Annotated in this window: 38 protein-coding genes and 2 pseudogenes; 18 read left to right on the forward strand and 22 right to left on the reverse strand. The window is 66.8% G+C overall.

The window, feature by feature from the left end:
- The 3 genes and pseudogenes from RJ1_RS49035 to RJ1_RS34310 form a co-directional block, all read right to left on the reverse strand.
- A pseudogene (locus RJ1_RS49035) lies at positions 1 to 1,053 on the reverse strand (AMP-binding protein); the annotation flags it as partial.
- Positions 1,054 to 1,082: 29 nt separating this feature from the next.
- Positions 1,083 to 1,553, reverse strand: a complete 471-nt coding sequence (locus RJ1_RS34305) for a MaoC family dehydratase (RefSeq protein WP_073366908.1) — start codon at positions 1,551 to 1,553, stop codon at positions 1,083 to 1,085.
- A gap of 638 nt (positions 1,554 to 2,191) precedes the next feature.
- On the reverse strand, positions 2,192 to 2,899 hold the full coding sequence (locus RJ1_RS34310) for a GntR family transcriptional regulator (RefSeq protein WP_061045678.1): 708 nt from the start codon (positions 2,897 to 2,899) through the stop codon (positions 2,192 to 2,194).
- Positions 2,900 to 3,178: 279 nt separating this feature from the next.
- Between RJ1_RS34310 and RJ1_RS34315 the strand changes: the two genes are divergently transcribed.
- Positions 3,179 to 4,351: a CaiB/BaiF CoA transferase family protein gene (locus RJ1_RS34315; RefSeq protein ID WP_061045677.1), complete on the forward strand. Its 1,173-nt coding sequence runs from the start codon at positions 3,179 to 3,181 to the stop codon at positions 4,349 to 4,351.
- Between the two features lie 48 nt (positions 4,352 to 4,399).
- Entirely contained in the window at positions 4,400 to 5,122 is a 723-nt protein-coding gene (locus tag RJ1_RS34320) for a GntR family transcriptional regulator (protein ID WP_073366909.1), read from the forward strand.
- Position 5,123: 1 nt separating this feature from the next.
- On the opposite strand, the gene RJ1_RS34325 is transcribed toward RJ1_RS34320, so the two are convergent.
- Both RJ1_RS34325 and RJ1_RS34330 read right to left on the reverse strand, forming a co-directional pair.
- On the reverse strand, positions 5,124 to 6,017 hold the full coding sequence (locus RJ1_RS34325) for a LysR family transcriptional regulator (RefSeq protein ID WP_073366910.1): 894 nt from the start codon (positions 6,015 to 6,017) through the stop codon (positions 5,124 to 5,126).
- Positions 6,018 to 6,078: 61 nt separating this feature from the next.
- Complete coding sequence (locus RJ1_RS34330; protein WP_073366911.1) at positions 6,079 to 6,873, reverse strand: N-acyl homoserine lactonase family protein; 795 nt, start codon at positions 6,871 to 6,873, stop codon at positions 6,079 to 6,081.
- A gap of 161 nt (positions 6,874 to 7,034) precedes the next feature.
- Between RJ1_RS34330 and RJ1_RS34335 the strand changes: the two genes are divergently transcribed.
- Positions 7,035 to 8,519, forward strand: a complete 1,485-nt coding sequence (locus tag RJ1_RS34335) for an aldehyde dehydrogenase family protein (RefSeq protein WP_073366912.1) — start codon at positions 7,035 to 7,037, stop codon at positions 8,517 to 8,519.
- Positions 8,520 to 8,577: 58 nt separating this feature from the next.
- Entirely contained in the window at positions 8,578 to 9,696 is a 1,119-nt protein-coding gene (locus tag RJ1_RS34340) for an NDMA-dependent alcohol dehydrogenase (protein ID WP_073366913.1), read from the forward strand.
- 57 nt (positions 9,697 to 9,753) lie between these two features.
- On the opposite strand, the gene RJ1_RS34345 is transcribed toward RJ1_RS34340, so the two are convergent.
- Complete coding sequence (locus RJ1_RS34345; RefSeq protein WP_240319878.1) at positions 9,754 to 11,127, reverse strand: MFS transporter; 1,374 nt, start codon at positions 11,125 to 11,127, stop codon at positions 9,754 to 9,756.
- Between the two features lie 205 nt (positions 11,128 to 11,332).
- Here RJ1_RS34345 and RJ1_RS34350 point away from each other — a divergent pair, with 205 nt between their 5' ends.
- Positions 11,333 to 12,025 (forward strand): GntR family transcriptional regulator, encoded by a 693-nt coding sequence (locus RJ1_RS34350; RefSeq protein ID WP_073366914.1) that lies wholly within the window; start codon positions 11,333 to 11,335, stop codon positions 12,023 to 12,025.
- 29 nt (positions 12,026 to 12,054) lie between these two features.
- On the opposite strand, the gene RJ1_RS34355 is transcribed toward RJ1_RS34350, so the two are convergent.
- A complete protein-coding gene (locus RJ1_RS34355; protein ID WP_073366937.1) occupies positions 12,055 to 13,038 on the reverse strand; it encodes an AraC family transcriptional regulator in 984 nt (327 codons plus the stop codon).
- Positions 13,039 to 13,275: 237 nt separating this feature from the next.
- On the opposite strand from RJ1_RS34355, the gene RJ1_RS48160 reads away from it, so the two are divergent.
- The 5 genes from RJ1_RS48160 to RJ1_RS34380 all read left to right on the forward strand — a co-directional run bounded on the left by RJ1_RS48160 (position 13,276) and on the right by RJ1_RS34380 (position 20,170).
- Positions 13,276 to 13,494, forward strand: coding sequence for a hypothetical protein (locus RJ1_RS48160; RefSeq protein WP_073366915.1), 219 nt, complete (start codon positions 13,276 to 13,278; stop codon positions 13,492 to 13,494).
- Between the two features lie 14 nt (positions 13,495 to 13,508).
- Positions 13,509 to 15,548 (forward strand): hydantoinase/oxoprolinase family protein, encoded by a 2,040-nt coding sequence (locus RJ1_RS34365; protein ID WP_073366916.1) that lies wholly within the window; start codon positions 13,509 to 13,511, stop codon positions 15,546 to 15,548.
- A 4-nt stretch (positions 15,549 to 15,552) separates the two neighbouring features.
- Complete coding sequence (locus tag RJ1_RS34370; RefSeq protein WP_073366917.1) at positions 15,553 to 17,517, forward strand: hydantoinase B/oxoprolinase family protein; 1,965 nt, start codon at positions 15,553 to 15,555, stop codon at positions 17,515 to 17,517.
- A 51-nt stretch (positions 17,518 to 17,568) separates the two neighbouring features.
- Positions 17,569 to 18,588, forward strand: a complete 1,020-nt coding sequence (locus RJ1_RS34375; protein ID WP_061045670.1) for a zinc-dependent alcohol dehydrogenase family protein — start codon at positions 17,569 to 17,571, stop codon at positions 18,586 to 18,588.
- Between the two features lie 91 nt (positions 18,589 to 18,679).
- Entirely contained in the window at positions 18,680 to 20,170 is a 1,491-nt protein-coding gene (locus RJ1_RS34380) for an aldehyde dehydrogenase family protein (RefSeq protein ID WP_073366918.1), read from the forward strand.
- Between the two features lie 117 nt (positions 20,171 to 20,287).
- On the opposite strand, the gene RJ1_RS34385 is transcribed toward RJ1_RS34380, so the two are convergent.
- Both RJ1_RS34385 and RJ1_RS34390 read right to left on the reverse strand, forming a co-directional pair.
- A complete protein-coding gene (locus tag RJ1_RS34385; RefSeq protein WP_073366919.1) occupies positions 20,288 to 21,007 on the reverse strand; it encodes a nitroreductase in 720 nt (239 codons plus the stop codon).
- Between the two features lie 398 nt (positions 21,008 to 21,405).
- Positions 21,406 to 22,272, reverse strand: coding sequence for a helix-turn-helix domain-containing protein (locus RJ1_RS34390; protein ID WP_073366920.1), 867 nt, complete (start codon positions 22,270 to 22,272; stop codon positions 21,406 to 21,408).
- 170 nt (positions 22,273 to 22,442) lie between these two features.
- Here RJ1_RS34390 and RJ1_RS34395 point away from each other — a divergent pair, with 170 nt between their 5' ends.
- Positions 22,443 to 23,369 (forward strand): alpha/beta hydrolase, encoded by a 927-nt coding sequence (locus RJ1_RS34395; protein ID WP_205415374.1) that lies wholly within the window; start codon positions 22,443 to 22,445, stop codon positions 23,367 to 23,369.
- A gap of 46 nt (positions 23,370 to 23,415) precedes the next feature.
- Positions 23,416 to 24,321 (forward strand): annotated as a pseudogene (locus RJ1_RS34400) (alpha/beta hydrolase); the annotation flags it as partial.
- 95 nt (positions 24,322 to 24,416) lie between these two features.
- Here RJ1_RS34400 and RJ1_RS34405 read toward each other — a convergent pair.
- The 3 genes from RJ1_RS34405 to RJ1_RS34415 all read right to left on the reverse strand — a co-directional run bounded on the left by RJ1_RS34405 (position 24,417) and on the right by RJ1_RS34415 (position 28,062).
- Complete coding sequence (locus tag RJ1_RS34405) at positions 24,417 to 25,658, reverse strand: MFS transporter (protein ID WP_240319876.1); 1,242 nt, start codon at positions 25,656 to 25,658, stop codon at positions 24,417 to 24,419.
- Between the two features lie 300 nt (positions 25,659 to 25,958).
- Entirely contained in the window at positions 25,959 to 26,852 is an 894-nt protein-coding gene (locus RJ1_RS34410; RefSeq protein WP_073366939.1) for an HpcH/HpaI aldolase/citrate lyase family protein, read from the reverse strand.
- A 34-nt stretch (positions 26,853 to 26,886) separates the two neighbouring features.
- Positions 26,887 to 28,062, reverse strand: coding sequence for a CaiB/BaiF CoA transferase family protein (locus RJ1_RS34415; protein WP_073366923.1), 1,176 nt, complete (start codon positions 28,060 to 28,062; stop codon positions 26,887 to 26,889).
- 218 nt (positions 28,063 to 28,280) lie between these two features.
- Between RJ1_RS34415 and RJ1_RS34420 the strand changes: the two genes are divergently transcribed.
- Genes RJ1_RS34420 through RJ1_RS34430 form a run of 3 tightly spaced genes read left to right on the forward strand, consistent with a single transcriptional unit; the run spans position 28,281 to position 32,125 of the window.
- Positions 28,281 to 29,774 (forward strand): aldehyde dehydrogenase, encoded by a 1,494-nt coding sequence (locus tag RJ1_RS34420; RefSeq protein ID WP_073366924.1) that lies wholly within the window; start codon positions 28,281 to 28,283, stop codon positions 29,772 to 29,774.
- A 26-nt stretch (positions 29,775 to 29,800) separates the two neighbouring features.
- Positions 29,801 to 31,192 (forward strand): MmgE/PrpD family protein, encoded by a 1,392-nt coding sequence (locus RJ1_RS34425; protein WP_073366925.1) that lies wholly within the window; start codon positions 29,801 to 29,803, stop codon positions 31,190 to 31,192.
- Between the two features lie 57 nt (positions 31,193 to 31,249).
- Complete coding sequence (locus tag RJ1_RS34430; RefSeq protein WP_073366926.1) at positions 31,250 to 32,125, forward strand: alpha/beta fold hydrolase; 876 nt, start codon at positions 31,250 to 31,252, stop codon at positions 32,123 to 32,125.
- 15 nt (positions 32,126 to 32,140) lie between these two features.
- Here RJ1_RS34430 and RJ1_RS48165 read toward each other — a convergent pair whose 3' ends face one another.
- Genes RJ1_RS48165 through RJ1_RS34465 form a run of 8 tightly spaced genes read right to left on the reverse strand, consistent with a single transcriptional unit; the run spans position 32,141 to position 40,282 of the window.
- The gene (locus RJ1_RS48165) at positions 32,141 to 32,683 is read right to left on the reverse strand and encodes a phenylacetate--CoA ligase family protein (protein ID WP_240319875.1); all 543 of its coding nucleotides are present in this window, start codon (positions 32,681 to 32,683) and stop codon (positions 32,141 to 32,143) included.
- The gene (locus RJ1_RS48170; RefSeq protein ID WP_240319874.1) at positions 32,659 to 33,480 is read right to left on the reverse strand and encodes a phenylacetate--CoA ligase family protein; all 822 of its coding nucleotides are present in this window, start codon (positions 33,478 to 33,480) and stop codon (positions 32,659 to 32,661) included. The genes RJ1_RS48165 and RJ1_RS48170 overlap by 25 nt, the downstream gene beginning before the upstream one ends.
- Before the next feature lie 16 nt (positions 33,481 to 33,496).
- Positions 33,497 to 34,651: a CaiB/BaiF CoA transferase family protein gene (locus RJ1_RS34440; RefSeq protein WP_073366927.1), complete on the reverse strand. Its 1,155-nt coding sequence runs from the start codon at positions 34,649 to 34,651 to the stop codon at positions 33,497 to 33,499.
- Positions 34,648 to 35,439 carry an enoyl-CoA hydratase/isomerase family protein gene (locus tag RJ1_RS34445; RefSeq protein ID WP_073366928.1) on the reverse strand — a complete coding sequence of 264 codons (792 nt, stop codon included), beginning with the start codon at positions 35,437 to 35,439 and terminating at the stop codon, positions 34,648 to 34,650. The genes RJ1_RS34440 and RJ1_RS34445 overlap by 4 nt, the downstream gene beginning before the upstream one ends.
- 53 nt (positions 35,440 to 35,492) lie before the next feature.
- Positions 35,493 to 36,614 carry a CaiB/BaiF CoA transferase family protein gene (locus RJ1_RS34450; RefSeq protein ID WP_073366929.1) on the reverse strand — a complete coding sequence of 374 codons (1,122 nt, stop codon included), beginning with the start codon at positions 36,612 to 36,614 and terminating at the stop codon, positions 35,493 to 35,495.
- Positions 36,615 to 36,639: 25 nt separating this feature from the next.
- Positions 36,640 to 37,806: an acyl-CoA dehydrogenase family protein gene (locus tag RJ1_RS34455; protein WP_005250148.1), complete on the reverse strand. Its 1,167-nt coding sequence runs from the start codon at positions 37,804 to 37,806 to the stop codon at positions 36,640 to 36,642.
- A 10-nt stretch (positions 37,807 to 37,816) separates the two neighbouring features.
- Positions 37,817 to 39,766: an AMP-binding protein gene (locus RJ1_RS34460; RefSeq protein WP_073366930.1), complete on the reverse strand. Its 1,950-nt coding sequence runs from the start codon at positions 39,764 to 39,766 to the stop codon at positions 37,817 to 37,819.
- A gap of 51 nt (positions 39,767 to 39,817) precedes the next feature.
- Entirely contained in the window at positions 39,818 to 40,282 is a 465-nt protein-coding gene (locus RJ1_RS34465; RefSeq protein WP_073366931.1) for a MaoC family dehydratase, read from the reverse strand.
- A gap of 211 nt (positions 40,283 to 40,493) precedes the next feature.
- On the opposite strand from RJ1_RS34465, the gene RJ1_RS34470 reads away from it, so the two are divergent.
- Positions 40,494 to 41,825: an MFS transporter gene (locus RJ1_RS34470; protein ID WP_083400610.1), complete on the forward strand. Its 1,332-nt coding sequence runs from the start codon at positions 40,494 to 40,496 to the stop codon at positions 41,823 to 41,825.
- 184 nt (positions 41,826 to 42,009) lie between these two features.
- Complete coding sequence (locus RJ1_RS34475) at positions 42,010 to 42,294, forward strand: WhiB family transcriptional regulator (RefSeq protein WP_073366932.1); 285 nt, start codon at positions 42,010 to 42,012, stop codon at positions 42,292 to 42,294.
- A gap of 65 nt (positions 42,295 to 42,359) precedes the next feature.
- Here the strand turns inward: RJ1_RS34475 and RJ1_RS34480 are convergent, their stop codons facing one another.
- Positions 42,360 to 42,605 (reverse strand): sigma factor-like helix-turn-helix DNA-binding protein, encoded by a 246-nt coding sequence (locus RJ1_RS34480; protein ID WP_073366933.1) that lies wholly within the window; start codon positions 42,603 to 42,605, stop codon positions 42,360 to 42,362.
- Positions 42,606 to 42,737: 132 nt separating this feature from the next.
- Here RJ1_RS34480 and RJ1_RS34485 point away from each other — a divergent pair, with 132 nt between their 5' ends.
- Positions 42,738 to 43,505 carry a hypothetical protein gene (locus tag RJ1_RS34485; protein WP_073366934.1) on the forward strand — a complete coding sequence of 256 codons (768 nt, stop codon included), beginning with the start codon at positions 42,738 to 42,740 and terminating at the stop codon, positions 43,503 to 43,505.
- Here the strand turns inward: RJ1_RS34485 and RJ1_RS34490 are convergent.
- Positions 43,478 to 44,383 (reverse strand): DMT family transporter, encoded by a 906-nt coding sequence (locus RJ1_RS34490; RefSeq protein ID WP_083400608.1) that lies wholly within the window; start codon positions 44,381 to 44,383, stop codon positions 43,478 to 43,480. The genes RJ1_RS34485 and RJ1_RS34490 overlap by 28 nt on opposite strands.
- Positions 44,384 to 44,442 lie beyond the last annotated feature (59 nt).

Genomic DNA, 44,442 nt, shown 5'->3' on the forward strand with positions numbered 1-44,442 from the left:
GATCCGCGGACGGGTACGTGGGCAGACCCTCGACCATCACGATCGTGGCGCCGAGCTGCAACGGCCCGGTCATCAACAGCGGTCCCACCAGCCACCCGAGATCGGTGATCCAGGAAACCACATCGTCGGCATGGACATCGAAACCGTACGCGAAGTCCACCGCCGCCTTCACCCCGAAACCGCCGTGCGAGTGCACAATGCCCTTCGGTCGGCCCGTCGTCCCGGACGTGTACACGATGGTCAGCGGGTCATTCGCCTCGGTCGGCGCGGTCTGCACCGGTGCCGGGTTCGGGTCCAGGGCGTCGAAGTAGACATCGCGGCCCGCGCGCATCGCCACATCGGTACCGAGGTGACGGAGAACGACGACGGTGCGGACCGACGGCGCCGATTCGAGCGCCTGATCCGCGGTCTCCTTCATCGGCACCGGCTTGCCGCGCCGCGTCGTGCCGTCCGCCGTGATCAGCATGACCGCCTCGGAATCCTGCAGCCGGGTGGCCAGCGCATCCGGCGCGTATCCGGTAAAGTGGGCACCGAGATCGCTCCGATCATCGCGATCGCCAGAAACGCCACCACCGCCTCCGGGACCGCGGGGACGAACAGCACCACCCGATCCCCGCGCGCCACGCCGAGCTGGGTCAGGTTCGCCGCGAACCGCCGCACCTGACGATCCAGTTCGGCGTAGGTCAACGCGCGCCGTTGACCGCTGTCCCCCTCGTAGACCACCGCCGTCTTGTCCACGAGTTGGCCGACAGCGTGCCGGTGCGCGCACAGGTTCGCGACATTGACGTGCCCGCCGGGAAACCACCGCGGGAACGGCCTGCCGCCGGACTCGTCACGGACCCGATCGAACGGTGCGTCGAACGTGATCTGCAGATCCTCGACGACATTTCGCCAGAACCGTTCCGGGTCTGCAGCCGCCGACCGGTTCAGCTCGTCGATGGTCCTGTGTCCCCAGCGCCGCATTGCCGACAGCAACCGGCTGCGCTCGACAACCGTCTCACTCGGCATCCACGCGAACCGCTGCGCGGTCTCGTCCTGCTGACTCTTCGTCATACCCGTTCCTCCTCGACGCGTGCGACCGGTTACGCGCTGACCGATTCCGCCGCCGTGCGCTTGAGCATCAGACCGGACCGGCGGCACTCGCACACCACCTCGTCACGCTGGTTGATGCCGTAATGACGGAACTGAACGATGCCGGAGTCGTTACGGCTCTTCGACTCCCGCTTCTCGAGGATCTCGGTGCGCACCCGGATGGTGTCACCATGGAACACCGGCTTGGGGAACTTGACGTCCTCGTAGCCGAGGTTGCCCAAGGTGGTGCCCTGCGTGGTCTCGGGCACCGAAATACCCGAAACCAGACCCAGGATGAACAAGCTGTTGACCAGACGCTGCCCGTAGATCGAACCCTTGCTGTACTCCGCATCCAAATGCAACGGCGCCAGGTTCAACGTCATCGTGCTGAACAGAACGTTGTCCGTCTCCGTCACGGTACGACGGGTCGGGTGGTCGATCACGGCACCCGGCTCGAATTCTTCAAAGTACAGACCGGACATGGGAAGTCCTTTCGATTCGGCGGCATCCCGCCTCGAGGTGTTCACTTTCTACGCATGTTACACAATATATTGTGCGTAGCAATACCCCAGTGCTTACTTCCAGAGGTCGCCACCCAACCGTCAGAGCGCCCGCCGACCCCGACAACTTGGAGAGACACACCTACTCACAGAGGGTGTTTGCCGCGACGTGCTCCGCACACGGGTCGGGGCAAGCCGCAGTGAACCTACCCAATGGATCCGTGTAGCCGACGCTTCGTGAATGCGCGAGGCTCGGAAAGCCTACGAGCGCTCCACCTCGATCGGACCACCCATCGGAGAGCAACCCATTTCGTCGCGGCTCGGTCCGGCCGATCTGACGTGTGACCACGACTCGCCTGCGCAAGGCAATCGTGCTCAGTCCGCCGACCGCCACCGCTGGGCCGTGAATGACGGACGGCGATGTCGCCGCCGGTCCCGGTGGCTGTTTACCGACACACCGCCAGCGACTCGAGCCACGGCAATGTGCCCCTTGGCACGGGGACGCAACCGCGTCCCGGAACTACGTCATCGGACCCGACGGGCGCGGCGCAACCCCTATGAGGTTGACTGCAGGAGAGACCGCGCCGCCCGTGTTCCTCGCGTGCGAGTCTCCGCTCTTGCTACTTCGCGGGTGTCCCGTCGCTCCACATTCCCTGCTCTTCGAGCTTCGCGATCAGGTAGTCCGCGCTCGTAGCGATGTGTTTCTTCATTGTCGACCGGGCGGCGCGGGTATTTCCGCTCCGCAGCGCCTCCACAAGGTGGGGATGGTCGTTCACGGTCGCGTCCACCTGCTGCTCGATCGTGGCGTAGAAGCGGTTCGGCAGGTGCTTGACCACCGACCCCAGCAAGAGGGCCAGCCGCTGCGAATCGGCGGCCAGGTTGATCTGACGATGGAACTCATGTCCGAGATCGGTGATGCGTCGGTTGTCGCCGGCCGCGACGGCTTCCTTGTTTTCGACCATGATCTCGTCGAGCCGTGCCAGCTGCTCAGGGCTGATGTTCGCGGCCGCCCGTGCGGCGAGCTCGCCGGCCAAGTGCGCCTGCACCCAGAACAGGTCGCGGATGTCTCGCCGTGTGAACGATGCGACCACGAATCCGCGTCGCGGAACCATCTGTACGAAGCCCTCGCTTCGCAGCAACTGCATTCCCTCTCGCACCGGGGTGTTGCTGACTCCGACGGCCTCACAGATCGGTTCCATACGGAGGAATTCGCCGGGCTTGACCTCTCCGGAGAAGATGCGCTCACGTACGTAGCTGGCCACCTGCTCGGGCAACCCCTGCTGCCGATTGGCGTTGCGCCCGCCGAACGCGCGTGCGTCCACCGTCATCGTGAGCCCCCTGTCCGGGTCTTCATAGTCCGTTCGAGAATACGCTACTTCCCGCATCATATTCGATGTCTGACTGGCACCCCGCACCTCGCGTCTCCCCCACCTCGCACCTACCTGCGCACGCACCGCGGCCGCTGCCGGCAACGCTGGCAACGCTGGCAACGCTGGCAAATCGACACCATGATGCGTAATATATGATTCTAGCGAACGGTGGCACCCCTCCGCGCCAGTGCAGTCGCCGTCGAACTTGCGCAGCCTTCTGAGAGCCAGAGGATATCGATGATCCAGAAACCTTTGCAGCACATACGAATACTAGAGATCGGAGGTTACATAGCAGCCCCGTACAGCACCTCGATCCTGTGCGCACTGGGCGCCGAGGTCGTGAAGGTCGAGAAGCCACACACAGGAGACGACTTCAGGCGCAACCTCGACCATCGCAGCCCCTACTTCGTCCAGTACAACGCCGGGAAGAAGAGCCTCGCGGTCGACATCAAGCGGCCCGAGGGCGTGGACCTCGTCCGGGCCCTCCTGCCGAAATTCGACGTTCTGATCGAGAACATCCGCCCCGGCAAACTCGCGGCACTCGGGCTGGGTCCTGATGACTGCCGGGCCGCCAACCAAGATCTCGTCTACACATCCGTCACCGGATTCGGCAACGGCGGCCCCATGGTCGACCGCGCTGCATACGACACGATCGGACAGGCACTGGGGGGGATGTACGCCGTGATGGGAGACGCCGGCGAACCGCAACTGTCCGGTACCTGCATCGCCGATCTGATCACCGGATTCGTCGGTGCAACGGGTATCCTCGCCGCACTCGTCGCCAGGGCGGAGACAGGGTCTGCAGCACGAATCGAGACCTCGATGCTCGAGGCGGTCAGTGCGCTCACCGTCGACGCGCTGACTCAGATGTACGACGACGAGGGTACCGATCCGCACCGGCAGTCGCGCCATCCCCAGGCCCAGAATTTCTGCCTCCATACCGCGTCCGATGGCGTGATCGCCATCCACCTGTCGTCATCACAGAAATTCTGGCGCTCACTCGCGGAGGCCATGGAACGACCCGACCTACTCGACGATCCACGTTTCTCGAACTACCCGGCTCGGGTTGTGCACTATTCGGAACTCGCCGCAGTAGTGCAGGCCGCGTTCCGCACCCGAACCGCGGAGCAGTGGGAGAAGATCCTGACCGATGCGGATGTCCCGTTTGCGCCCGTACTCGGGATGTCCGAGTTCGCTGCGCACCCGCAGACCGCGTTCCTCGAACTCCTCGAGCCGCAGGACGAAGGTCCGGCGTTGCTCCGCTCACCCTGGCGATTCGATGGGGCACGCCCGCGCCGCACGGGCTCCACGCCACGCGTGGGCGAACACACCCGCACCGTCGCCGCCGAGGTGTACGACGAGTCGACGATCGACGGGCTGCTCCGCGACGGCGTGCTGTATGCACCGTAGGCCCCGCCCCGATGCCCCAATGGCCCAGGACTCTGGAAGGCGCACCCGATGAAGCCGCAGAACGCCAGGACCACGAGACGGCAACTCCCCGACGAAGTTGCCTCACACATTCGCACAATGATCATGTCCGGGCAGGTGCGAGCCGGCGACTTCCTCCGCATCGAGCCGCTCGCCCTAGCCTTCGGAGTCAGTGCGACGCCCGTGCGCGAAGGACTACTGACTCTGCGAAACGAGGGATTCGTCGAGTCGGTCCCTCGACGTGGCTTCGTGGTGGCACCGTTCACGAAGCAAGACGTACGCGACCTATTTTGGGCACAAGCCCAACTGGCTGGGGAACTTGCCTCACGAGCCGCCAGGAGCATCACCAGTCACCAAATCGACGAGCTCGAGACCATTCTCGAACAGATCCTGGACGCGGTAGCCCGGGGCGATGACGACGAAATCGCCTCCTTGGGCCATGCCTTTCACCACAAAATCAGAATCTCCGCGAACTCACCGCGGCTTGCGCGACTGTTGGATTCGGTGGTCACGAACCTACCGAACCGGCTGTATGCCGCCGTCGAAGGCCGAATTTGGACAACACACAAGGACCACCATCTCCTGCTTGACGCCTTGAGAAAACGTGCCCCCGAGAAGGCCAAGACCCTCATGGAGACACACATCCTGGACGGAGCCGACCACCTGATTGCTGAACTCGAACGACGTGGCTTCTGGGCCCGTGCCGAAGCTGAAGGGTCTGATCATGGAGGCGACGCACCTCCGACGGCGTGACCTACGACGACGCACGATTGTCGCAGGCGGGGCGAGCATTCCTCGACACACTCACGACCTGAAGGTCGTCGAGCACGGCGACGAACGCCGCAGCCGCGGGAGGGAGCGGATCCGGCCGCCGAACTATCCCGATCTCGCGGACCACCGGAGGCACGAGCGAACGGACCACCACGCCGGGCAGTTCCCGCTCGGCGACTCCGCGCGGGAGCAGGGTTGCCCCGGCGCCCTGCACCACCAGCGCCCAGACCGCCTGGCGGTGCGCGCATTCGACCGCGATGTTGTTCACCGACAGCAGTGGACGCAAACCGATCTCGACGATCATCGGGATGTCGCCGAGCAGGTCGACGGGCACCGGGTCGGGCAGTTCGATCGCGAGGTCGGCGTGCAGTGCGAGCACGATCTCCTGTTCCCCCAACACCCGCGACTCGAGCCCCTGCTCGTCGACGGGCAGTGCGGTGAGCCCGATATCGCACTCCCCGGACCGGACCGCCCTGCCCACGCCGTCGGGAACGTCCGCTGACACCGCGGACAGCACCACCTGCGGGAAGCGGCGATGAAACTCACCGGCGAGGAGCGGAAGTGGCTCCGCGGCCAGTGAATTGAGAACCGAGATGGCGAGGGTGCCGGACCGTAGCTCGGTGACGTCGTCGACGACGGCTCGGGCCCGCTCGACATCCGCGAGAACCCGGCGCGCCGCCTCCGCGAACGAGACTCCCGCCGCGGTGATGCGCAACTCCCGCCCCGTGCGTTCGAACAGTTCGACGCCGAGATCACGCTCGAGAGTGCGGATCGCCTGCGACAGCGACGGCTGCGCGATGAACAGCGCCCGCGCCGCCTTCGTGACGCTGCCATGATCGGCCACGGCGACGAGGTACTCGGCGTCCCGGATGTCCACTACTGGAGTCTAGCGGCCACGCAGTTCGCCGAGGCCACGGCCGGTCGTCGAGTGTCGCGACCTAGACGACCTGCCGCCCGTTCACGCGGAGCCGGTTCCAGTCGTCGATGTCGTGATTGACGCACACTGTCGTATTCGGTTGGCTGCGCAGCAACTTCAACTTCTTCAGTGATTCGATCGCGTCGGCGGTGTCGGCGTCGGCGGGCATGCCGACGCAACAGCTGATGTTGTCCTGGATGTGCGCGACGTCGCCGGACAGGACCAGCGTGCTCCCGTCCGGCAGGCGGAGCTGTAACCCGAGTGAACCCGGCGTGTGCCCGGGCATCGACAGCACGACGACACTGCCGTCCCCGAAGACGTCGTGGTCGTATCCGGCAGGCACCTCCATCCAGTCGATCCGATCGGCCGCGTCGAGATCCTCCTGACGGAAGAAGGCCGTCACGTGGTTGTCGGGTGTGCGCGCGTACCGAAGCTCGCCCGAGCCGATATACCCCTGCGCCCCGGCGAAATGCTCCAGGCCACCGGTGTGATCGAAATGCAGATGCGAGATCACCACCCGTTTCACGTCGGCCGTGCTGAATCCGAGCGACTCCAGCTGGCGGTCGAGTGCACGCTCGGCGGGGAATTCGATGTTGAACATCTCCGCGAGCGGGCCGTACGTGGAGGCGGGATCACCTGCCCCGGCGAGGCCGGTGTCGAAGATGAGCAGTCCGTGCTCCGCGTGCTCGATGAGGAACGAGGGCGCGGGCAGGGCCACCAGCTCGCCGCCTGCGCCCAAGATCATGATGCTCTTGTCGACCTTCAGCATGGGTGCGTCGAGCGCCCACAAGTGCTTGATGGTACCGGAACTGGTCATGTCGTGCCTCCTCGGGCCCGAAAGGGAAGAGTCGCGACACCGAGTGAGCCGCGTCACGCATGATATACAAAGCGCCGAACATCACAAGCGTTTTATATATTCTGTACTATGCACTCGCAGGCTGTGGCGCGATCGGTCACACAACCACACGGAGGTAGCAGATGACGCCGACTAGCGGTGTTCAGGCACTGAAAGAACTCATCGAGCCGGAACGCCTGCTGATCGACGGTTCCTGGGTGCCCGCGGTCGAGGGCGCGTCGTTCCCCGCGATCGATCCCGGTACCGGAGAGCAGGTGGCCCGGGTGGCCGAAGGCTCCGAGGCCGACGTCGACGCCGCGGTGTCCGCCGCCCGCCGCTCCTTCGACGAGGGGCGGTGGCTGCGGTTGTCGGGCCAGCAACGGTCGGTGATCCTGTGGCGCATCGCCGAGACGCTCGAGAGCAGGGTCGACGAACTCGCCGCACTGGAGAGCATGGACGCGGGCATGCCGGTCTCGCAGGCCCGCCTGATGGTCGGCGAGGCGGTCAATCAGTTCCGGTATTTCGCCGGCTGGGCCGACAAGATCGAGGGTAAGAGCGTCGAGATCGGTCCCGCCGACCTGCGTTTCCAGGGATACACCCGCAAGGAAGCGGTCGGGGTGGCCGCACTGATCGTGCCGTGGAACGCACCGATCGTCGCGATCGCGCAGAAACTGGCGCCCGCACTCGCCGCCGGATGCTCGTGCGTGCTCAAACCTTCCGAGGAGGCGTCGCTCACCGCGCTCGCCGTGGGCCGACTTGTTCTCGACGCGGGCCTGCCGCCCGGCGTCGTCAATGTCGTCACCGGTTTCGGGCCCCGGGTGGGTGCTCCGCTCGCCGCGCATCCCGGCGTCGACAAGGTGAGCTTCACCGGGTCGACCCAGGTCGGCAGGCAGATCGTGCAGGCCGCCGCGGGCAACCTGAAGAAGGTCTCGCTCGAACTCGGCGGCAAGTCGGCGATGATTGTGCTGCCGGACGCGGACCTGGACCTTGTGATCCCCGGCGTCGGCATCGGGATCTTCTGGAACTCCGGCCAGATCTGCACGTCCGGTTCGCGACTGTTCGTCCACCGCGACATCGCCGACGAGGTGGCCCACGGGGTCGCCGAGTTCAGCCGAAACCTGAAGGTGGGCTACGGAACCGACCCGGACGCCGATCTGGGTCCCCTCATCTCGCAGCGCCACCTCGACCGGGTGAACGGATTCGTCGAGAGCGGTATCGCGGCGGGGGCCCGGGTCGTGGCCGGCGGCAAGCGAATCGGCGACCGGGGCTACTTCTACGAGCCGACCGTGGTGGTCGACGCCGACCCGTCGATGGCGATGATCCGCGAAGAGATCTTCGGCCCGGTGCTCGGCGTCATGACGTTCACCGACATCGACGACGCGGTCGCGGCCGCCAACGACACCGAGTACGGCCTCGCCGGCAGCGTCTGGACGCGGGACGTCGGCCGCGCCCACTCGACCGCTCATCTGCTGCGGGCGGGCCGCATCGGCATCAACGTCCACCGGGCCGGCGGCGTGCAGATGCCGGTCGGCGGCTACAAGCAGTCCGGCTGGGGCCGCGAGAACGGAGCCGAAGCCCTCGACGACTACCTCGAGACGAAATCCGTGGTCACCCGGATCTCAGACTGACCAAGTACACCCCACTGACACAGGGAAACCCGATGTCCCCGAACACATGAGGAGAAACATGAGAACCCGCGGTGCAGTCATCCGGCAGATCCCCGGCGAACTCGAGGTCATCGACCTCGAGGTGGAGGATCCCCGCGAGGACGAGGTGCAGGTCAAGCTCGTCGCGAGCGGCATGTGCCACTCCGACGACCACCACGTCACCGGGGACATTCCGGTCGGCATGTACCCGTTTGCCCTCGGCCACGAGGGCGCGGGCATCGTCACGAAGGCGTCCCCCAACTACAAGGGGATCGAGGTCGGCGACCACGTCGTCTTCTCCGCGATCCCGTCGTGCGGCCATTGCCGCTGGTGTTCGAGCAACCTGCAGAGCTTGTGTAATCTCGCCGCCGGCATCCTCGCCGGCCCGCGCTGGACGGACGGCACGTTCCGGGTGCGCACCACGGACGGGACGCCGGTCGGTCAGATGTGCGGGATCTCGACCTTCCTCGAGACCACGACGGTCTCGATCAACTCGGTGGTCAAGATCGACAAGGACATTCCCCTCGACAAGGCGTGCCTCGTCGGATGCGGGGTGAGCACCGGCTGGGGATCGGCGGTGAATCTCGGCAACGTCGCACCCGGACAGACCGTCATCGTGATGGGTATCGGCGGACTCGGCTCCGCCGCCCTGCAGGGCGCCCGGCACGCCGGCGCGTCGCATGTGATCGCCGTCGATCCCGTCGCATTCAAGCGAGACAGCGCGAAGACGTTCGGCGCGACCCACGCTGTCGCGACCATCGAGGAGGCGACCGAACTCGCCAAGCAGTCCACCGACGGGCAGGGCGCGGACGCCCTGGTGATCACCGTCGGCGTGCTCGAACCCGAACACGTCGCCCAGGCACTCGCCGCGGTCCGCAAGGCGGGCACCGTCGTCGTCACCGCCGTCGGTGAACACTCCCGGGTCGGACTCCCTATCCCGATCGCCGACCTGACGCTGTCCCAGAAGCGGCTGCAGGGATGCGTCTTCGGCTCGACCAACGGCACCTGGGACGTCAACCGGTTGCTGAACATGTACAAGGCCGGCCAGCTCAACCTCGACGACATGATCACCCGCACCTACCGCCTCGACGACATCAACCAGGGATACCGAGATCTGAAGGACGGTAAGAACATCCGAGGCGTCATCCTGTTCGACTGAGCAGACGACCGCTCGAGAGCGAAGGACCGCCCGGGAAGATCCCGGGCGGTCCTTCGGCTACTCGGGAGCGACGCGTGAGCGGGGTTCGGTGCTCGACACCTCGATCTCGACGGTACGAGTGATGCGGGTGAGGGCAATCGCCGCGAGAGCCGCGAACACGAGAGGCACGATAACCGCGAGGTACATAGCGCGCGGCGTCAACATGCTGAGCGCGTATCCCGCGACAATCGGCGACAGGATGGCGCCACCGCGGGCGATTCCCATCATCGCCCCATACCCCTTGGCTCGCGCGAGCACGGGATAGACCGCCGTCGAGGTCGAGGTGTATCCGGACATGGCCGCGAAGGTGCCACCACCGAGCAGCCCGGCCATGGCCAACGCGAACGGGCCCTGGAGGGTGACCGCGAAAGCGGCGATCGCCGCTGCGGAGACGAGAGATGTCACCACGGCGATCCGCGCCCCCGGGAACCGCAGCCCGAACGCGCCGAAGAGGCTTCCTCCGACCACCGCACCGAAACCGATCATGATCCCGGCGAACGCGCCGCTGCCCGCGTCGCCACTGGCGTCCTTGATGAGCTGCGGAGTCCACGTGCCGACGAAGTAGTACGCGGCAGTGAGCATCGAATATCCGAACACGAGGAACACCGTGCGGGTACGCAGCTTCCTGCTGAGCAGTCGAACCTGGACCTGCGGCTCGGCCGCCGAACGGTCCGACTTCTCCTTCGCGCCCTTCCGCGCGAGAAAGTCCTCGGATTCGCGGAGGAAGGCGGCGGTCACGACGAACGACAGGGTCCCGAGCACGGCACCGATCCAGAACATGCCCTGCCATGCCCCACCCGCCACCGAGACGAGTCCCGCGCCGGCAAAGCCGGCGAGCATCGTGCCGAGCGGGTACCCGATCATCACCAGCCCGAGCGCCACGCTTCGCCGATGGGGCGGCGCTACCTCTTGGCCCAGGACGACGATGACGACACTGATGGTTCCGATCGCGATACCTGTGACGAAACGGGTGACGAGGAGCGTCTCGAAGCCGCTCGACAGCGCCGATGCGGCCAATCCGACAGTATTGACCGCGAGACCGGCCAACAGAACTCGCCGTCTGCCGAAGACATCCGCGAATCGGGCGAGGCCGATCGCACCCACAGCCATTCCCGCGAGCGCGGCACTGATCAGATAGCCCTTCTGCGGGTTGGTGGCGAAGCCTTCGGGTAGGTGCGGCATCGCGAAACCCATGACGAGGACGTCATAGCCGTCCAGCATGTTCAGGAACATGCAGAAGAACACGGTCGCAATTTGATACGGGCGCAATCCCGCCTGCGCCGTCCGATCCTTCATACCGCTCATCAGGTCCCTCTCACTCGACTCGTCGACGTGTCCCGCGCAGGTCCGGTAGGAACCGCCGACCCCCTCGGCGCATGCGATCTGGATCACAGTGAGAGCAATATATGATGCGTTGTGGATTATGTCTATTCGATACACCGGTCCACGGCGGTGGCTCGAGCATCGACTCACAGGAAGGGGGCGACGCCGCACGACAGCGACCGGCAGATCGGCTCTGCCGGGCGCCGCGGTCGCCGGGCGGGGGGCGAATGGTACATTATGTCGAGTCTCTGAATCCGGGAAGGTGCGACCGACGATGGCCCTGAATGACAGATCAAGGCGACAGCAACTTCCAGAGGAAGTTGCCTCGTACGTACGCGAGATGATCATTTCCGGCGAGGTCCGCGCGGGCGATTTCCTCCGCATCGAGCGGATCGCCGAAGCCGTGGGCGTCAGCACGACGCCCGTCCGCGAGGGGCTCCTGGCGCTCCGGAGCGAAGGCTTTGTGGAGATGGTTCCCCGCCGCGGCTTCGTCGTGGCCCCGTTTACGAAGCAGGACGTGCGTGACCTCTTCTGGGCTCAGGCACAACTGGCCGCCGAACTGGCCGCACGAGCGGCGAAGAACATCACGCCCCAGCAGATCGCCGAACTCGAGGGAATCCTTCAGCAACACCAGGAGGCCATCGCGCAGGGGGACACCGAACGCATTTCGTCCCTCGGCCACGCGTTCCACCGCAAGATCAACCTGACCGCGGACTCTCCGCGACTTGCCCGCCTCCTAGGCTCCGTCGTCACGAACCTTCCGAACCGCTTCTACGCGACCATCGAGGGCCATGTCAGTACGACCCAGGAGGAGCACCCACTCCTGCTCGAGGCGCTGCGGAAGCACGCAGGCAAGAAGGCCAGGTCGATCATGGAAGCGCACATCTTGGACGGCGCAGATCACCTGATCGAAGAACTCGAGCAGCGCGGGCTGTGGGATACCGACGACGAGGCGAACGCGGGCTGATCCGCGGCCTACCGCCCCCGTCCCCTTTCTCAGCGTCGGGCGCGCTGCACCGTTTCCGAGGGTAGGAATCCGAACCGCGCTCGATACTGCTGGGCGAAGCGACCGGGATGGAAGAAGCCCCACCGCGCCGCGACGTCGGTGACAGATCCCGGTACGCCGCAGATGAGTTCGCGATGCACCCGGTCGAGCCGGACGCCGCGCAGGTACCCGGTCGGTGACATTCCCACCACCTCCCGGAAACCCGCCTGCAGCGCGCGCTCGCTGACTCCGGCCATCGTCGCGAGATCGGTGGTGGTGATCTCGTCCTCCGGATGCCGGTCGACGTAGTCCACGATCTCGCGAATCTTGGATCGCCGGGTGTGGGCGGGCTTTCCGTGCAACTCCGGGGTGAGCTGACTCGGCACCGTCATGAGCAGTTGAGTCATCAGGGCCGACTCGAGCTCGTGACAGGCCGCCGGAATCGTGGAGATGCCGTCCGGCCTGGTGAGCTCGGCATACAGAAAACCGGCAGTCGCGACGAGCGCCTGTCCCGCGCTGGACGTCAGGTCGAACGTCAGGTCGAACCGGATCCCCTCCCCGATCGGGCGTCCGGCCAGCTTCGCCGCATGTGCTTCGAGCGGATCCTTCGGCAACTTGATGTGGTACTGCCAGGAATCCGCGCTCCACTGCACCAGCACGGGGGCCTGCGGACCGAACGCGACACCGGCCTCGCCGGCGACGAAGCTCCGCCGAACGCCGCTCTGTTCCACCGTGCTCTCACCGGTCACCGGCAAATTGACGTGGTAGCAGAGCCGCATCGGCGGCCCGGTCAGGGTCGCCGCGGCTCCGTACGACATCCGGCCGATCGTCAACCGCGGCGCAGGTGCGAGATCGAGTCGGAAATCCAGTTCTCGGCTGTTCGGAACGTGGACGTCGTGGCCCGCAAACGTCTCCGCGACCTGCGCGTGTGCGGTATCGAGATCCGCCGTGCGGAAGCTCAGCTGCCGGTCGGCGCCGGCGTGTCGGCGATCCACGCGCATCTACCTCCTCCGACCGTCGTGGCACGGCGGTCTCGAACGGCCCAATTACGAATAATACATCATATTGGCGAATTTATGCAGGTAGGGCCCTTACGCCGGCTTTCGCCGTACGGAAAGTGGATGCCGGCCTTCGTCCAGGGGATTGTGACGCAGATCCCATCGAACCTACCGTCGTGGCAACCAGCGCATCCGCGTTGTGGCCGCCCCCGAACACATGGAGCTGTGCCCACCATGACCGAAGATCACGACACCCCAACGACATTGGTTCTCGAGCGAACCCCCGTAGACGGCAACTGCCCACGATGCGGCGCCGAGGAACTTCGCCGCTACCCCGTGGTGTCCGAGGGCGGCTGGTTCCAGGTCCTCAAATGCCAGAACTGCCTGCTGTCCCTGGATCGGTCACCGTGGTCCCGACTCGGGCCGATCCAACTTCTCACCGACCTGCTCTAACGAAGGATTCCACGATGATTGCAGTCGATGTCGGCGGCACATTCACCGACGTTGTCGCATTACGCGACGGACAAATCAAGACCGCGAAGGTCACCACCGATTACGCCGAGGTGTTCGGGCCGGTCCTCGAGGGCGCCGCGGCGCTCGGCGTCGAGGACGCCAGCGTCTTCAACCACGCGAGCACTCACGGCCTGAACGCGGTGATCACTCGGCGGCTGCCCAAGATCGGATTTCTCACGACCGAAGGGCACCGCGACATCCTCGACATGGGACGGGTGTGGCGCCCGGCGCACGCCATCCTGGACTCGCGCTGGCGGCGAAGCTTCGGTGACGCCGCGCGACCGCTGGTTCAGCGGTACCTGCGGCGCGGCATCCACGAGCGGATCACCGCCGACGGCGGCGTGCTCTTCGAACTGGACGAAGCCCAGGCCCGCACCGAACTGGAAGTACTCCGGAGCTGCGGCGTCACCGGTGTCGCCATCTGCCTGATCAACGCCTACGTGAACCCGGCGCACGAGGAGCGTCTCCGCGAACTGGTCCGCGAGGTTCTCGGCGACGTTCCGTGCTCGATCTCCAGCGAGGTCTCCCCGCTCGCCAAGGAGTACGCGCGGGCGTCGACCACGGTGATCGACACGCTGATGAAGATCATCTACACCGACTACACGGCCAAGCTGGAGAAGGGACTTGCGGACCTCGGCTTCAGTGGGGAACTCAACTTCGCCGACTGCGCGGCCACCCTCGTTCCGTCCAGTCGCGCGATGGAACTGCCCTACCGCATCGTCTTCTCCGGTCCTGCTGCCGGCACCGTCGGGTGTGCCCACTTCGGCGGGCTGATCGGCGAGAAGAACCTGCTCTGCGCGGACGTCGGCGGCACGTCGATCGACATCAGTGTGGTCACGGCGGGTGAACCGTTCGTCAACACCAGCTTCGAACTCGAGCACGACCTCGTCGTGAACGCACTGGCGAACGACATCTCCAGCATCGGCGCCGGCGGCGGCAGCATCGTCGCGATCGGGCCTGCGGGCGAAATCCAGGTCGGCCCGGACAGCGCAGGATCCTCCCCCGGGCCCGCCTGCTACGGACGCGGCGGAACCCAGCCGACCACCACCGACACCTGCCTGATGATCGGGATCATCGACCCCGCCCGGTTCGCCGGCGGCGCGGTGAACCTCGATCCGGCGCTGTCCCTGCAGGCCTTCGAGAACCTCGATTCGGATTTCACGCTGGCGCAGAAGGTCCGCTACGCCTACGAAATGGCCGTCAACAACATGGCGGAGGGCGTATTCAACGTCGCGATCAAGAACGGTGTGGACCCCCGCGACTACAGCCTCGTCGCTTTCGGCGCGGCCGGCCCGATGCTGTTGCCCGCGGTGCTCGACACGGTGCACTGCAAGCAGGTGATCGTGCCACCGAATCCGGGCCTGTTCTCGGCGTTGGGCCTGCTGTCCGCGGACCAGGTGTTCACAGCCAACCGCAGCGCCTACATGCTGCTCACTCCCGAGGCCGCCCCGGCGATCGACACGTTGTTCGGCGAGATGGAAGCGCAACTGCGCGAAGGGCTCGACGAGGGAACAGGTGTGACGTTCCACCGCAGCATGGACGCCCACCTCGCCGGCCAGAGCTGGGAGACACCGTTCGTCCCGGTTCCGGACGGCGTCATCGACGCCGACGCGATCACCACCATGGTCCAGTCGTTCCACGACACCTACGAGAACCGTTCGGGCAACCGATTCGAATCGATGCCCGTCGAGGGCGTGACGTTCCGGGTCCGGGCAGTCCTCGATACCCCGAAGGTCGCCTACCCGGAGGCCCCGCAGCGCGGCGACGTGCCGCTGAAACCGGTCCGGACGACGGTTCTGCGCTACCTCGGCGACATCGACGCCGACGGTGAGGGAGCACAGACCGCCGACGTGTACGACCGCGACACACTGTGCGCCGGAGACGTAGTCGAAGGCCCGGCCATCGTCGACGAAGGCCTGTCGACGACGCACATCGGTGCCACCCAGCGGGCGACCGTCGGCCGCTACGGCGAACTGATCATCCGGAGGAAGTGAACCCATGACCACTCTCGAAACGTCCCCGGCGAACGCGGTGGCCGAACAGGCTCGGCTGCGTGACATCTCGGACTCCCAGTTCACCGATGCCTACGGCTGTGACCGCTTCACGGCGGCGGTGATTCTCAATCGGCTGCGGTACGCGGTGGAACACATGTCCACCGGATTCATGCGTGAAGCCTTCTCCCCGATCATCCGCGACTGGTACGACTTCGCGTGCACCATCAGCGGTCCACCCGATCACAACTATCCGATGGCCGTGGTCAGCAACAGCCTCGTGGTCTTCCTCGGCACACTGGGCGACGCCGTACGCAACACGGTCGAGGAGTTCGGACTCGAAAACCTGTCCCCGGGAGACGTGCTCATCTGCAACGACCCCTACCGCGGTGGAACCCACGTCAACGACGTATGTTTCATCCGCCCGGTCTTCGTCGACGGCAAGATCGTCTCATTCGTGAACATGCGCGCGCACCAACTCGACATGGGCGGCACCGTACCGGGCGGATTCTCCGCCACGAAGGCGAACGTATACGAGAACGGTCTCGTCATCCCGCCGATGCTGTTGTGGTCCAAGGACGAACCGGTGCGCTCGACGTTCAGTTTGGTCTTCGACAACACGCGGTGGGGTGGGATGCTGCTGCCCGACTTCAAGAGCATCTACCAGCAACTCAAACTCGGTGAGCAGCTCGTGCTCGAGAACATCGCACGCTACGGTCTCGACGCCTATCTGGGAACACTGACGTACGCCTGCGACACCTCGGCGGAACGTATGCGCGACGCGATCGCACTCGTGCCGGACGGCGACTACGAGGGATCGGCTGTGATCGACGCCGACGGTGTCGACGACAGCATCGACTACACGGTCAAGGTGACCCTGCGCAAACGTGGCCGGGACATCGAGGTGGACCTGTCGGGCACCTCTCCGCAAGCACGCACCTGCATCAATTGCGGTGTGCTCGATACCAAGACGGCCGTCGGCGTCGCTCTGACGATGTTGCTGGACCCGGAGGTTCCGTTCACGTCCGGGACCTGGCGCAACATAGACCTCGCCACCCCGCCGGGCACGCTGGTCTCGTCGTTACCGCCCGACGGCGGAATCATGATGTTCTGGGAGGCGTCCGGCGCGGTCGTGTCCGCCGTCTTCGATGCGCTCAATCCGGCTCTCGGCGAGAAGGGTGTGGCCGGCGACTACGGTTCCACCAACACCCACAACGCCTCCGGCGTGAGCGCCGACGGGACGCCGTGGACCAGTGCCACCCAGTGCGGCGGTGAGCACGGTCCCTGGGGTGCCACGAAAGAGGGCGACGGTGACAGCTACACCGTCCTGTTCTTCCTCAACAATCTCGACCCCGCCACCGAAACCATCGAGCACGACTCCCCCGTCGTGATGCTCCGCAAGGAACACGCGACCGATACCGGCGGTCCCGGCACGTTCCGCGGGGGCGCGGCCAACCTCAAGGACACGCTCTGGCTGAGCGAGGGCAACCACTACCTGTCGCCCTTCCGCACGAAGGTCCCGAGCGGAGTCGGCGCCAACGGCGGCGAACCGGGGCCGAACGGCGCCATCTGGATCTTCCCGCCGGAGGACGACGCGGTCGATCGCCCGCGGATGATCGGCACGTCCGCCGACGTCTACGCCGACAGCGTCCCGGTCGCCGGGGTGCTCGACCCCGAGACGAAGGCCCTGGATCCGGACGACGGCGTCTACCACTACTTCGCCAGTCGTCAAGTGTGGCAGACGAAGACGGGGTCCATCCTGCGGTGCCTGACCAACGGCGGCGGCGGTTGGGGCGACCCGTTCGCCCGCGAGCCCGAGCGTGTGCTCGCCGACGTCCGCAACGAGTACGTCAGCGTGGCGGGCGCGGCTCGCGACTACGGGGTCGTCGTGATCGGCGACCCGCGGTCCGATCCCGAGGGGCTGCGCGTCGACGTGCAGGCCACAGCGGCGCTCCGAAACCGGCCGAGCTGAGTGTGTGCGGCCCGAGCAGTTGCTCTACCTGACACGAGGAGGAAGAAGACAATGCAGGGAATCACGTTTCCGGGGGATGGCCGAGTCGTTCTCAAGGAGTTCCCGGCACCCCAACCGGGGCCGGGAGAAGTAGTCGTTCGGATGCGGGCGTCCGGGATGTGCGGCAGCGATCTCCATTTCTACCGGGGCGCGGTGTCTTTCGGAGGGAGCGCCGACACCATTCAGGGGCACGAGCCCTGCGGTGACGTACACGCTGTCGGGGAGGGGGTGTCCCCCGGCACGGCTGCCGTCGGCGACCGCGTCATGATCCACCACTACTGGGGTTGCGACGTGTGCGAGCAGTGTCGCTCCGGATGGCCGCAGATGTGCGACCGCGGAAACGCCCAGACGATGAGCATCACCACCCACGGCGGGCACGCACCGTACGCCGTCGTGCCTGCCAGGACACTCCTGCCGCTTCCCGACGGCCTCAGCTACAAGGCGGGCGCAGCGATCGGCTGCGGCACCGGAACGGCGTGGGGAGGTCTCATGCGGCTGGGCGACATCGGCGGGAAAACGCTGGTCGTCTTCGGGCAGGGCCCGGTCGGACTGTCCGGGACCATGCTCGCCTCGGCACTCGGGGCCCGGGTCATCGCGGTCGACGTCAACAATTCGAGACTGGAACGCGCACGCAAGTTCGGCGCGAGTGAGGTCGTCAACTCGGCCGAGGTGGACCTGGCCACGACAATCGCCGATCTCGCCGGCCGCCGGGGCGTGGAGCTGATCCTGGAAACCTCCGGAGTAGCCGGCGGCGACGCGCTGAGCATCCTCGGGAAGTGGGGACGGGCCTGCTTCATCGGACTCCCCGGGGAAGTGCACTTCCGGACCGAGGAACAGTACAAGAAGCAGTGGACGATCATGACGTCCTGGACGATGTCCACGATCCAGCAGCGGCGCTGCGCCGAGTTCGTCGTCGAGCACGGACTCCCGATCGACGACCTCTACACCCACAGCTGGTCGCTGGACCAGGCCGCCGAGGCGTACGAGTGGTTCGACAAGCAATCCGACGGCAAGGGGGTCTTCGAATTCTGACACCCGGCCCGGCCACCGAATCAACGACAACCCTCGGCCGCACCGGCCGACCACGACCGTTTCGGCCTGCGGCCGGACGGGAGGAGAACGAATGCTGACACAAGACGAAACACCACTTGCAGTACCTGATTTCATTCAGGGCGCGAAGAAGAATCTGATCGGTGGCAAGTGGATAGAAGCGACATCCGGCCGGCAGATCGACACCGTCAATCCGGCGACAGGGCAAGTGCTCTGCAGTATCGCCAGGGGTGACGCGACGGATGTCGACCGTGCCGTCTCGGCGGCCCGCCAAGCATTCGAGGGTGAATGGAGTCGATGGACGCCGCATCAGCGCCGCAAGTTGATACTGAAGATTCATGACATCGTCCTCGATCACTTCGACGAACTGGCACTGATCGAGACGATGGACATGGGCGCGCCGCTGTCCCGGACTCGAGGACTCGCCGAGTGGACCTCGCAGGTTCTGCAGTTCTTCGCCTCCCAGTGCGACGCCGCGACCGTGGCGACACCCCCGAACTCGCTTCCCGGGGATTTCCTCACGCTCAAATCCCTCGCCCCCGTCGGCGTGGTCGGCGGGATCATTCCCTGGAACGGCCCCCTGATCGGCCTGTGGTGGATCTTCGGCCCGGCACTCGCTACCGGATGCACCGCCGTTCTCAAGCCTGCCGAGGATGCCTCACTGTCGGTGCTGCGGGTGGCCGAGCTGATGATGGAAGCCGGTGTGCCCGACGGCGTGATCAACGTCGTGACAGGGTACGGCGCCGATGCGGGCCAGGCTCTGGCGGAACATCGGGACGTCGACCGGATCGCGTTCACCGGATCGATCGGCACCGCGCAGACCATCGTCCGCGCGTCGGCCGGCAACCTCAAGCGTCTGCAACTGGAGCTGGGCGGCAAGTCGCCCGACATCGTCTTCGCCGATGCCGATCTGGACAAGGCCGTGCCCGGCGCCGCCATGGGTGTGTTCACCAACAGCGGCCAGGTCTGTGTCGCAGGCACGCGGATCTTCGTTCAACGTTCGATCCACGACGAGTTCGTCGAGCGCATGCAGGAGTTCACGAAGACCATCCGCGTGGGAGACGGACTCGACCCGAATACCCAGTTGGGGCCGTTGATTTCGGAGCGGCAGCTCGATCGGGTCATGCACTACATCGACCTCGGCGGAGGCGAGGGTGCGCAGCTGGCAGCCGGTGGCAAGCGCCTCGGCGGCGAACTGGCATCGGGTTACTTCGTCGAGCCGACCGTCTTCGCCGGCGCGTCCAACGACATGACCATCGCCAGGGAGGAGATCTTCGGGCCGGTCGCCTCGGTGATCCCGTTCGACGACATGGACGACGCGCTGCAACTCGCGAACGACACACCGTTCGGGCTTGCGGGCGGTGTGTGGACCCGCAGCCTGTCCACCGCGCACAAGGTCTCGCAGAACATCAAGGCCGGAACGATCTGGGTCAACTGCTACGGCGTCCTCGACCCGGCCATCGGCTTCGGCGGCACCAAGATGAGCGGGTACGGCTGGAAGGGAGCCCGCGAGCACGTGGAGGGCTACCTGTATCCGAAGGCCGTCTACATCAATCTCGACTAGCGCGGGTGGCGGCAGGGCCGATCCCTTCTGGCGCGTTGGAGTGTGCGCACGACAGGGCTCGCCCTGCCACCATTGGTGCCGACCACCACGGCAACCGATCAGGCGGCCCAGGGCACGTCAGTGATCGTGCCAGGCGGCTACCTCGTCGAGCGACGCCCGTTCCGTGCGGTAGCTGTTCGCCGGGTGGTCGAGGTCGGCGTATCCGAAGGAGATCCCCAGGAGAATCTTGCGGTCGTCGGGGATGCCGAAGTGCTCGCGAATGAAAGGGGATTGGCTCGCCAAGGCGGCTTGCGGGATCGTGGCGATCCCCAGACTTCGCGCCGCGAGCAGGAGAGTACCGACGTAGAGCCCCGAATCCACGGCACCGTAGACGCCCTGCTCGGCGTCGGTCGTGATGATCGCGACATGCGGGGCGCCGAACAGGCGAAAGTTCTCGAACGATTGGCGCGCAGACGCGGCGCGATCACCACGCTCGACCCCCACGGCCTGATAGAGCTGCCATCCGCTTGCCCGGCGCCGGTCGTGGTAGACACCGCGGTACTCTGCCGGCGCATCGAATTCGAATGCGGCACTGTGGTGTCGTGCGTACTCCGCAAGACCGTCGCGGAATCGCTCGGTCCCCGCTCCACTGGTCACGATCACCTGCCAGGGCTGCGTGTTGCACCACGACGCGGATCGCTGCGCAAGGGTGAGCATGCGCTCGATGACTGGTCGGGGAACCTCGCGCGCCTCGAACGCGCGGCAACTCCATCGAGTTGCCAACAGGTTCTCCAGCACAGCGATCCCACCGTCGACGGTACCCAGCGCAGTCACTTCGGTCGATACATCGGCAGACATCGATCATTCACCCATCGTCGTTGGATTACAGAATGTGTGCTCGCGCACCTCGGTGCGCGAGCGGGATCAGGGTTCGACGAACAGAACGTTCGCCCGCACCAGTTCGTCGAGCGGCTTGTGCTGCATGGCCGTGCCTCCGTGAGTCGAGTTACAATATAATACATTATCGAGTAACTGAGTCGTCAAGGGAGTCGACTCCCGCCTGCACCGATGGTCGCGCCGCACTCCTCGGAGTGCAACCATCGCAACATATTGGCTACCTGGCCTATGTCGTCGTCGTCATGCTTGGTCGTCATCCTGCTCGTGTCGACCATTCATTCGAACAAGGACACGAACCAAGAGCCCCTGCGGAAACCTGCGCTTCCCTGATTATTTCGTGTCCGGTCCACCGTGCGGCTTCAGGAATGCTGATGTTCGGAGTTGTCGGACGCGGTCCAACTGGAGAGCAGGCGCAGAGCCTCCTCCGAGGAGGAGCCCGGTGCCGCGGTGAACCCGAACAGCGTGAGACCGGCAGCGCTGGCGACCTCGAGCGCCTCGAAACGCAGGGTCAGGTCGCCGACGACGGGATGATGGAACCGCTTGGTGCCGCGCCGGTGCGCCTTGATGTCGTGCGTCGCCCAGCGTGTGCGGAACTCGTCGCTGCGGGTTGCCAGCTCGCCGACGAGACCGGTGACCGCAGCCGAGTACGGCGACCGCGCCGCCTCGACCCGCAGCATCGCGACGGCGTCGTCGGCAGCGTGGTTCCAGTCGGGGAACGTCTCGTCGGCGCGAGAGTCGAGGAAGACGAAGCGGGCCAGGTTGGGCACGCCGTCCGCGCGGTCGAACACGTCGGCATACAACGCCCGACCCAGCGCGTTGACACCGACGATGTCGAGGTGGCCGTTCAGCACGACCGCGGGAGCGGTGATCATCGCGTCGACGAGGGCCTGGACCGGCTCCGGAACCTCGACGCGCGCCCGGGGAGCATTACGCCTGCGGGGCCTGGTGGACGCCGCGCGGGCCAGCGTGAAGAGGTGTTTCGTCTCTTCGTCGTCGAGCCGCAGCGCGGTCGCGATGGCGTGTAGCACTTCGTCGGACACCCCTGAAACGCCGCCGCGCTCGATCTGCACGTAGTATTCGGCGCTCACGCCGGCGAGCAGCGCGACTTCCTCGCGGCGTAGCCCGGCGACCCGACGACGGCCGCCCGCGGGCAGGCCCACCTGGTCGGGCATGATGCGTGCGCGCCGGGTCGTCAGGAAGTCCTTGATCTCCTTGGCGATCTCCATATCACCAGCTTAGGGACGGTCGGCAGCCCGAGGGAGAGGCTGCGGGTACCCCCGATAACCGGCCTCTGGCACGGGCACGCGGACCGCAGCACAGTGATGAGTGCGCGGCTCGGGGACATCCACCGCGACACATCCGGCGGATCCCGCCGGGCGACGAAGGGAATGGTTTCATGGCCACGGACAGGATCGAGACCGCGAGCGTGAAGGCGCTGTACTGGAACATCGCGGCGGACATCTACTTTCCGCCGAATTTCGACGAGTCGAAGCAGTACCCCGCCATCATCAGTGCGCATCCGATCGGCAGCTGCAAGGAGCAGACTTCCGGCAACGTGTACGGCACCGCGCTCGCCGACGCCGGCTACGTGGTGATCGCGTTCGACGCCAGCTTCCAGGGCGCCAGCGGCGGCGAGCCCCGGTTCGTCGAGGACCCCACGCAACGGGTCCAGGACTTCAGCTACGTCGTCGACCACCTGGTCACGCTGCCGTACGTGGACGACGATCGGATCGGCGTGCTCGGCATCTGCGGAGGTGGCGGGTACTCGATCAGCGCGGCGATGACCGAACGGCGGATCAAGGTCGTCGGCAGTCTCGTGGGGGTGAACTTCGGACACCTGCTGCACGAGGCATTCAGCGGCTACGACCCGATCACGACATTGGAGGGGATCGCCGCGCAGCGTACCGCCGAGGCCCGGGGCGCCGAACCGGACGTCGAAAACCTGCTACCTCCGACCGTCGACGCCGCGGCCGGCATGGGCATCGACGTAGTCGAGGCAACCGAGTACTACAAGACCGGTCGCGGCGAGAAGCCGAACGGTTCGACCCGAAGCCTGGTGTCGCGACGGGCGGCCGGGTATGGATGGGACGCGTTCGCCCACGCCGAGGTGTTGCTCACCCAGCCGTTGTGCGTCGTCGTCGGCGACAAGCCCGGCGCGTTCGGCTCCTACCGGGACGGCCTCGAGATCTACCGTCGCGCAGGCTGCAAGAACAAACAGCTCGTGGTGGCCGAGGGCTGGTCGCACTACGACCTGTACGACAAGCCCGAACCGGTCGGGCAGGCCCTCGACGCACTGATCCCCTTCTACGACAAAAACCTCTGATCGCACACAATCAGGAGAACCCAGCAATGGACACCATTACCTTCCCGAACGGCCCGATCACATGGCCGGTAACCTGCATCTTCCCGCCGACTTCGATCCGGAGGGCAGCTACGCGGCAATCGTCACCGTGCACCCGGGCGGCGGTGTGAAGGAGCAGACCGCCGGTCTGTACGCCGCGAAGCTGGCCGAGGAGGGCTTCGTGGCCCTCGCGTACGACGCCTCGTTCCAGGGCGAGAGCGGCGGCGAGCCCCACCACCTCGAGGACCCGTTCGCGCGGGTCGAGGACGTCCGTGCCGCCGTCGACTTCCTCCAGAGTCTGAAGTACGTCGACGCTGACCGGATCGGCGTCCTCGGCGTCTGCGCCGGCGGCGGGTACGCGGTGAACGCCGCCCTGACCGATTACCGGATCAAGGCCGTCACCACCGTCAGCGCCGTGAACATCGGCACCTCGTTCCGTCGCGGCTGGTACGGAACCGACTCCGACGCGGCCGCGGTGCCCACGTTGGAAGCAGTCGCTCAGCAGCGGACCGCCGAAGCCCAGGGTGCAGATCCGGCGTACATCCCCTACGTTCCGGAGCAGCCGGATGAGGACACGCCCCGCGACCTGGTCGAGGCGCACGACTATTACCTCACTCCGCGGGCGCAGCACCCGAACGCGAAGAACACGCAGCTGTTCACCAAGAGCATCTCCCGGATCTTCACGTTCGACGCTTTCCATCTGGTCGAGGACCTGTTCACCGCGCCGCTGCTGATCGTCGCGGGCAGTGACGCCGGTTCCCTGTGGATGTCCACCGAATTGCACGGCCGGGTTCGCAGCCCCAAGAAGCTGGTGGTCGTCGAGGGTGGCGCCCACATGGACTTCTACGATGTGCCGAAGTACGTCGACCGTGCTGTGGCGGAGGCGACCCCGTTCTTCCGGGAGAACCTCACGACTCGCCCCGACCAGAACTGAACCTCGAGCCCGATTCGTTCCTCCCGAACTACTGAGACACCCTGTAGCTCAGGAGGATTCGGCATTCCTCGCCCCGGTCATCTTCCGCTACAGACTCAACGGACCTCGCTCGCGATCTGCCGGTTGCGGCTCCGATCACGCGCCGGATCTGCAAGCGACACCGCGAGTAGCGCCGACACCGCACCGATGGCGCCGATCAGCTGAAAGGTCAACTGGTAACCCGCCACAGGCGTCGCGGCGGAGTCGAGGATGATCCCGGTCGCCAAGGGCCCGATGACACCGCCCAACGACTGCATCGCGAGGAAGATCCCCAAAGTCCCCGCCAATTGACGGGGAGGACAGATCTCCGACATCGTGGCGGTGAAGAGCGGGAAGGCCGCAATGGCCAGGCCGTACGCCAGCGATATCGCGGTGACGGTGAGCATGCGCGACGGGATCGACGGCAGCGCGAGCAACAGGCATCCGGCGATGATGATGCCGATCGCGGGTGCGATGACCCGGACCGCGCGCACCGACCAGCCACGCGCTACCGCGCGATCGCTGAGAACCGAGCCACCGATCAGGGCCGCGAAACCGACGAAGCTCGGGAACGCGAACATCCAGCCCGACTGGAGCTGCGAGTACCCGAGACCATTTTCGAAATACGAGGGAAGCCACTGCAGGACAACGCTGATCAGCATGTACGCCGGGATCACCGCGAGGAGCCCTCCCAGGAAGGTGCGCGATTGCACGATGTGGCGCCACGGCACCGCGGGCTCGGTGGCGGCATCCGCGGTACCGGGCTTGCCCACCCCGAGGTACGGGCCGGGGAACCAGGTGATCAGCCACGGCACAACCCACAGCGCGGACGCCGCGGCGAGCACCAGCACGGTGGCCCGCCAGCCGTGGGCATGCATGACGAATGCCAGCACCGGAACGATGGCGATCTTGGCGATCGTCGTGCCCGACGTGATGAGTGCGCCCGGAAGCCCCCGCTTGGCCGGGGCATGCCACGAATACGCGGCCGTGTGCTGCAGGGCAGAAGCCGGCCCCTCGGTCATCCCCAGGAGCGTGCGGCTGATCAGGAGCGCGGCGAAGGTGGCCCACACGATCAACGGCAACAGCACCGCACTCCACAGGATCGCGATCAGCGCGATCGCCCACTTCAGGGTGAGCATCCGGTTCAGCGGACCGGCGAGGAACCCGCCGAGAGAGTAAGCGAGGAAGAAGATGCTGCCGGTCATACCGATCTGCGTGGCCGACAGGTGCAACTCCTCCCGGAGTGGCACCGTAATCAATCCGAAGACGGCCTTGTCGGCCGAACTGAGGGCGTACAGGGTCACCAGGAGGCCGGTCAACCCCCATGCCCTACGCCGAGATTCGGGTCGGCTGCGCACGCGCCGTGTCGATGCGTCGGGCATCGATGGTGCCGTTGGTGACATGTCCGGGTCCTATCTGATCATGTGCATGCAAATCAGCACGTGCAGGAAGCGAGGGAGTCGCCTACGTCCGGCCATCGATTGCGGGCAGGTCCGGGACTCGATGCCATTCAGGCTCGCTCAGGTGAGCGGTGCCCGGCCGTGACGAAGGGCCCGAGCGTCGAAGCCCCGCGTCCTGAAGGATGCGGGGCTTCGCACGTCGGCCGCCGGCGGCGTCGGTCAGACGTACGCCGCGATGGCTTCGGCCTGCTCGATGATGCCCTCGGCGGTCTTCACGTGCGCGATGTCGATGTGCTGGCCCTCGAAGTCGACGGCCGCGCTGCCGGCCGCCTCGGCCACCTTGAACGCCTCGATCATGCGGCGGTAGAAGTCCACTTGCTCGGGGGACGGTGTGAACACGTCGTTGGCGACGGCGATGTGCGAGGGGTGAATGCACACCATTCCGCGGTAGCCGAGCTGCTTGTTGTCCAGGCAGAACTGCCGGGCACCGTCGAGGTCCTTGATGTCTTGCCACACGCCGGCAACGGGATGGTGCAGGCCCGCCGCGCGGGCTGCGAGGACGATGCGGCTCCGGAGGTACAGCGTCTCCAGGCCGGCCGGGGTGAATTCGAAGCCCAGTTCGCGGCCCACGTCCGCGCTCGGTCCGGTGGCGCCCAGCAGGCTGCGGATGCGCGGGGTGGCGGCCGCCATCTCCTCGCAGTGCGCCATCGCGACCGCCGTCTCGTAGCTCACGATGAGGCCCACGCTGCCGGCTTCGACTCCTTCCCGCGCCTCGATGTGCGACACGACGGCGTCGATACGGACGAGTTCCTCGGCGTCGAATACCTTGGGCAAGAACAACCCTGCCAGACCCGGCTGGATCACGGCCTCGAGGTCCTTGCCCTGGATTCCGGACACGGACGCGTTGGGCCGCACCCACAGGTCGGCGCGGACACCCTCGGCGTGCAGACGGTCGATGGTGTCGGCGACGACCAGACGCGCCTCGTCCTTGTCTGCGGTGGGCACCGAGTCCTCCAGGTCGAGGATCAGGGCGTCGGCACCGGAGGCCAGGCCCTTGTCGGCCCAGCTCGGCTTGTGGCCCGGCACGAACAGCATGGAACGGTACGGCTTCATGAACACTCCTCAGTGATATGCGAATTCGAAGGAATCAGGACTCGTCGGCGAAGAGGACGCCGCGCTCGAGTAGTGCGTCGATCTCCTCGACGGGGAGCACCTCGCTCGCCACGGCACGGGTGTCGGAGCCGACCTTGGGCGCGCGGGCACCGCGGTCCGGTCGCTCGCCGTCGAAGGTCCACGGCGGGCGGATCAGAGGCAGACCGTCGGGCTGCCACTCGACCAGCTTCAGGTGCTCGACCTGCTCGTGCTCCAGATAGCCGGTCATCGACAGAACCGGTGCGAACGGCACGTCGGCCTCGGTGAGGACCTTCTCCCAGTAGTCCTTCGACTGCTTGGCGAACTCCGCCTCGACGATCGGCACGAGCTCGAAGTAGTTCGACTCCCGCGGCCGGTACTCGCCGAACCGGGGGTCCTCGGTCAGGTCCATGCGGTCCATGGCGCGGCACAGCGCGTGCCAGAACTTCTGCGACGACGACAGGTGAACGGCCAGGTACTCGCCGGTCGACGTCGGGACGCAGAAGTTCTGCGCCTGCGGGTGCCTGCTTGTGCGGGCGGGGTTGTTGCCGAGCTCGAAGGACTGGGTGATGCCGTCGACGGTGAGCGCGCTGACCGCCTCCATGATCGACGTCTCCATCCGCTGCGGCCGGCCGGTCTTCAGTCGCCCCACCAGGGCCGCGAGGACGCCGGTGGCAGTGCTCAGGCCCGTGACGAGGTCCGCGCTCAGGCCACCGGCCAGTTGCGGGTGGTCGCCGTCGCTGAACAGCGAGTACAGACCGCCGAACGCGTGGCCGATCGTGTCGTAGGCGGGGCGGTTGGCGAGCGGTCCGCCGGCACCGAACCCGGTGACCGAGCCGTACACGATGTCGGGGCGGAGGGCGCGGCAGTCCTCGGGGCCCAGCCCCATGGCCGCCACCTTGCCCGGGCGCAGGTTCTCGAGGACCACGTCGAAGTGCGGTATCAGCGCCTTGACCAGCGCGACGCCCTCTTCCGACTTCAGGTCGACCGACAGACTGCGCTTTCCGGTGTTGTACTGCCGGAAGTACGGGCTACCGTCATTCTGGTGACGGCGGAAATCCTCGCCCACCACGGGGCGCTCGACCTTGACCACCTCGGCGCCGAGCGCGCACAGTATCGACGTCCCGAATGGGAGCGCGATGTACCCCCCGATCTCGAGTATCCGGATACCGTCGAGTGGCTTGTGCTGCATGTTGCCTCACCTTCGTGTCGAACCTAAATATTATATATCATCTGCAGTGCGGTCAAGCCCCGCTCGCTTCGACGCCGGCGGCTGCAATCCATGCCCCGCGAGATCGCGAGGGCCTTCCCTCAGAGTGTGAAACATAATATACTTTACATGGCGCAGCGCACATCGAGCGCACCCGAGACCCGGTCACGTCTATGACGAAGCGAATGCGAAGGAGCACGATGAGTGCGCAGACAGAACTGCAGCCAGAACTGTGGCAGGGCCGGTACGACGCGCTGTTCATCGGCGGGCAGTGGGTGCAGCCGGCATCCGAACGCACCTTCGAGGTGATCTCGCCGGCCACAGAACAGCTCGTTGCGCGGGTGCCGGAGGGCGTCGAGGCCGACATCGATGCGGCCGTCACCGCTGCGCGCGAGGCGTTCGACAAGGGGCCCTGGCCTCGGATGTCGCTCGAGGAGCGCATCACGGTCCTGCGGAAACTCAGCGCGGAACTCGCCGCGCGTGAGAGCGAGACGGCCCGGCTGGTCAGCGCCGAGATGGGGTGTCCGATCACCCTGTCCACGAAGATGCAGTCCATCGGCCCCCGCATGCTTCTGGATTCCTTCCTGGACATCGCGCCCACCTACCCGTGGAGCGATACCCGCACGTCGGCATCCGGCAGCGCGCTGGTGACCCGCGAGCCGGTCGGCGTTGTCGCCGCCGTCGTGCCGTGGAACGCACCGCTGCTCATCACCATGATCAAGCTCGCCCCGGCGTTGCTCGCCGGCTGCACCATGGTGGTCAAGCCCTCCCCCGAGACTCCGCTGGACGCGTATCTGCTCGGCGACATGCTCGACAAGATCGGCCTGCCCGAGGGTGTCGTGAACATCGTCCCTGCCCAGCGCGAGGTCAGCGAGTACCTGGTGCGGCATCCCGGCGTCGACAAGGTGTCGTTCACCGGGTCGACCCCGGCGGGCCGTCGCATCGCCTCGCTCTGTGGCCACGACCTTCGCCGTGTGACCCTCGAACTGGGCGGCAAGTCCGCCGCGGTGTTGCTCGACGACGCCGACCTCGATGCCGCAGTCGCTGCGATCCGCGCCGTGTCACTGCGCAACAGCGGCCAGGTGTGCAGCAACAAGACCCGCATCGTCGTTGCCCGCTCGCGGCGCGACGAACTCCACGATCGCCTGCTGGAGCTGATCGGCTCGATGCCGGTCGGCGACCCGTTCGACCCGGCCACCGAAATCGGTCCGATGGTCAGCGACCGCCACCGCAGCCGTGTCGAGGGCTATATCGCCGACGCGAAGACGTCCGGCGCCTCCCTGCTGGTGGGCGGCGGCCGCCCCGAAGGCCTCGACCGCGGTTGGTACGTCGAGCCCACGATCTTCGCCGACGTCGATCCCTTCGCGAAGATCGCGCAGGAGGAGATCTTCGGCCCGGTTCTCACCGTGCACACGTTCGACACCGAGGCCGAGGCGATCGACATCGCGAACAATTCGGAATACGGCCTCAACGGCTCGGTCTTCGCCGCCGATCCCGAGCACGCGCTGTCGGTGGCCCGCCACATCCGCACCGGCACAATCGAAGTCAACGGCAGCCCGGTGGGCTTCACCGCCCCGATCGGTGGTTTCAAGAACAGCGGCATCGGGCGCGAGGCCGGCCTCGAGGGCTTCGACGCCTACGTCGAGCTCAAGTCATACGGCATCCCGGCCGGGCTGCTCGGTTCGCTTTCCTGACCCCCAACACCGAAAAGGACACACACATGGGCACCCTCCCACCCGTCGAAGAAGCCGTCGCCCGGCTCGTCACCGACCTGACCTTCGACACCATCCCCGCCGACGCGCTCGCCGGCGCGCGACGCCTGATGCAAGACCAGCTCGCCCTCCAGGTCGGAAGCGCATCGCTGCCCTGGAGCCAGGCGGTGCTCGAGTTGACGCGCGCTGCGCACGTCCCAGGCAAGGCCCATGTCGCCGCCACCGGCGACCAGATGAGCGCCGCGGACGCCGCGTTCGTCAACGCCACCTACGGCCACGGCTTCGAATACGACGACGCCCACCGGGCCAGCTCGTCGCACCCCGGCAGCACCGTCGTCTCCGCCGCACTCGCGGTCGGCGAGGAACTCGGCGCCACGATGCGCGACGTGATCACCGGCATCGTCGCCGGCTACGAGGTGTACACCCGCATCGGCAACCTCGCCGCACCCGAACTGCTCGAACGAGGCTTCCACCCGCACGGGCTGCTGTCGAACTTCGGCGCGGCCGCCGTCGTCGCCAAGATGCGCGGTTTCGACGTCGAGACCACCGTGCACGCCCTCGCCATCGCGCTCAGCCACGCCTCCGGCACCACCGAATACACGTCGTCCGGCGGCTCGATCAAACGCGTCCACTCCGGCATCGGCACCCGCAACGGCATCCGCGCGGCTGAGATGGCCGCCGCCGGCATCACCGGCCCGACCACATTCCTCACCGGCGGGAAGGGCTTCTACCGCACCTTCGTCGGCCGCCCCGTCGCCGACGCCGCCGCCACATTCGGCCTCGACAGGACCTTCGAGATCACCCGCGTCTGGATCAAACCCTACTGCTGCTGCGGCATCAACCACGCCTACATCGACGGCGCCCGCCAGCTCGCCGCCCGCGCCGCCGACATCGACTCGGTGCTCCTGGGCATCCAGACCGGCGGCGACGTGGTCATCGGCAACAAGAACGCCAACGCCTACGCACCCAAGATCATCGAGCACCTGCAATACAGCCTGCCGTTCCAATTCGCCCTGTCGACGCTCGGCAAGGGCAACGGCTTCTCCACCCACCACGCCTACATGGCCGGACGACTCGACATCGGCGCCGGCAGCGACGTCGCCGCCCTCGCGCAGAAGGTCAAGATCGAGGTCGAACCGGAACTGGACAAGGCCTACCCGGGCCGGTGGGTCGGCGACATCACCGTGACCTACACCGACGGCACCACCGAAACCCTGTTCATCGACAACCCCACCGGCACCGCCGAGAACCCGATGTCGCAGGAGGACCTCGATGCGAAGTTCCGCGACGTCACCTCGGCCTCACTGGGCACCGATCGTGGCGACACCCTGCTGCAGGCCATCCAGAGCGGCGACCCCGACATGCCCGCCTCCGACTTCGCAGCCCTGCTGAAGGTCTGATTCCCTCCGGCCGCCGGCCCCCACCGGGCCGGCGGCCGATGACGAGAAAGAGAGCTGATGGACGCCCAGACCACAGCGCGGCCGATCCCCGTGGAGTTCACAGGAACCGGTGGGGTCCGCCTTGCCGGCGATCGGTGGGAACCCGACGATCTGCTGACCGATTCGACAGAGGGGACCGTCCTTCTCCTCCACGGCGGCGGCCAGACCCGGCACTCGTGGGATCGCACGGCGGCGCGACTGGCCGAGGGTGGCTGGCGCGCAGTCACTCTCGATGCGCGCGGGCACGGAGACAGCGAATGGGCGCCGGAATATTCGGCCGAGCTTTTCGCGGCCGACCTCGAGGCGGTACTCGCCGAACTCGGCGGCCGGGTTGTCGTCGTAGGCGCCTCGCTGGGCGGCCGGACGGGTATCGTCGTCGCGGGCGGACGCCCCCGTTCCCTCGCCGGGTTGGTGCTGGTCGACATCACGCATCGGATCGACCGCGCCGGCCAGCGGAGGGTCCGCGACTTCCTGGGCGCGGCGCCCAACGGGTTCGCGTCACTCGACGACGCGTCCGCGGCTATCGATGCCTTCCGCGGCACGCCACCCCGCCGTCGCCGCAGCGACGGGTTACGAAAGAACCTGCGTCTCAGAGGCGACGGCCGCTGGTACTGGCACTGGGACCCGGCCTTCGTCGGCTACGCGGACAACCGCGGCAACTCCGATGAGCGCCGACTCGCCGCCCTGGCCACCCGGATCACGGTTCCCACCTTGATAGTTCACGGAACCAGATCGGAGATCGTCTCGCGGAAGGCGGTCGACGAGATGCTCGCCCTGGTGCCGAACTCCGAGGCCGTCGAAGTGGACGCGGGGCACATGATCGCCGGCGACGACAACGAGGCATTCGCCCTGCACCTCGAAGGCTTCCTCGAACGGGCTCTCCCGTCGCGCTGAGCAGAGTCACCTCCGTCACGACACCCGTTCGATGAGATTCACCTTGACGTGGTCCGGTCGCGCGAGGGTGCGGTCGGGCACGAGTTCGACCACTGCCTTGACCCCCAGCGCCGACCGGACCCGCTGCTCGATCGACGACCGCAGGTCGTCCTGCTGCTCGGTACCGAGTCCGTCGGAATACTCCACGACCAGCATGAGCGGCCTCTGGGTCGAATGCCCCTCGAAGTCGACGCGGATACGCATCTCGCCGGTGGTGGCCAGCGCCAGCTCCGACACCAATTGCTTGACCGCGGAAGGAAAGAGGTTGATGCCGCGCACGATCAGCATGTCGTCGGTCCGGCCGACGCACCGCACCTTGTACCCGGTGCGGCCACATGCGCAGTCGGTGCCGGTGACCACCACGTGGTCGCGGGTGCGGAACCGCAGCAGCGGCGACGCCTGCCTGCGCAGCGCCGTGTACACCAACTCTCCCCGCGCGCCCGCCACGGGCGCGACGATCTCGTCGGTCTCCGGATCGATCAGCTCGGCCACCATCAGGTCCGGGGAGAGGAAGTGCATCCCGCCTCGCACCCGCCCCAGTAGATGCAGGCGATGTCGGTGCCGCCGAGCATCTCCCGCGACGTGGCGCCCCACAACGACTCGAGCTTGCCGCGGACCGCGGGCAGACCGCCACCGGGCTCGCCGCCCACGCTGATCGCGCGCACACCCAGATCGCGGGCCTGCAGGCCGAGGATCGCCGGCGCCTGCTCGGCCAGATACGCCAGGAAGTTCGGCGTGCCGATCAGCGCGTCGGGCCGCTGGTCCGCCTGCACACGCAGGAGTCGCTCGGCGCCCGCCTCCGCGCCGATCGGAATGTCGACGATGCCCATGTACTGCGCCATCTGCACGACGGGGATCCCGCCGACGAAGCCCTTGCTCATCCCGAAGCCGTGCAGCAACCGGTCGCCGGGTCGAAAACCGTTGGCGTACAAGGCCCGCGCTCCGAGTTCGCACCAGACGTCGATGTCGCGCCGCGTCAACCCGACGTAGGACGGGCTGCCGGTGGTGCCCGACGACGCCTGGATCTGCACGATGTCGACGGCATCGGCCGCGACATGGTTTCCCAGCGGCGGCGTGGCCGCCAGACTGTCCCGCAGTTCCTGCTTCTCGGTGAACGGCAGGACCGCGAGGTCCTCCACCGTGCGCACACGGGTGACGTCGACGGAACGCTCGGCGAACTTCGCCTTGTAGAAGTCGCTGCGGGCGGCCAGATAGTCGAGTTGCTCGCGCAGCCGACGGTTCTGCAGATCCGCAGCGTCGCCGGGCGCGAGCGATTCGACCGCGCTCCAGTGCCGTGCCGAATGGGGAACAGCCATGGTGCGATCCCTCTTCCTACTCGAATTCGGCCCGGATGGCGTTGGTGTGCGCGCCGAGGGCGGGCACCGCGCCGCTGCGCACCGGCCAGCCGTCGGCCACCGCGGGCGGCAGCAGCGCCGGCACCGGGCCGGACGGGGTACCCACCTCACGCCACCGTCCCCGCTCGACCAGCTGCGGGTGCTCGGCCAGGTCGCGCACGCTGTTGAGCCGGGCGTTGCCGATCCCCGCGGCGTCCGCCGTCTTCTGGATCTCCGCCAGCGTGTGCTCCGCGCACCACGCCCCCACGACCGCGTCCAGTTCGTCACGCGCCTCGACGCGATTGTCGTTGTGCACGTACGGCGGTTCGTCGACGAGCTCCGGCCGGCCGATCATCTCGGCGAGGCGTCGCCACTCCCGGTCGTTGGTGGTCCCGAGCACCGCGGTCTGCCCGTCGGAGGTGGGGTACGCGCCATAGGGCGCGATCATCGGTGAGCCCATGCCGACCGGCACCGGCTCGGTGCCGGCGTGGATCACCTGATTGAGGGCGAACCCCATCATCTCGGCGACGGTGTCGAGCATGGCGATCGGGATGACCGCTCCGCGTCCGGTCCGCTCCCGGTCGTAGAGCGCCGCCAGCACCGCCGAGTACGCGTACAGCGCCGTGCCGACGTCGGCCACCGGTATGCCCGGCTTGGCCGGATGCCCCGGTGTACCGGTGATGCTGCAGGACCCGCCCTCCGCCTGGATGAGCAGGTCGTACGCCCTCTTGTGGTCGAGGGGACCGCCCTTCCCGTAGCCGGAGATGTCGACCACGATCAGGCGCGGGAAGTCACGCGAGAGGTCCCGGGTGCCGATCCCCAGCCGGTCGAGCGCACCGGGCGCGAGGTTACTGACCACGACGTCGGCGGTGGCGAGAATGTTCCGGAAGATCCCCATGTCGGCTGCGGACTTGAGGTCCAGCGCCGCCGACTCCTTACCGTGATTCAACCACGTGAAGTGTGCGGACATCCCGCCGACCACGGAGTCGTACGCGCGCGTCGAGTCGCCGTAGCCCGGGGCCTCCACCTTGATCACGCGTGCCCCGAGGTCGGCGAGGTGGCGCGTGCAGAGAGGCGCCGAGATGGCCTGCTCCAGTCCGACCACGGTGATGCCGGCGAGCGGCCCCTGCGTTTCCTGTTCGGTTCCAGTCACGAGAACTTCGGCTCCCGCTTCTCGCGATGCGAGGACACGCCCTCGACCACGTCGGGACCACCGAAGCCGTAGAACTCCAACCCCAGTGACGCGTCGAAGATCGGCATGGCCTGCCGGTACCAGCCGTTGAGGGCCATCTTGGTGCCCTGGATACCGGCCCGGGAGCCGGCGGCCAGCTTCCGCGCGATCTCCATCGCCCGGTCCTGCACCTGGTCGTCGTCGACGCACAGCGACACCATGCCGATCCGCTCCGCCTCCTCACCGGTGAGCACCTCGTTGGTGAGCAGGTGGTACTTGGCCTTCGCCATGCTCGTCAGCAACGGCCAGCAGATGGCCGCATGGTCCCCGGCGGCGACACCCAACCGGACGTGGCCGTCGACGATCTTGGTGCGACGGCCCGCGACGGAGATGTCGGCGAGCAGCGCGGCCACGAGGCCGGCACCGGCGGCCGGTCCGTTGATCGCGGAGATGATCGGCTGCGGGACCTCGATGATGTTGCGCACCAGGTCGCGTGCCTCACGCATCACCCGGGTCCGCGACGCGTAGTCGCCGATCATGGCCTCGACGAGGTCGAAACTGCCGCCCGCCGAAAACGCCCGCTCACCGGCGCCGCGAATGACCACGGCGCGCACCGACTGGTCGAGACCGATCACCGGCCAGATGTCGGCCAGCTCGCGGTGCGCGTCCGGGCCCACCGCGTTGAGGTTCGGCCCGTCCAGCATGATGCGGAGAATGCCTTCTTCCGGGCGATCTACCTTCACGGACGTGAAGTCCTCGTAGCTGGTCACTGGTGCTTCCTTCCTGGGAAATTCTCGGGTCGATCGGTGTGCCGGCGATTCGGTCAGTCGCCGAGGCCCCACCGCGACGCGACGTCCGCGGTGGCGACCGTGCCCACCCGCGGTGTCTCGGGTTCGCGAGCGGGTGTGCCGCTGAAACGCGGCGCGGGCATCGGATGCAGGACACCGCCGACGGTCCGGTACACGCCGCGCTGGGTGTTGTGGGGATCCACCGCGGCCTCGTCGAACGTGAGCACCGGGGTGACGCAGGCATCGGTACCCGCGAACACCTTCTCCCATTCGTCACGGGTGCGGCACTCGACCGCGTCGCCGATGAGCTTCCGCAAATGCGGCCACGCGGCGCGATCGTTCTGGTCGGGCCAGTCGGCGGTATCGACGCCGAGGCGCGAGGTGAACTCCCGGTAGAAATCGGGTTCGAGCGCGCCGACGGCGATGTAGCCGCCTTCCGCGCACCGGTAGGTGTCGTAGAACGGTGCTCCGGAGTCGAGGAAGTTCGTCCCCGGATCGTCCGAGTAGAGGCCCGCGGCGCGCAGGCCCTGGAGCTTGGCGGTCAGGGCCGCGACGCCGTCGACCATCGCGGCGTCGATCACCTGCCCCCGCCCCGTGCGGGCGGCGGAGACCAGGGCGCACGCAATGCCGTACGCGCCCATGGCGCCGCCTGCCGCGTAGTCACCGAGCAGGTTGATCGGCGGACGCGGCGCACTGTCGGACCGTGCCATGGCGTGCAACGCGCCGGACTGCGCCACGTAGTTGATGTCGTGTCCGGCGTCCCGCGAACGCGGCCCCGTCTGTCCGTAGCCGGTCAGCCGCACGTAGACGAGGCGCTCGTTGCGTGCCATCACCTCGTCCGGTCCGAGCCCGAGCCGTTCGGTCACGCCGGGCCGGTATCCCTCGATGAAAACGTCCGCGGCTTCGGCCAGGCGCAGCACACTCTCGCGTCCGTCCGGGTCCTTGAGGTCGACGGCCACCGCGTCGACGCCCCGGTTCACCACGTCGACTTCCTCGGTCAGACCGTCCGTCTGGCTGAGGGCGCGGGCCGACCGGTTCGGTGGCCGCACCACACGCACCACGTCGGCTCCCATGTCGGCGAGCAGCATCGAGACGTACGGCACCGGGCCCATTCCCGCGAGCACCAGTGTCCGGACTCCAGCCAGCGGACCGGTCATCGTCACACTCCTTCGTCGGTGGGGCTCAGTACGACCGCGGCAGGCCGAGAACCTGCTGCGAGACGTAGTTGCGCACCATCTCCTGCGAGAACGGCGCGTTGCGCAGGAGTCGCACCTCCCGCCACAGCCGCTCGATGTGGTACTCCTTCGCATACGCGTAGCCGCCCAGTGTCGAGAACACCCGGTCGCACGCTTCGAAGCCGGCCTCGGCGCCGAGGTACTTCGCTGCCGCGGCCTCGTGTCCGCACTCCTGCTTGTCGTCGAAGAGTTTCGCGGCGTGCATCGCCATGCGTTCGGCCGCCTCGAGACGGATCCACGAGTCCGCGAGCGGATGGGCGACGGCCTGGTTCTGGCCGATCGGGCGATCGAACACCACCCGGTTCTTCGCGTACTCGGTGCCGATCTCGAGGGCCGCGCGGCCGAGGCCGATGCCCTCCATCGCGACGACGATGCGTTCGGGGTTGAGTCCGTCGATGATGTAGTAGAAGCCCTTGTCGACCTCGCCGACCACGTCCTCGTCGGCCACGAACAGGTTGTCGATGAACAGTTCGTTGGTGTCGATGGCCGCGCGGCCGAGCTTGTCGATCTCGCGGATCGTGACGTGCTTGGGGTCGAGTTCGGCGAAGAAGATCGTCATCCCGTGCAGCGGCTTGTCGTCGCGCCGCGGCGCCGTGCGGGCCAGCAGCAGGATGCGGTGCGCGTTCTGGGCGTTGGTGATGAACACCTTCTGGCCGTTGATGACCCAGCCGCCGTCGACCTTGGTCGCCTTCGTCTTGATGCGGGACGTGTCGACACCGGCGGTCGGCTCGGTGATGCCGAACGCGGTGAGCATCTCACCCGAGGCCAGCTTGGGGAGATACTTCTTCTTCATCTCCTCCGAGCCGTACCGGACGATCGGCGCCGGCGGGAAGACGTAGAAGTGGATCGCCGAGCCACCGCTCATGCCGCCGCCGGAGGATGCGATCTCGCCCATCATCACGGCGGCTTCCTGCAGGCCCAGACCGATCCCGCCGTACTCCTCCGGGATCATCGCGCCGAGCCAGCCCCCGTCCGCGAAGGCCTTGATGAAATCCCAGGGGTATTCGTGCTTGTTGTCCTTGTCGAGCCAGTAGTTGTTGTCGAACTTCCGCGCCAGCTCGCGAGTCGCCTTGCGGACGATCTCGATGTTGCTTTCGGTGTCGAAATCTGCCATCTCAGTACTCCTAGTCTTCGCCCGCGTACACGGGAATGTCCTCGAGCGGCGTCGCCGGGTCGAGCGACGACATGTCGCCGATCGGGGCACCGATGAACCGCGACCGGATGGCGCGGCGCATGATCTTTCCGTTCTTCGTCTTCGGCAGCGTCTGCACCGCATACACCTCGGGCGCAAAGGATTTGCTCGCGTTCGCCAGCGCCGTCGCCTGCAGGTCGTCGTTGTCGACACCGTCGGCGCGCAGCACCGCGAACGCCACCGCCCGCTGACCGCGCATCTCGTCCGGCACGCCGATCACCGCGACCTCCGTGATCCGGTTGTCCCGCAGCAGGGCGGCCTCGATCTCGGCCGGCCCCACGCGGCGCCCGGAGAGCTTGATCGTGTCGTCCGAGCGGCCGTGGATCCGCCACATGCCCGCAGAGTCGACGCTCGCGAGGTCGCCGTGTACCCAGACGCCGTCCCAGCGACTCCAGTAGGTGTCCAGGTAGCGGTCCCGGTCCTGCCAGAAGGCGTGCGTCATCCCGGGGAACGTGTTGAGCACCGCGAGTTCGCCGATCTGCCCGACGACGGGCCTGCCGTCGTCATCGAGCACCGCGGCATCGACGCCGGGCAGCGGCCCGGTGAATGCCGCCGGTGCGGCCGGCAGGAACGGGTAGCCGACGAGGATGCCGCCACCGACCTCGGTGCCGCCGCTGTAGTTGACGATCGCGCGCTCTTGCCCGCCGACCTCGTCGAACAGCCAGAACCAGGTCGGCTCGTCCCAGGCCTCGCCGGTGGAGACGAACGTCTTCAGGGTCGGCATCGCCGGAGCGCTGCCGTCGCCCGCCGCCTTGAGTGCGCGCGCCGCCGTCGGCGCGATGCCCTGCACGGTGACACCGTTGCGGTTCACGATCTCCCACATACGATTCGATGTGGGGTGGGTGGGCAGGCCCTCGATCATCACGATGGTCGCGCCGAGCTGCAGCGGACCGGTCATGAGCATCGGGCCTACGAGCCAACCGAGGTCGGTGATCCAGGAGACCACGTCGTCGGCGTGCACGTCGAAGCCGTACGCGAAGTCGACCGCGGTCTTGGCCGCGAAACCGCCGTGCGAGTGCACGATTCCCTTCGGCCTGCCCGTGGTTCCGGACGTGTAGACGATCGCGAGCGGGTCGTTCGACTCGGTCTCGGCGGTCGGCACGGGTTCCGGATCGGCTGCCAGTTCGTCGTAGTAGACGTCGCGGCCGGCCTGCATCGGCACGTCGGTTCCCAGGTGCCGGATCACGACGACGGAGCGCACCGACGGCGCCTGCGCGAGTGCGGCGTCTGCGGTCGCCTTCATCTCGACGACCTTGTCGCGGCGCGTCGTGCCGTCGGCGGTCACCAGGAGGACGGCGTCCGAATCCTGCAGACGCGTGGCCAGGGCGTCGGGCGCATATCCACTGAACGTGGGCACCGCGACCGCGCCGATCATCGCGATCGCGAGAAAGGCCACGGCGGCCTCGGGCACGACCGGCATGAACAACACCACCCGATCGCCACGGCGCACTCCCAGGCCCGCGAGGTGTGCCGCGAACCGGCTCACCTCCGCCGCGAGCTCTGCGAAGGTCAGCGTGCGCCGCTGTCCCCCGTCGCCCTCGTAGACCACCGCGGTCTTACCGGAGAGGTCACCGCGGCCGTGCCGGAGGGCCGCCAGTTCGGCGACGTTGATCCGGCCGCCGGGGAACCATCTCGGGAATTCCTTGCCTTCGGACTCGTCGAGAACTCGGTCGAACGGCACCGAGAACTCGACGTCGAGGTCGGCGAGCGCCTCGTGCCAGAACCACTCGGGATCGGCGACGGCGCGACGACCCAGTTCGGCGACGGCGGCGGCATCGTCGCCGAAGCCCCAGCTCTTCATCGCCGCGAGCAGCCTCGCGCGCTCGCGCACCGCGGGTCCGGGAACCCAGGCAATGTCCTCGGGCTGGCTACTGATGCCCATTTCCGTGTTCTCCTCGTCTGGGACTGTCGGTCGTCGGGTCGGGATGAGCGATCAGGCCTGCGCGTCGGCCGACTTCTTGAGCATCAGGCCGACGCGGGTGGCGTCGCACACGATCTCGTCGCGCTGGTTGATGCCGTAGTGACGGAAGGTGACGATGCCGGAGTCGTTGCGACTCTTGGACTCCCGGGCCGATACGATCTCGGTGCGCACGTGGATGGTGTCACCGTGGAACACCGGCTTCGGGAACTTGATCGAGTCGAAGCCGAGGTTGCCGAGGGTGGTCCCATAGGTGGTGTCGTGCATCGAGATGCCGGCAACGAGGCCGAGGAGGAACAGGCTGTTCACCAGACGCTGCCCGTGGATGGAGTCCTTGCTGTATTCCGCATCCAGGTGGAGTGGTGCCATGTTCAGGGTCATCGTGCTGAACATGACGTTGTCGGTTTCGGTCACGGTGCGGCGCACCTCGTGATCGATAACCATTCCCGGTGCGAATTCCTCGAAGTACAAACCCGGCATGTGACGTCCTTTCTATCGAGCGACGACGAGTACGACTCTCGGTCGCTGCAGTTCGTAGCCTCACTCTAGGTTAAATATATTATGCATGCAAGAACGCAATGTTTAATGCTCAATGCATTGCGCAACCTTCGCAATGCGTGAATAGTATATGATGCACAGCACACAGCGTTGACGGTGTGATCTCGACGACAAGACTGAAGGACACCCTTACGTGAACAACACCGAAGAACACCTCATGACCGACCCCGTGCCCACGAAAGTCCCGCGGTCCGAACCGGCAACCGAACCTCGCAAGCTGACAGCGTGGGGCATCACGGGAATGCTCGTGGTGCTGTACCTCATGAATGCGTCCGACAAGGCGGTGTTCGGCCTCATCGCCCAGCCGCTCAGCGAGGACCTCGGGCTCAGTGCGTCACAGATCGGCTTCACTGGCAGCATGTTCTTCCTCGCCTTCAGCTTCGGCGGCTTCTTCGCGGGACCGATCAACAAGTTTCTCGCCCTCCGGTGGTCCATCGCGATCATCGCCGTGCTGTGGGGCGTCGTCATGCTGCCGCTCGTCGTGTGGTCGACGTTCGCGGTGCTGCTCGCGAGCCGGATGCTTCTCGGCCTCGCGGAGGGACCGACATCCGGTTTGCTGCACACCGCCGCCTACTCGTGGCACGCGCCCGCGAAGCGGGGGCTCCCGAGCGCGCTCATCATCAGCGGAAGCATGCTGGCCAAGATGGCAGTCGTCCCGATGCTCGCGCTGGTGGTGGCCGAGTACGGGTGGCGCGCGGCCATCATCGTGCTCAGTTTCGCGACCGCGCTGTGGTGCATCCCGTGGCTGCTGACCTGGCGACCGGGCCCGTATGTCGTGGGCGGGAAGAACACGTCGACCGACGACACCGACAGCGAGCCGGCGGTCGCCTGGCGGCGCCTGCTCACCACGCGAACCTTCGTGTCCGCCGTACTCGTCGCGATGAGCGCCTATGCGCTCATGACCGTCGTGCTCACCTGGTTGCCCTCATACTTCGAGCAGGGGTTGGGATACTCCCGCCTCGAGTCGGGCACATTGTTCGCCGCGCCGAGCTTCGTCGGGCTCGCAACGCTCATCGGCGGATCCTGGCTGAGCGACCGCGGGATCAGCCGCGGCATGTCGATCCGCCTGGTCCGCGTGGTCGTACCGTGCGTCGGCGTCATCGTCGCCGGGGTTCTGCTGCTGAGCCTGCCGGCCCTAGGGTCTCCGCTCCTCGCGGTCTGCGCGGTCTCGGTGGCGTACGGGCTGGTCGTCGCGGTGTTCCCGCTGCTCAATGCCGCGGTGATCGCGACGTGCCCGCCGCGCCAGACAGCCGGAGTCATCGGCGCCTTCTTCGCGTTGCAAGCCATCGGCGGGATCATCGGACCGTGGTCGATGGGAATCGTCGTCGATGCCTCGACGACGAAGATCGACGGCTACCAGGCGTCGTTCCAGTGCCTGGGCATAGTGGGCGCCATCGTCGCGATCGTCGCGCTGATTCTCGCCGACCCGGCGCGTGATCGCGAGCTCCTCCGCGTCACCCGCTGACCCGCAGCGAGCTTCCGATTTGTGCCCAGTACTTCTGACACCGTCAGAAGTACTGGGCACAATCGTCTGTCGACCAGCCGGCGCTAGTTCGGGCTGGTTGACCCGTTTCACCACTATATATATTATGTTTTCTAATTGCCGACATCGGCAAGACACACCTCGTCGAACGATCGGAGCGTGTTCCGTGAGAACATCACACACCGCACCGGATGTTGACGTCACTCCGGAGGAATGGCGGTTGCGCGCACGTTGCCGCGGCATGGACATCACCGTCTTCTACCTCGACGACGACACCGCGAAACCCCCACCGCAGCGCGTGCGCACCGCGAAGGATGTGTGTCGACAGTGCCCGGTGATCGATGAATGCCGCCAGTACGCCATCCATTTCGGCGAACAACACGGAGTGTGGGGCGGATTGACTCCGCGGGAACTCGGCGCCGCCAGAAAATGGAGCCGCTGGCAACGGTAACCACCGTCAAATGGCCATGTGTACTCGAGACCCTCGCGGCTGCACGGCCGATCTCACAACGTCGTTCAGGAACGCGGGTCCGCGGAACCGTCGACTTCGAACACCACCCCAGCCGCAAGATGCCGCCGGAGGAGATTGAGTGCCGCGTGCTGGAAGAGGAGGACGGCCTCGACGTTCGTCCCGAGGATGCGCGCGACCTCGACGGCCGGCAGTCTGTGGGCGAGGCGTAGTCGCAGCACGGTCCGGTGGCGGCTGGGGAGGGTGTCCACGAGGCTCGCGGGCCGGGTCGCCTCCTCGTCGTCGATGGTCACGACAGGCCTTTCTCTCGGATCGCACCGCTGTGGCCGACCCGATGTCCCAGGTGGAAGGGACCGGCGTCCCGATGGTCCGGGATCCTGCCGACACGGCTCCGGCGGCCCGCCCGGCGCTTTACGCTGAACGTCATGGCCGCTCTTCGCGCGGAGTGGATCAGAATCTGGCGCAACCCGGCAGACACCCTTGCGACCGTCGCGTTCAACGCCGTCCTGATGATCGGTGCCTGGTTCCTGCTGCCCCGGAACTGGTTGTTCGAGTGGACGGGACCGTCGGGTTTCGCCCTGGCCCTCGCCGGCTGGATGTATGCGGACGTCACCGCCACCAACGTGCTGGCACCGGACAGCGAGCGGGTTCTCGCCTCGCTCGACGACCGGGACGCGCTACGTGCGTTGCTTGCCGCCAAGGCGGTGGCGTTGTGGATGCTGATCGCCCCGCTGTGCGCGACGATCGCGGTCGTCGTCGGGTTCGCCGAGCAGGACTGGCTGTTCACCGCGGTGGTCGTCGCCGCGGTGGCGCTGTGTCCGTTCGGCGCGCTCGCCGGGACGAGCCTGGTCGGAATCTTCTTCCCGTACCACCAGCGTTCGCTGCGGTGGCGGTGGGAGCAACGCGCCCGGTGGCGCACCGTCGTCGTCCGGTGGCTGATCCTGCTGGTGATCCCCTACGGGGTGTTCCCGGCGTTCTCGGTGGCGATCGTCGTCGTCCCGGCCGTGTTGTGGCGCATCGTGAAACCGGCGGACGTGCACACCCGCATCGGCACCGCCGACTTCGCGGTATGCGTCGTTCTCGCCGTGATCGTCTCCGTGGTCATGTGGGTGGTGGCGCGCCGCATCGCCGTGTCACGGATACAACGGCACGCTCCGCTGGCGGATTACCTACGCGACCGCGACAGGGGCTGAGCCGCATCGCCGTCGGGTTCCTCCGTGACGGCGGCACCGCGCGCCAGCGCCACCGCGGCCATGACGACGGCGACCAGGGCGACGACGAGCACGGCGGTCACCTTCCGGTCGGCGTCGAGGTACTCACCGAGCACCACGAATCCGAGAAGCGACGCGACGAGCGGTTCCATCACGGTGGTGGCCGGGAGGGAGGCCTGCAGCGCACCGACCTGGAACGCCGACTGCTGCAGCGACACCGCGGCGGCACCCACGACGACCAGCGCGTACAACTCGATCGACGTGAACAGCGGCCTCGGCCCCTCACCCGCGAGGTGCACCACGCCCTTCGTCAGTACGGCGGCCACACCGAACAGCGCGCCGCCCGCCAATCCGAGCAGCAGGGCCCGGCGCGACCGGCTGCCCGTCCGCGCACCGAGCAGGCACGCGAGAACGAACGGCAGCCCGATCAGGCAGATGACGATCCAGTGCCGGGTTTCCGCGCGCTCGACTCCCGGTCGTGGGTCGCCGACCACGACGAGGACGGCGATCGCGGCGGTGAGGGCGGAGGCCCACAGCCAGTCGGTCAGCGTGACCGTACGGCCGGAGAATCGTGCGCCCAGCGGCAGCGCGAACAGCAGCGACAGCACGAGAAGGGGCTGCACCAGCAGCAGCGACCCGAGGCCGAGAGCGGCCGCCTGCAGCGCGTACCCGCCGATACCGACGACCGTGCCGAACCACCACACCGGCTGACGGACCAGCGACGTGATCGGTCCGAGCACGCCGACGCTGTCGTCCGGGACTTGCGCGGCACTGCGGTGACGGACCACCGTCCCGACGGCAATGCAGAGGGCGGCGCCGACTGCGAACACCACGGCGAGCACGGAGTCGGTCACAGTCACTCACTGTAAGTGCAGAATGTCCGGTTCGCCCGGTGACGTGAGCGCCGATGCGCACCCCC

Origin of the sequence: Rhodococcus jostii NBRC 16295 (assembly GCF_001894825.1) — a bacterium.
GTDB classification, from domain to species: Bacteria; Actinomycetota; Actinomycetes; order Mycobacteriales; family Mycobacteriaceae; genus Rhodococcus_F; species Rhodococcus_F jostii.

Excerpts from the sequence above, each read along its gene's own strand:
- RJ1_RS34430 (WP_073366926.1), top strand. The coding sequence starts at position 31,250 with ATGGACGCCCAGACCACAGCGCGGCCGATCCCCGTGGAGTTCACAGGA.
- RJ1_RS34410 (WP_073366939.1), bottom strand. The coding sequence starts at position 26,852 with ATGAAGCCGTACCGTTCCATGCTGTTCGTGCCGGGCCACAAGCCGAGC.
- RJ1_RS34415 (WP_073366923.1), bottom strand. The coding sequence starts at position 28,062 with ATGCAGCACAAGCCACTCGACGGTATCCGGATACTCGAGATCGGGGGG.
- RJ1_RS34310 (WP_061045678.1), bottom strand. The coding sequence starts at position 2,899 with ATGACGGTGGACGCACGCGCGTTCGGCGGGCGCAACGCCAATCGGCAG.
- RJ1_RS34395 (WP_205415374.1), top strand. The coding sequence starts at position 22,443 with ATGGCCACGGACAGGATCGAGACCGCGAGCGTGAAGGCGCTGTACTGG.
- RJ1_RS48160 (WP_073366915.1), top strand. The coding sequence starts at position 13,276 with ATGACCGAAGATCACGACACCCCAACGACATTGGTTCTCGAGCGAACC.
- RJ1_RS34485 (WP_073366934.1), top strand. The coding sequence starts at position 42,738 with ATGGCCGCTCTTCGCGCGGAGTGGATCAGAATCTGGCGCAACCCGGCA.
- RJ1_RS34460 (WP_073366930.1), bottom strand. The coding sequence starts at position 39,766 with ATGGGCATCAGTAGCCAGCCCGAGGACATTGCCTGGGTTCCCGGACCC.
- RJ1_RS34335 (WP_073366912.1), top strand. The coding sequence starts at position 7,035 with ATGACGCCGACTAGCGGTGTTCAGGCACTGAAAGAACTCATCGAGCCG.
- RJ1_RS34340 (WP_073366913.1), top strand. The coding sequence starts at position 8,578 with ATGAGAACCCGCGGTGCAGTCATCCGGCAGATCCCCGGCGAACTCGAG.
- RJ1_RS48165 (WP_240319875.1), bottom strand. The coding sequence starts at position 32,683 with ATGCACTTCCTCTCCCCGGACCTGATGGTGGCCGAGCTGATCGATCCG.
- RJ1_RS34375 (WP_061045670.1), top strand. The coding sequence starts at position 17,569 with ATGCAGGGAATCACGTTTCCGGGGGATGGCCGAGTCGTTCTCAAGGAG.
- RJ1_RS34305 (WP_073366908.1), bottom strand. The coding sequence starts at position 1,553 with ATGTCCGGTCTGTACTTTGAAGAATTCGAGCCGGGTGCCGTGATCGAC.
- RJ1_RS34365 (WP_073366916.1), top strand. The coding sequence starts at position 13,509 with ATGATTGCAGTCGATGTCGGCGGCACATTCACCGACGTTGTCGCATTA.
- RJ1_RS34425 (WP_073366925.1), top strand. The coding sequence starts at position 29,801 with ATGGGCACCCTCCCACCCGTCGAAGAAGCCGTCGCCCGGCTCGTCACC.
- RJ1_RS34315 (WP_061045677.1), top strand. The coding sequence starts at position 3,179 with ATGATCCAGAAACCTTTGCAGCACATACGAATACTAGAGATCGGAGGT.
- RJ1_RS34385 (WP_073366919.1), bottom strand. The coding sequence starts at position 21,007 with ATGTCTGCCGATGTATCGACCGAAGTGACTGCGCTGGGTACCGTCGAC.
- RJ1_RS34390 (WP_073366920.1), bottom strand. The coding sequence starts at position 22,272 with ATGGAGATCGCCAAGGAGATCAAGGACTTCCTGACGACCCGGCGCGCA.
- RJ1_RS34455 (WP_005250148.1), bottom strand. The coding sequence starts at position 37,806 with ATGGCAGATTTCGACACCGAAAGCAACATCGAGATCGTCCGCAAGGCG.
- RJ1_RS34380 (WP_073366918.1), top strand. The coding sequence starts at position 18,680 with ATGCTGACACAAGACGAAACACCACTTGCAGTACCTGATTTCATTCAG.
- RJ1_RS34320 (WP_073366909.1), top strand. The coding sequence starts at position 4,400 with ATGAAGCCGCAGAACGCCAGGACCACGAGACGGCAACTCCCCGACGAA.
- RJ1_RS34350 (WP_073366914.1), top strand. The coding sequence starts at position 11,333 with ATGGCCCTGAATGACAGATCAAGGCGACAGCAACTTCCAGAGGAAGTT.
- RJ1_RS34465 (WP_073366931.1), bottom strand. The coding sequence starts at position 40,282 with ATGCCGGGTTTGTACTTCGAGGAATTCGCACCGGGAATGGTTATCGAT.
- RJ1_RS34450 (WP_073366929.1), bottom strand. The coding sequence starts at position 36,614 with ATGACCGGTCCGCTGGCTGGAGTCCGGACACTGGTGCTCGCGGGAATG.
- RJ1_RS34330 (WP_073366911.1), bottom strand. The coding sequence starts at position 6,873 with ATGACCAGTTCCGGTACCATCAAGCACTTGTGGGCGCTCGACGCACCC.
- RJ1_RS34420 (WP_073366924.1), top strand. The coding sequence starts at position 28,281 with ATGAGTGCGCAGACAGAACTGCAGCCAGAACTGTGGCAGGGCCGGTAC.
- RJ1_RS34370 (WP_073366917.1), top strand. The coding sequence starts at position 15,553 with ATGACCACTCTCGAAACGTCCCCGGCGAACGCGGTGGCCGAACAGGCT.
- RJ1_RS48170 (WP_240319874.1), bottom strand. The coding sequence starts at position 33,480 with ATGGCTGTTCCCCATTCGGCACGGCACTGGAGCGCGGTCGAATCGCTC.